The 57,057-nt window shown below is 71.2% G+C and carries 58 protein-coding genes, 1 tRNA gene and 1 pseudogene (1 of these 60 cut by a window edge); 45 read left to right on the forward strand and 15 right to left on the reverse strand.

Annotated features, from left to right (window positions below):
• The first annotated feature begins 147 nt into the window (after positions 1–147).
• The 5 genes from ppdK to BM142_RS05865 all read left to right on the forward strand — a co-directional run bounded on the left by ppdK (position 148) and on the right by BM142_RS05865 (position 6,533).
• The gene (gene ppdK, locus BM142_RS05845) at positions 148–2,850 is read left to right on the forward strand and encodes a pyruvate, phosphate dikinase (protein ID WP_254790569.1); all 2,703 of its coding nucleotides are present in this window, start codon (positions 148–150) and stop codon (positions 2,848–2,850) included.
• A 76-nt stretch (positions 2,851–2,926) separates the two neighbouring features.
• A complete protein-coding gene (locus BM142_RS05850; protein ID WP_092195812.1) occupies positions 2,927–3,556 on the forward strand; it encodes a YdcF family protein in 630 nt (209 codons plus the stop codon).
• Between the two features lie 9 nt (positions 3,557–3,565).
• A complete protein-coding gene (locus BM142_RS05855; RefSeq protein WP_092195813.1) occupies positions 3,566–4,072 on the forward strand; it encodes a hypothetical protein in 507 nt (168 codons plus the stop codon).
• Positions 4,072–5,961 (forward strand): DNA primase, encoded by a 1,890-nt coding sequence (gene dnaG, locus BM142_RS05860; protein WP_092195814.1) that lies wholly within the window; start codon positions 4,072–4,074, stop codon positions 5,959–5,961. Before BM142_RS05855 ends, dnaG begins: the two co-directional genes overlap by 1 nt.
• Entirely contained in the window at positions 5,958–6,533 is a 576-nt protein-coding gene (locus tag BM142_RS05865) for a hypothetical protein (protein WP_092195815.1), read from the forward strand. Before dnaG ends, BM142_RS05865 begins: the two co-directional genes overlap by 4 nt.
• 13 nt (positions 6,534–6,546) lie before the next feature.
• Here the strand turns inward: BM142_RS05865 and BM142_RS05870 are convergent, their stop codons facing one another.
• Positions 6,547–6,756, reverse strand: a complete 210-nt coding sequence (locus BM142_RS05870) for a hypothetical protein (RefSeq protein WP_092195816.1) — start codon at positions 6,754–6,756, stop codon at positions 6,547–6,549.
• Positions 6,757–6,895: 139 nt separating this feature from the next.
• Here BM142_RS05870 and BM142_RS05875 point away from each other — a divergent pair.
• Positions 6,896–6,968, forward strand: a tRNA-Asn gene (locus BM142_RS05875).
• A 109-nt stretch (positions 6,969–7,077) separates the two neighbouring features.
• A complete protein-coding gene (locus BM142_RS05880) occupies positions 7,078–8,328 on the forward strand; it encodes a tyrosine-type recombinase/integrase (protein WP_139228780.1) in 1,251 nt (416 codons plus the stop codon).
• Between the two features lie 56 nt (positions 8,329–8,384).
• Here the strand turns inward: BM142_RS05880 and BM142_RS05885 are convergent, their stop codons facing one another.
• From BM142_RS05885 to BM142_RS05905, 5 genes are all read right to left on the reverse strand, one after another.
• Positions 8,385–8,588 carry a helix-turn-helix domain-containing protein gene (locus tag BM142_RS05885; protein WP_254790571.1) on the reverse strand — a complete coding sequence of 68 codons (204 nt, stop codon included), beginning with the start codon at positions 8,586–8,588 and terminating at the stop codon, positions 8,385–8,387.
• 497 nt (positions 8,589–9,085) lie between these two features.
• Complete coding sequence (gene chrA / locus BM142_RS05890; protein WP_254790573.1) at positions 9,086–10,429, reverse strand: chromate efflux transporter; 1,344 nt, start codon at positions 10,427–10,429, stop codon at positions 9,086–9,088.
• A 115-nt stretch (positions 10,430–10,544) separates the two neighbouring features.
• Positions 10,545–10,976: a chromate resistance protein ChrB domain-containing protein gene (locus tag BM142_RS05895; protein ID WP_092195818.1), complete on the reverse strand. Its 432-nt coding sequence runs from the start codon at positions 10,974–10,976 to the stop codon at positions 10,545–10,547.
• Positions 10,973–11,506, reverse strand: coding sequence for a Chromate resistance protein ChrB (locus BM142_RS05900; RefSeq protein ID WP_254790574.1), 534 nt, complete (start codon positions 11,504–11,506; stop codon positions 10,973–10,975). The genes BM142_RS05895 and BM142_RS05900 overlap by 4 nt, the downstream gene beginning before the upstream one ends.
• Before the next feature lie 117 nt (positions 11,507–11,623).
• Positions 11,624–12,217: a carboxymuconolactone decarboxylase family protein gene (locus BM142_RS05905; RefSeq protein ID WP_092195819.1), complete on the reverse strand. Its 594-nt coding sequence runs from the start codon at positions 12,215–12,217 to the stop codon at positions 11,624–11,626.
• A gap of 310 nt (positions 12,218–12,527) precedes the next feature.
• Here BM142_RS05905 and BM142_RS05910 point away from each other — a divergent pair, with 310 nt between their 5' ends.
• The gene (locus BM142_RS05910) at positions 12,528–13,751 is read left to right on the forward strand and encodes a coiled-coil domain-containing protein (RefSeq protein ID WP_092195820.1); all 1,224 of its coding nucleotides are present in this window, start codon (positions 12,528–12,530) and stop codon (positions 13,749–13,751) included.
• 151 nt (positions 13,752–13,902) lie between these two features.
• Here BM142_RS05910 and BM142_RS05915 read toward each other — a convergent pair whose 3' ends face one another.
• Positions 13,903–14,568, reverse strand: coding sequence for a peptidase (locus BM142_RS05915; protein WP_092195821.1), 666 nt, complete (start codon positions 14,566–14,568; stop codon positions 13,903–13,905).
• 270 nt (positions 14,569–14,838) lie between these two features.
• On the opposite strand from BM142_RS05915, the gene BM142_RS05920 reads away from it, so the two are divergent.
• The 19 genes from BM142_RS05920 to BM142_RS06005 all read left to right on the forward strand — a co-directional run bounded on the left by BM142_RS05920 (position 14,839) and on the right by BM142_RS06005 (position 33,026).
• Positions 14,839–15,420 carry a hypothetical protein gene (locus BM142_RS05920; RefSeq protein ID WP_092195916.1) on the forward strand — a complete coding sequence of 194 codons (582 nt, stop codon included), beginning with the start codon at positions 14,839–14,841 and terminating at the stop codon, positions 15,418–15,420.
• Positions 15,421–15,683: 263 nt separating this feature from the next.
• Positions 15,684–16,373, forward strand: coding sequence for a hypothetical protein (locus BM142_RS05925; RefSeq protein ID WP_254790576.1), 690 nt, complete (start codon positions 15,684–15,686; stop codon positions 16,371–16,373).
• Complete coding sequence (locus tag BM142_RS05930; protein ID WP_092195823.1) at positions 16,370–17,104, forward strand: SAF domain-containing protein; 735 nt, start codon at positions 16,370–16,372, stop codon at positions 17,102–17,104. Before BM142_RS05925 ends, BM142_RS05930 begins: the two co-directional genes overlap by 4 nt.
• Positions 17,105–17,108: 4 nt before the next feature.
• Positions 17,109–17,891: a CpaE/TadZ family protein gene (locus tag BM142_RS05935; protein WP_092195824.1), complete on the forward strand. Its 783-nt coding sequence runs from the start codon at positions 17,109–17,111 to the stop codon at positions 17,889–17,891.
• Entirely contained in the window at positions 17,888–19,417 is a 1,530-nt protein-coding gene (locus BM142_RS05940) for a TadA family conjugal transfer-associated ATPase (RefSeq protein WP_092195825.1), read from the forward strand. The genes BM142_RS05935 and BM142_RS05940 overlap by 4 nt, the downstream gene beginning before the upstream one ends.
• Positions 19,414–20,280 carry a type II secretion system F family protein gene (locus BM142_RS05945; RefSeq protein WP_092195826.1) on the forward strand — a complete coding sequence of 289 codons (867 nt, stop codon included), beginning with the start codon at positions 19,414–19,416 and terminating at the stop codon, positions 20,278–20,280. The genes BM142_RS05940 and BM142_RS05945 overlap by 4 nt, the downstream gene beginning before the upstream one ends.
• Positions 20,277–21,176, forward strand: coding sequence for a type II secretion system F family protein (locus tag BM142_RS05950; RefSeq protein ID WP_092195827.1), 900 nt, complete (start codon positions 20,277–20,279; stop codon positions 21,174–21,176). The genes BM142_RS05945 and BM142_RS05950 overlap by 4 nt, the downstream gene beginning before the upstream one ends.
• 26 nt (positions 21,177–21,202) lie before the next feature.
• Positions 21,203–21,442 carry a hypothetical protein gene (locus BM142_RS05955; RefSeq protein WP_092195828.1) on the forward strand — a complete coding sequence of 80 codons (240 nt, stop codon included), beginning with the start codon at positions 21,203–21,205 and terminating at the stop codon, positions 21,440–21,442.
• Positions 21,443–21,458: 16 nt separating this feature from the next.
• Positions 21,459–21,929 (forward strand): TadE family protein, encoded by a 471-nt coding sequence (locus BM142_RS05960; protein ID WP_092195829.1) that lies wholly within the window; start codon positions 21,459–21,461, stop codon positions 21,927–21,929.
• 71 nt (positions 21,930–22,000) lie between these two features.
• Entirely contained in the window at positions 22,001–22,393 is a 393-nt protein-coding gene (locus BM142_RS05965; RefSeq protein WP_254790578.1) for a pilus assembly protein TadE, read from the forward strand.
• On the forward strand, positions 22,390–22,815 hold the full coding sequence (locus tag BM142_RS05970; RefSeq protein WP_254790579.1) for a hypothetical protein: 426 nt from the start codon (positions 22,390–22,392) through the stop codon (positions 22,813–22,815). The genes BM142_RS05965 and BM142_RS05970 overlap by 4 nt, the downstream gene beginning before the upstream one ends.
• A complete protein-coding gene (locus BM142_RS05975) occupies positions 22,812–26,162 on the forward strand; it encodes a LysM peptidoglycan-binding domain-containing protein (RefSeq protein WP_092195832.1) in 3,351 nt (1,116 codons plus the stop codon). The genes BM142_RS05970 and BM142_RS05975 overlap by 4 nt, the downstream gene beginning before the upstream one ends.
• 479 nt (positions 26,163–26,641) lie before the next feature.
• Complete coding sequence (locus BM142_RS05980; protein WP_092195833.1) at positions 26,642–27,334, forward strand: DUF433 domain-containing protein; 693 nt, start codon at positions 26,642–26,644, stop codon at positions 27,332–27,334.
• Positions 27,335–27,373: 39 nt separating this feature from the next.
• Complete coding sequence (locus BM142_RS25605; protein WP_417852084.1) at positions 27,374–27,640, forward strand: PIN-like domain-containing protein; 267 nt, start codon at positions 27,374–27,376, stop codon at positions 27,638–27,640.
• A 521-nt stretch (positions 27,641–28,161) separates the two neighbouring features.
• Positions 28,162–28,941: an ABC transporter permease gene (locus BM142_RS05985; protein ID WP_217640594.1), complete on the forward strand. Its 780-nt coding sequence runs from the start codon at positions 28,162–28,164 to the stop codon at positions 28,939–28,941.
• Positions 28,942–29,324: 383 nt separating this feature from the next.
• Positions 29,325–30,170, forward strand: a complete 846-nt coding sequence (locus BM142_RS05990) for an ABC transporter substrate-binding protein (RefSeq protein WP_217640595.1) — start codon at positions 29,325–29,327, stop codon at positions 30,168–30,170.
• On the forward strand, positions 30,167–31,162 hold the full coding sequence (locus BM142_RS05995) for a FecCD family ABC transporter permease (RefSeq protein WP_217640596.1): 996 nt from the start codon (positions 30,167–30,169) through the stop codon (positions 31,160–31,162). Before BM142_RS05990 ends, BM142_RS05995 begins: the two co-directional genes overlap by 4 nt.
• Complete coding sequence (locus BM142_RS06000; protein ID WP_092195836.1) at positions 31,159–32,187, forward strand: FecCD family ABC transporter permease; 1,029 nt, start codon at positions 31,159–31,161, stop codon at positions 32,185–32,187. The genes BM142_RS05995 and BM142_RS06000 overlap by 4 nt, the downstream gene beginning before the upstream one ends.
• Before the next feature lie 62 nt (positions 32,188–32,249).
• Positions 32,250–33,026: an ABC transporter ATP-binding protein gene (locus BM142_RS06005; protein ID WP_254790580.1), complete on the forward strand. Its 777-nt coding sequence runs from the start codon at positions 32,250–32,252 to the stop codon at positions 33,024–33,026.
• A 17-nt stretch (positions 33,027–33,043) separates the two neighbouring features.
• Here the strand turns inward: BM142_RS06005 and BM142_RS06010 are convergent, their stop codons facing one another.
• Together BM142_RS06010 and BM142_RS06015 are read right to left on the reverse strand one after the other, a co-directional pair.
• The gene (locus BM142_RS06010; RefSeq protein WP_092195838.1) at positions 33,044–33,967 is read right to left on the reverse strand and encodes a sucrase ferredoxin; all 924 of its coding nucleotides are present in this window, start codon (positions 33,965–33,967) and stop codon (positions 33,044–33,046) included.
• Positions 33,964–34,668: a hypothetical protein gene (locus BM142_RS06015; RefSeq protein ID WP_092195839.1), complete on the reverse strand. Its 705-nt coding sequence runs from the start codon at positions 34,666–34,668 to the stop codon at positions 33,964–33,966. Before BM142_RS06015 ends, BM142_RS06010 begins: the two co-directional genes overlap by 4 nt.
• A 716-nt stretch (positions 34,669–35,384) precedes the next feature.
• Between BM142_RS06015 and BM142_RS25610 the strand changes: the two genes are divergently transcribed.
• Positions 35,385–35,576 (forward strand): DUF72 domain-containing protein, encoded by a 192-nt coding sequence (locus BM142_RS25610; protein ID WP_217640603.1) that lies wholly within the window; start codon positions 35,385–35,387, stop codon positions 35,574–35,576.
• A 196-nt stretch (positions 35,577–35,772) separates the two neighbouring features.
• Here BM142_RS25610 and BM142_RS06025 read toward each other — a convergent pair whose 3' ends face one another.
• The 5 genes from BM142_RS06025 to BM142_RS06050 form a co-directional block, all read right to left on the reverse strand.
• Positions 35,773–36,369, reverse strand: a complete 597-nt coding sequence (locus BM142_RS06025) for a hypothetical protein (RefSeq protein WP_092195840.1) — start codon at positions 36,367–36,369, stop codon at positions 35,773–35,775.
• Between the two features lie 489 nt (positions 36,370–36,858).
• A complete protein-coding gene (locus tag BM142_RS06030) occupies positions 36,859–37,062 on the reverse strand; it encodes a helix-turn-helix domain-containing protein (protein ID WP_217640597.1) in 204 nt (67 codons plus the stop codon).
• 964 nt (positions 37,063–38,026) lie between these two features.
• Complete coding sequence (locus tag BM142_RS06040) at positions 38,027–40,510, reverse strand: heavy metal translocating P-type ATPase (protein ID WP_092195842.1); 2,484 nt, start codon at positions 40,508–40,510, stop codon at positions 38,027–38,029.
• A gap of 40 nt (positions 40,511–40,550) precedes the next feature.
• A complete protein-coding gene (locus BM142_RS06045) occupies positions 40,551–40,760 on the reverse strand; it encodes a heavy-metal-associated domain-containing protein (protein ID WP_175527121.1) in 210 nt (69 codons plus the stop codon).
• 86 nt (positions 40,761–40,846) lie between these two features.
• Positions 40,847–41,293: a heavy metal-responsive transcriptional regulator gene (locus tag BM142_RS06050; protein ID WP_092195844.1), complete on the reverse strand. Its 447-nt coding sequence runs from the start codon at positions 41,291–41,293 to the stop codon at positions 40,847–40,849.
• A 149-nt stretch (positions 41,294–41,442) separates the two neighbouring features.
• On the opposite strand from BM142_RS06050, the gene BM142_RS25760 reads away from it, so the two are divergent.
• Both BM142_RS25760 and BM142_RS25615 read left to right on the forward strand, forming a co-directional pair.
• Positions 41,443–41,799, forward strand: a complete 357-nt coding sequence (locus BM142_RS25760) for a four-helix bundle copper-binding protein (protein ID WP_092195845.1) — start codon at positions 41,443–41,445, stop codon at positions 41,797–41,799.
• 87 nt (positions 41,800–41,886) lie between these two features.
• A pseudogene (locus BM142_RS25615) lies at positions 41,887–42,069 on the forward strand (nuclear transport factor 2 family protein); the annotation flags it as partial.
• Positions 42,070–42,178: 109 nt separating this feature from the next.
• Here the strand turns inward: BM142_RS25615 and BM142_RS06065 are convergent.
• A complete protein-coding gene (locus tag BM142_RS06065) occupies positions 42,179–42,568 on the reverse strand; it encodes a heavy metal-responsive transcriptional regulator (RefSeq protein WP_092195846.1) in 390 nt (129 codons plus the stop codon).
• A 102-nt stretch (positions 42,569–42,670) separates the two neighbouring features.
• Between BM142_RS06065 and merA the strand changes: the two genes are divergently transcribed.
• The 15 genes from merA to BM142_RS06135 form a co-directional block, all read left to right on the forward strand.
• Entirely contained in the window at positions 42,671–44,062 is a 1,392-nt protein-coding gene (gene merA, locus BM142_RS06070) for a mercury(II) reductase (protein ID WP_092195847.1), read from the forward strand.
• A complete protein-coding gene (locus tag BM142_RS25620) occupies positions 44,055–44,333 on the forward strand; it encodes an LPXTG cell wall anchor domain-containing protein (protein WP_175527122.1) in 279 nt (92 codons plus the stop codon). The genes merA and BM142_RS25620 overlap by 8 nt, the downstream gene beginning before the upstream one ends.
• A complete protein-coding gene (locus tag BM142_RS06075; protein WP_092195848.1) occupies positions 44,312–44,821 on the forward strand; it encodes a DUF1440 domain-containing protein in 510 nt (169 codons plus the stop codon). The genes BM142_RS25620 and BM142_RS06075 overlap by 22 nt, the downstream gene beginning before the upstream one ends.
• A gap of 103 nt (positions 44,822–44,924) precedes the next feature.
• Positions 44,925–46,274: a dihydrolipoyl dehydrogenase family protein gene (locus BM142_RS06080; RefSeq protein ID WP_092195849.1), complete on the forward strand. Its 1,350-nt coding sequence runs from the start codon at positions 44,925–44,927 to the stop codon at positions 46,272–46,274.
• Positions 46,275–46,626: 352 nt separating this feature from the next.
• Complete coding sequence (locus tag BM142_RS06085; RefSeq protein WP_092195918.1) at positions 46,627–47,385, forward strand: hypothetical protein; 759 nt, start codon at positions 46,627–46,629, stop codon at positions 47,383–47,385.
• Between the two features lie 356 nt (positions 47,386–47,741).
• The gene (locus tag BM142_RS06090; RefSeq protein ID WP_092195850.1) at positions 47,742–48,494 is read left to right on the forward strand and encodes a hypothetical protein; all 753 of its coding nucleotides are present in this window, start codon (positions 47,742–47,744) and stop codon (positions 48,492–48,494) included.
• Between the two features lie 59 nt (positions 48,495–48,553).
• Positions 48,554–48,871, forward strand: coding sequence for a hypothetical protein (locus BM142_RS06095; protein ID WP_254790582.1), 318 nt, complete (start codon positions 48,554–48,556; stop codon positions 48,869–48,871).
• Positions 48,871–49,677, forward strand: coding sequence for a hypothetical protein (locus BM142_RS06100; protein WP_092195919.1), 807 nt, complete (start codon positions 48,871–48,873; stop codon positions 49,675–49,677). Before BM142_RS06095 ends, BM142_RS06100 begins: the two co-directional genes overlap by 1 nt.
• Complete coding sequence (locus BM142_RS06105) at positions 49,670–51,283, forward strand: hypothetical protein (protein WP_092195852.1); 1,614 nt, start codon at positions 49,670–49,672, stop codon at positions 51,281–51,283. Before BM142_RS06100 ends, BM142_RS06105 begins: the two co-directional genes overlap by 8 nt.
• On the forward strand, positions 51,280–52,794 hold the full coding sequence (locus BM142_RS06110; RefSeq protein ID WP_092195853.1) for an SCO6880 family protein: 1,515 nt from the start codon (positions 51,280–51,282) through the stop codon (positions 52,792–52,794). The genes BM142_RS06105 and BM142_RS06110 overlap by 4 nt, the downstream gene beginning before the upstream one ends.
• Positions 52,791–54,329, forward strand: a complete 1,539-nt coding sequence (locus tag BM142_RS06115) for an ATP-binding protein (RefSeq protein WP_092195854.1) — start codon at positions 52,791–52,793, stop codon at positions 54,327–54,329. The genes BM142_RS06110 and BM142_RS06115 overlap by 4 nt, the downstream gene beginning before the upstream one ends.
• On the forward strand, positions 54,326–55,492 hold the full coding sequence (locus BM142_RS06120; protein WP_092195855.1) for a M23 family metallopeptidase: 1,167 nt from the start codon (positions 54,326–54,328) through the stop codon (positions 55,490–55,492). The genes BM142_RS06115 and BM142_RS06120 overlap by 4 nt, the downstream gene beginning before the upstream one ends.
• Before the next feature lie 54 nt (positions 55,493–55,546).
• A complete protein-coding gene (locus tag BM142_RS06125) occupies positions 55,547–56,167 on the forward strand; it encodes a conjugal transfer protein (RefSeq protein ID WP_254790584.1) in 621 nt (206 codons plus the stop codon).
• Complete coding sequence (locus BM142_RS06130) at positions 56,164–56,472, forward strand: hypothetical protein (RefSeq protein ID WP_092195856.1); 309 nt, start codon at positions 56,164–56,166, stop codon at positions 56,470–56,472. The genes BM142_RS06125 and BM142_RS06130 overlap by 4 nt, the downstream gene beginning before the upstream one ends.
• Positions 56,472–57,057: the 5' end (the start) of a hypothetical protein gene (locus tag BM142_RS06135; protein WP_092195857.1), read on the forward strand. Its footprint extends 710 nt past the window's final position; the window shows 586 of its 1,296 coding nt (coding positions 1–586); it begins with the start codon at positions 56,472–56,474; its stop codon lies off the right edge, out of view. Before BM142_RS06130 ends, BM142_RS06135 begins: the two co-directional genes overlap by 1 nt.

Genomic DNA, 57,057 nt, shown 5'->3' on the forward strand with positions numbered 1-57,057 from the left:
TCACCGGGCGAGGGGTCGCGTCGGCCGCCGTTGTCCGTCACGATCGACGCCTACCTCCATGGGACGTTTATGACGTCTTGTCCGACACGGCGTCGCCGTCCCCGGGGGACGGGCCCGCCGGAAGGCGGACGGATGCGGAGGTGCGCGGTGGCCGGGACGAAATGGGTCTACGACTTCAGCGAGGGCAGCAAGGACCAGAAGGACCTGCTGGGCGGCAAGGGCGCCAACCTGGCCGAGATGACCAACCTGGGGCTGCCCGTCCCGCCCGGGTTCACCATCACCACCGACGCCTGCCGCTACTACCTGGAGAACGGCGGCACGCCGCCGGAGCTGGACGCGCAGGTCAGCGAGCACCTCGCCGCCCTGGAGAAGGCGATGGGCAAGGCCCTCGGTGATCCGGGCGACCCCCTGCTGGTGTCGGTGCGCTCGGGGGCGGCGGCCTCCATGCCCGGGATGATGGAGACGGTCCTCAACGTCGGTCTCAACGACGAGTCGGTGCAGGGCCTGGCGCAGCAGTCGGGCAGCGAGCGCTTCGCCTGGGACTCCTACCGCCGGCTGATCCAGATGTTCGGCAAGACCGTGCTCGACATCGACGGCGAGCTGTTCGACGAGGCCCTCGACGCGGCGAAAGCCGAACAGGGCACCGAGTCCGACCTGGACCTCGACGCCGGCCACCTCCGGGACGTCGTCGACCGGTTCAAGGCGATCGTCCGCGAGCACACCGATCATGACTTCCCGCAGGACCCGCGCGAGCAGATGGACATGGCGATCAACGCCGTCTTCGACTCGTGGAACTCCGACCGCGCGATCATCTACCGCCGGCGCGAGCGCATCCCCAGCGACGCGGGCACCGCCGTCAACGTCTGTTCCATGGTGTTCGGCAACCTGGGCAGCGACTCCGGCACCGGCGTCGCGTTCACCCGGGACCCGGGCAGCGGCGCGCAGGGCGTGTACGGCGACTACCTGCAGAACGCCCAGGGGGAGGACGTCGTCGCGGGCATCCGCAACACGGTGCCACTGGCCGACCTGGAGGACCTGGACAAGGGCGCCTACGACGAGCTGATGACGACGATGTCCCGGCTGGAGTCGCACTACCGCGACCTGTGCGACATCGAGTTCACCATCGAGCGCAACAAGCTCTGGATGCTGCAGACCCGGGTCGGCAAGCGGACGGCGGGGGCGGCGTTCGTCATCGCCACCCAGCTGGTCGACGAGGGCCTCATCGACATGGACGAGGCCGTCCGCCGGGTGACCGGCGACCAGCTCGCCCAGCTGATGTTCCCGCGCTTCGTCGAGGGCGGGGACGCCACGCAGCTCACCCAGGGCATGAACGCCTCGCCGGGCGCCGCCGTCGGCAAAGCGGTCTTCTCCTCCGCGGACGCGGCGAAGTGGGCCGACCGCGGGGAGGACGTCATCCTGGTCCGCCGGGAGACCAACCCCGACGACCTCTCAGGGATGATCGCCGCCCAGGGCGTGCTGACCAGCCGCGGCGGCAAGACGTCGCACGCCGCCGTCGTCGCGCGGGGGATGGGCAAGACCTGCGTGTGCGGCGCCGAGGAGCTGCTGGTCGACACCAAGAACAAGAAGTTCACCGCGCCCGACGGCACCGAGGTGGCCGAGGGTGACGTCATCTCCATCGACGGCTCGACCGGCCGGGTGTGGTTGGGCGAGGTGCCGGTGGAGCCCTCCTCGGTCGTGCGGTACTTCGAGGGAGAGATCGCGCCCGACTCCGACGAGGCGGACGACCTGGTGCGCAGCGTCCACCGGATCCTCACCCACGCCGACGAGACCCGGCGGCTCGACGTGCGCACCAACGCCGACACCCCCGACGACTCCGCCCGCGCCCGCAGGTTCGGCGCGCAGGGGATCGGGCTGTGCCGCACCGAGCACATGTTCCTCGGCAGCGACCGCCGGAAGCTGGTGGAGAAGCTGATCCTGGCCGACGGCGACGAGGAGCGGCAGGCCGCCCTCGATGCCCTGGAGCCGCTGCAGAAGCAGGACTTCTTGGAGATCTTCGAGGCGATGGACGGGCTGCCGGTGACCGTCCGGCTGCTCGACCCGCCGCTGCACGAGTTCCTGCCCGACCTCACCGAGCTCTCGGTGCGCGTCGCGGTGGCCGAGGAGCGGGGGGAGCCGGACGAGGGCAACCTGCGGCTGCTGGCCGCCGTCCGGGGCATGCACGAGTCGAACCCGATGCTCGGCCTGCGCGGCGTGCGGCTCGGGCTGGTCGTGCAGGGCCTGTTCGCGATGCAGGTGCGCGCGATCGGCGAGGCGGCGTGCGAGCGGCGCAAGGCAGGGGGCGACCCGCGGCCGGAGATCATGATCCCGCTGGTCGGCGCCGTCCAGGAGCTGGAGGCGATCCGCGAGGAGTCCGAGCGGGTGCTGGCCGAGGTCTGCCGGACCGAGGGCGTCGACATCACCGCGCTGATCGGCACGATGATCGAGGTGCCGCGGGCCGCGCTGACCGCGGGCGAGATCGCCGAGTACGCCGAGTTCTTCTCCTTCGGCACCAACGACCTCACGCAGATGACCTGGGGCTTCTCCCGGGACGACGTCGAGGCCGCGTTCTTCCACCAGTACCTGGACAAGGGCATCTTCGGGGTCTCGCCGTTCGAGTCGCTGGACCGCGAGGGCGTGGGCCGGCTCGTGCAGATCGGCGCGGAGGCCGGACGCACCGCGCGCCCGGACCTGAAGCTCGGCATCTGCGGCGAGCACGGCGGCGACCCCGATTCGGTGCACTTCTTCCACGACGTCGGCCTGGACTACGTCTCCTGCTCCCCGTTCCGGGTGCCGGTCGCCCGCCTCGAGGCCGGGCGGGCCGCGCTGGGCGGGGACCGCGCCGGCTCGTGAGCCGGTGCACCGGACGCGTACGACGCCTCGTCCCCGGGGGCGTCGCGGTGTCGGCTCCGCGTGGTACCCATGACGCGTGGGGGTGCGCATCGGGAACCTGTTGAACCGGGTGGCCGGGGCCGCCGTCCTCGCCCTCGTGCTGCTGGTCGGCTCGACCGGGCTGGCGATCTGGTGGAACGCCCGGCAGGACTCGCGCCCGGAGTCCGACGCGATCGTCGTGCTGGGTTCGGCGCAGTACAACGGCGTGCCCTCGTCGATCTTCGAGGCGCGGCTGGAGCATGCGATCGCCCTCTACGAGCAGGGCGTGGCTCCCAGGATCGTCACCGTGGGCGGCCGGGCGGAGGGCGACGAGTTCACCGAGGCCGAGGCGGGCCGTGAGTACCTGGCGAACGCCGGTGTGCCGGAGGACGCCCTGCTCGCCGTGGAGCAAGGTGTCGACACCCTGCAGAGCATGCGGGTGGTGGCGGCGGCCTTCGACGAGCGCGGCTGGGGCAGCGCCGTCGTCGTCACCGACCCCTGGCACGCGATGCGCGCCGAGCGGATGGCCGAGGACGCCGGCATCGAGGCCGAGAGCTCACCCACCCGGCAAGGCCCGGCCGTGCAGACCCGCGCCACCCAGCTCCGCTACATCGTGCGGGAGACTGCTGCGTACCTGCTCTACCGCGCGACCGGCGAGAGCGTCGCCGGGGCGCCCGGGATCGGCTGAGGAGGATCCGTGCTCGAGCTGGGCAAGCCCGGTACCGCCGGGACCCCCACGGGAGTGGCTCCCGTGCTGCGGGACGGCGTGGTCGTCGCAGCCCTTGCCGCCTCGAACTGGAAGGACTCGGCCACGGCCCGGATCGGCGACCGCGAGTGGGTGTTCAGCCGCCACAAGGGTGAGCTGACCGGACGACGGGCCGCCGAGCCCGAGGGGTCCGCCCGGGTTCGCGCCAGGAAGGTGTCCTCCTGGAAGGGCACCTGGACGGTGGAGCTCGAGGGCACCCGGGTCGAGGTGGAGAGCGGCTCGGTCTGGAAGGGCACCCACCGGTTCCTGTCCGGCGGCCGGCAGGTCGCCGTCAGCGGCTCCAGCGGCGGCTGGTCGCCGCGGCCGACCCTCGATGCCGAGCCCGCGATACCGCTGGACCACCAGGTCTTCCTGCTCTGGCTCGAGCTCGTCATCCGTCGCCGGAACACCGCCGCGATGACTGCCGTGACCGCCGGCGCCGTGGCCGGGGGCAGCTGATGGCCGGCCGGGGACGCATCCGGGCCGCGGACATCGCACTGGTCCGCGAGCGCTCGAAGATCGACGAGATCGTCGGGGAGCACCTGCAGCTCAAGCGCGCCGGCGGCGGCAGCCTGAAGGGGCTGTGCCCGTTCCACGACGAGAAATCACCTTCTTTCCAGGTGACTCCCACGCGAAATCTCTACCATTGTTTTGGATGTGGGGTCGGCGGCGACGTCATTTCTTTCGTGCAGAACATCGACCATCTGTCGTTCTCCGAGGCCGTCGAGCTGCTGGCCGGCCGCGCGAATGTCGAGCTGCACTACGAGGACGACAGCGGCCGCGCGACCGGCGCGCCCGACCGGGCCAACGTCGGCCAGCGGGCCCGCCTCGTCGCCGCCAACACCGCCGCCGCGGCGTTCTTCGCCGAGCAGTTGGGCACGCCGGAGGCAGCGCCCGCCCGCCAGTTCCTCGCCGAGCGTGGCTTCGACCGTCAGGTGGCCCTGGACTTCGGCTGCGGCTTCGCCCCCGGCGGCTGGGACGCCCTGACCCGGCACCTGCGCGCGAAGGGCTTCAGCCAGGCCGAGCTGGTCACCGGTGGCCTCGCCAAGGAGTCCTCCCGCGGCACGCTGATCGACCGCTTCCACCGGCGGCTGGTCTGGCCGATCCGCGACATCACCGGCGACGTGATCGGCTTCGGCGCCCGCAAGCTGATGGACGACGACCCGGGCCCGAAGTACCTGAACACCCCCGAGACGCCGCTCTACAAGAAGAGCACCGTGCTCTACGGCATCGAGCGGGCCAAGCGCGACATCGCCAAGCGGCACCAGGCCGTCGTCGTCGAGGGCTACACCGACGTGATGGCCTGCCACCTGGCCGGCGTCACGACGGCGGTCGCCTCCTGCGGCACGGCGTTCGGCGGCGAGCACATCAGCGTGCTGCGCCGGCTGCTGATGGACCAGGACGAGTTCCGCGGCGAGGTCGTCTACACCTTCGACGGCGACGCGGCGGGCCAGGCCGCGGCCATGAAGACCTTCGCCGAGGACCAGCGGTTCGTCGGCCAGACGTTCGTCGCCGTCGAGCCGAACGGGCACGACCCGTGCGAGCTGCGCCAGGAGCACGGGGACGCCGCCGTCCGCGACCTCGTCGCCCGGCGCACCCCGCTGATCGAGTTCGTGCTCAAGACGACGCTGGCCGGCTACGACCTCGACACCGTCGAGGGGAGGGTGCACGCACTGGAGAAGACGGCGCCGCTGCTCGCCCAGATCAAGGACCACGCCCTGCGCCCGGCCTACGCCCGTCGGCTGGCGGGGCTGCTCGGCCTGCCGGACGAGACCGACGTGATGGAGCGGCTGCGCCGGCTGTCCGGGAACGACGGTCAGTCGGGTCGCGGCCGCCCGCGGGCCCGGGTGCCGCAGAAGAGCCCGGACGACGTCGCGGTGGAGATCGAGCGGGAGGCGGTCAAGGCGGCTCTGCAGGTCCCGGAGGTCGCGGGCCCGTCCTTCGACGCCGTCCCGCCCGACGCGTACACCGACCCCGACTACGCGGCCGTGGCCGCCGCCGTGGCCGCCGCCGGAGGGGCCGCGGGCGCGACGGTGACCGGTGCGGCCTGGCTGGAGCAGCTCACCGCGCACTGCTCTCGGGAGTCCGCCCGTGCCCAGCTGACCGCGCTGGCCGTCGAGCCCATGCGGACGGTGGGGGAGGGCGACGCCCACTACGTCAACGCGCTGATGGCCCGGCTGCAGGAGATCTACACCGTCCGGCAGATCGCGACCGTGAAGGGCAAGCTGCAGCGGATGAACCCGGTCGAGTCCTCCGACGACTACATGAAGGCGTTCAAGCAGCTCATGGACCTGGAGCAGCTGGCGATCTCGCTGCGCAAGCGGGCGACGGGCGGGCTGACCCCGTGAGCCTCCTCGACACGATCAGGCGCCGGTTCGCCCGGCCGCCGGAGCCCGTGCGGGTCGCCGTCCTGGCCTCGCCGGATCCCGACGAGCGGGTGCTGGCGTGGGGCACGCTGGCGGGCGAGGAGGGCTGGCTGGTCGCCACCTCCCGCGGCCTGAGCGTCGTGCCGGCGGTGGTGACCTCGGTCGAGGACGCCGCGGTGCTGCGCTGGCACGAGATCGCGGAGGCGCGCTGGTCGGCGACCCCGGACGGCGGCGGCCGCTTCCTCGTCACCGCGCTCACCGAGGTGGAGCCCGGCGTCCAGGCGCGGCAGCCGCAGCAGCGGTACGTGCTCACCGAGGCCGGTGACCTGCCGGCCGTCGTCCGCCGCCGCGTGGACCAGACCATCGTGGCCAGCCGGCGCGCCCCGCTGCCCGGCGGGGGAGGGGTGCTGCTGGTGGCCCGCCGGATCCCCGGTCAGGAGGCGCGCGAGTGGACCGTCGTCTTCGACGACGACGAGCGGCGCAGCGATCCGGTCGCCCGGGAGGCCGCCCGGCAGAAGCTGGCCGACCTGGTCGCCGCCGACCGGGTCGACTGAACACGGCGGCTGCTCAGCGCGGCGGTTCGCTGCCCATCCGGGTGCGCAGCGAGGAGAGCGCGTCGTCGGCCTTGGCCTGCGCGACGCCGGCGATGCTCTGCAGGCGCGGGTCGTCCTTCGCGTGCTCCCAGCCGCGGCGGATCTGCTCGTACCGCTCGCGGCCGGCCTTCGAGCCGAGGACGTAGCCGGCGCCGAATCCGGCGAGGAAGGAGAGCTTGGCCACGAGTACCTCCGCAGACGATCGAGCGAGAACGATGATCACGCTACCTGTGCCGCGCGCCACGCGAGAGGTGAGCGAGGCGGTCCCGGGAGGCCGTCGGCCGTGCGGTAGTCTCGTCGGGCCAGCGGGTCGTACCCGCTCGTCCCCCGTAGCTCAATTGGCAGAGCATGCGACTGTTAATCGCAGGGTTATTGGTTCGAGTCCAATCGGGGGAGCTCCACGAGGGCCTTGACCAGCGAATTGTCTGGTTGAGGCCCTTTCTCATGGCGTCACCTGCAACGGTCGGGCATCCTTTAGGCATCCAAAACGGATGAGGAGGATGCTGTGGGCCGGCCACCGCTCCCGCTCGGCACGTACGGCAAGGTCCTGTTCATCGCGCAGCCGAACGGCCAGGTCAAGGCCCGTGCGAAGTTTCGCGACTTCGACGGCCGAGTCCGGCTGGTGTCCAAGGTGGGTCCGTCGCGCGCCGCCGCCGAGCGGGCGCTGAAGGTCGAGCTCACCAGCCGCCAGGCGCCCGGTGGCGTCGGCGCGATCACCGCCGCCACACGAATGGCCACGTTGGCCGATGCGTGGATCGAGGCCGACCACGGCTGGTCGACCGGAACGCAGCGCACCTACAGGTCAGTGGTCAACAAACAGGTCAAGCCGGCCTTCGGTCAGCTCTGCATCCGCGAGGTGACGTCCGGCGTGGTCAGCCGGGCGCTGGCCGCCATCGCCAAGAGCAGCGGACCGGGGGCGGCCAAGACGGCGCGGGCGTGCCTTTCCGGGATGTTCGCGCTGGCGATCCAGGACGGCGCCGTCGCGGTGAATCCGGTGCGTGACTCGACCGCCAAGATCAGCAGTGGTAAGCGGCCCCCGCGCGCACTCGCGGCGGCAGAGACCGGACGACTCGTCGAGCTGTTCCGGACCAGCGACCGCGCGGTCGAGCTCGACCTGCCCGACCTCGTCGACTGGATGCTTGCCACCGGCTGCCGGATCGGCGAAGCGCTGGCTCTGCGGTACGGGAGCAACGGCGACGGCAAGCCGATCCTCGACCTCGGGGCCGGAACCTGGGAGGTGAATGCCACCGTCGTCCGCGTTCCAGGCGCCGGGCTGACGGTCCAGCCGCGGCCGAAGACCACCGCTGGCTGGCGGATCATCGCGCTGCCCGAGTTCGCTGTCCGGATGCTGGAGGACCGGCGGGCGAGTTCTCGCCGGCAGACGGACACTCAGGTCGTCTTCCCTCCGCCGCTGGCCGGCGCCCTGCGGGATCCGTCGAACGTCTCAGGAGACCTCCGCCAGTTGCTCGACTCGTTCGAGTGCGAGACCTGCGGGGGAACGGGCTATCAGCTCGACGAGGACGGCTCCTTCAGGGCCGGGGCAGGCGGGCGACGCATCCGCTGCGAGGAGGGGCCTTGGTCGTGGGTCACCTCGCACACCTTCCGCAAGACCGTCGCCACGCGCCTCGACGAGGCCGGCCTCAGTCCGCGCCAGGTGGCCGACCAGCTGGGCCACGCCAACCCGTCCATGACGCTCGACGTCTACTTCGGCCGGCAGGTCGTCAGCGCGGAGGCGGCGCGGGTGCTGAACCGTTGAGCTGTCATCGCCGTGAAGTCCTGGCACGGCGGGGGGGCGGCGCTGACTCCCGCCGCTCACCCCGCTCGATCGGCGCGCCCTGCCTCCGCCTGCTCATGCAGCCACGCGGTCACGTCAGCGCGCCGGTAGACCACGCGACGCCCCACACGGAAGCTGTGCGGCCCGGTGCCGAGGTGCCGCCAGTACCTCAGCGTGGAGATGGGGGAGCGCATGATCTGGGCAACCTCGGCCGTGGTCAGCAGGTCATCGGGATTCTCCAAGGCGCGCTCCTCTGGGGGTTAGTGACGCGGGCCGGGTGGGCTCACAGCGCAAGGTAGGCCCAGGTATCGACAGCTCGTCCGCGGTCGCGTATCGGCGGGAGACTGCGAACCCGACGCGACCGCACCGGGACTTCTGCGGCGGCAACGGACGGACCAGCGGGGGCTCCAAAGACGGCCGGGGCGCCCTTCCCGCCGATCAGCCACCCGAGCGCGGCTACACCGCGGCAGTGGTCCAACTCGTAGATCCGCACCGGCCGCCCGCCACCACTTGCGTGGTGGAGGGGCGCCGCGATGGTGCGGGAGGCCCGCCGGCTCTCATGGGAGACGGCGAACGCGTTCCTGCTCGGCTGCGGCCCGTACGGCGAGGGCCCTGTCGCTGCTCGGCCCGGCCCCATGCCGCCGGGCCGATGCCGCAGCGGCCGACCTAGTACCGCGGCCGCCAACCTTCGCCCTGCCGATGCAGCGCGGTCACAGTCCCCTTGAAGTGAGGGGGACGGTCAGGCGACAGGCAGGCCGACCAGGGCAGCGACGAGGCCGAGGACCGCGCACACGCCCAGGGTTCGTAGCACCGACCACTTGACCCGGAACAGCAGGATCGCGGCAACGACGGCAATTACCACGGCGACAGGGCGCAGCGTGCCCGGGTCTGGCAGTTCCAGGTTCAGCATCGCTCGGTCCATCCGCACCGTGTCGGAGAACAGCGTGTGGATCGCGAAGTAGACGCCCAGGTTGGCGATGACGCCGACAACGGCGGCGGTGATGCCGGTGAGAGCGGCGGACAGCGACCGGTTGCCGCGCAGCCGTTCCATGTAGGGGGCGCCGAGCAGAACGAACAAGAAGCTCGGCACGAAAGTCACCCAGGTGACCAGCAGCGACGCCAGGACGGCGGCCACCCACGGGTCCAGGCTCCCGGGGTCGCGGTAGGCCCCGAGGAACGCGACGAACTGCACGACCATGATCAGCGGCCCGGGCGTGGTCTCGGCCAGGGCCAGCCCGCGGACCATCTCTCCGGGGGCCAGCCAGCCGTAGACCTGCACCGCCTGCTGGGCGACGTAGGCCAGCACCGCGTAGGCGCCGCCGAAGGTCACCACTGCCGCTCCGGAGAAGAACAGTCCCTGCTGGGTGAAGACGCTGTGCGCGCCGGTGAGCACCGCGACCGCGGCGAGGGGCACTCCCCAGACGAGCAGGCCGACGAGCAGCACCTTGAACGTGCGCCGCGTCGTGGGGGGCTCGGTGTGCAGGACGTCGTCGGAGATGACCGGGGACGGCCCGGTCTCGGCGGCATCGGCCTTGCCCTTCTGCGGCAGGGCCGAGGGCCGCCAGCGGGCCAGCGCCCAGCCGGCCAGCGCGGCGAGCGCGACAACGACCGGGAACGGGACGCCGAACAGTGCCAGCGCCAGGAAGGCGAGCACGGCGATGACGACCAGGACGCGGCTGTTCAGGGCGCGCTTGGCGACTCGGACGACGGCCTGCGCGACGATCGCGAGCACCGCCGGCGCCAGCCCGGCGAAGACCGCCAGCACGGCGGTCGTGGAGCCGAAGGCCACGTAGATGGCCGACAGCACCAGCAGGGCGATGACACCGGGGAGGACGAACAGGCCGCCGGCTAGCAGCCCGCCGCGGGTCCCGTGCAGCAGCCAGCCGACGTAGGTGGCCAACTGCTGGGCCTCCGGGCCGGGCAGCAACATGCAGTAGTTCATCGCGTGCAGGAACCGGCGCTGACCGATCCACCGCTTCTCGTCTACCAGCGTGCGCTGCATGACCGCGATCTGGCCGGCCGGGCCGCCGAAGGTCTGCAGCGAGATCGCGAACCATGCGCGCACCGCGGTGCCGAAGGGCACTACCGTCTGCGCCTGCGGTCGCGTAGCCGAGGGTTCGTGTCCCGTAAGTGCTGCCGGGGTCGGGGGTGCGGGGTCCTGCTCGGTGCGGGCGTCGCGGTCCATAGCTTCCTTGGGGTCAGGCCGGCTCGCGGCCGAGCAGCAGGCGGCGGCGGTGGTACTCGTAGAGCCCGTCGAAGACGGGGCCGGAGACGGTGAGGGTCTGCTCGTCAGTACCGATCATCGTCAGACCGCGCAGGAGAACGTCCAGGCCGGCGGCCTCGGGGGCGTCGAAGCGTTCGTCGTCGAGGTCGGCCTCGTGCACGGCCTCGGCAATCCGCCAGAGCACCGGGTCGGTGAGGTCGTGGCGGCGCAGGATGGTCTCGAAGGAGCAGTCACCGCCGTGGTGGCCCAGATCGACGCCGCGCATGTCAAAGGGGGTCGCATCAGGCGGCACGTCGGCGGGGTCGGCGACGAAGACGAACTCGGCCTCGTGGTCGAGGAAGCGGCGGATCAACCAGGCGCAGGCGGCGCGGTCGATGTGCACCCCGGCTCGGGTCGCCCACCTCACGGCGCCGGCTCCGACACCTGAACGGGGGTCGGCCTATCGGCCGCCCCTGCGACGACGGCCGCGAGTTCGCGCAGCGCCGCTGCGGCCACCTCCCGCTCTGGCGGCGGAAAGAAGTCCCGCCGGTTGACCGCTCGCCACTCGGCCCGCGCGCGATGAAGTGCGCGTACCCGGTCCGCGGGCTCGGCTGCGGCGGCCCCGCGGCACTGCTTGGCCACCGCCAAGTACTCCTGTGCCCGGGCGGCGGCCATCCCCGCCGCCACTTCCCGCTCCTGTGCCGCCGAGGCGGGCCTGGCCACCCACAGTCCCGCGGTCCCGCTGGCCTCCGCCACGTCGCCAGCCAGCCATTCCAGCTGTTCCCGGGTCCGCGCGTCGGCCGGCAGCGCGACCAGACCGTCACCGAGCTGTGCTACCCCAAGGCGCTTCAGCCGGCGCCACAGCGTGGTCCGTGGTCCCGACGGCTCGCGCGGCAGCCGGTAGGAAAGCAGTACCCACTCGCTGGGGCCGGGTCGCTCAACCGGAATCTGCGACACGCACGGATGCAACCATGGTTGCACCGATGCGTCCACTCGCGGATCTGCTGTGCCTCCCGCGGGGGACACGCGGGTGCAGAAAAGCTGCCTTCGGGGCGAACGTTGCCGGGCGCGGCACTAGTCCTCGCCGTGCTTGCCGGCCTTCCAGCCGTGCTCCTGGAGATGGTCGGTGGCCCAGGTGAGGGGCGAGCGCTCGAGCTGGGTGGCCATGGTGTCGTTCCATCGGTTGAGGAAGCCGAAGTTGGCGATCACGGCGACGATCTCGACGATCTGGTCATCGCTGAAGTAGCGCGCAAGTTCGGCCATGTCCTCATCCGTGACCGCGTTGGGGGTCAGGCCGGCGCCCCGTGCGACACGTAATGCCGCGCGCTCGGCGTCGGTGAACAGCGGGTTGGCTTCAAAGTCCCAGACCGCGGCGAGCTTGCGGGCGTCGGCGCCCCGCTGTTCGGCGACGTGGGAGGTGTGCGCTTGGCAGTAGGCGCAGCCCGCCGCGCTCGAGACCACAGTGGCGATGAGTTGCTTCAGGACTCCGCCGACCTCGCCCTCGGCCATGGCGACGGCGTTGAGCCGGGCGAAGGCCTCCATGATCTCCGGTCGGCGAGCCATCGTCAGTGTGCTGTTGGGGAGCACACCGAGCGCCGCCTCCACAGCGCGGAAGGTGTCTTCGTACTGCGGCAGCGACTCGCGTGGCAGCGGCTCGACTCGTGGCATGCGTCCTCCCGGACCTTCGAACGATGTCCCTGAGTGCTCGAGCTGAGCGGCTCCGGTGGGTACAGCATGCCTTCGTATCCGAGCGCGGTGTGCGGCGCCTCATAGTGCGGCGTCGACGCCGAGGCCAGGGTCCAAGAGCGCGTAGACGGTCGCCCGCGACCAGGCCGAACCAGAGATGCCGGGCGAGGAACGTGACGCCGTCCCGACGGCCGTAGTCGCGGTAGAAGAGATGAAGGCGCCGAGCAGCCAGTGGTGATGTGGATGGCGGCTCACTGTCCACAGATCTGCCTGAAAGCGTTCCGTCGTCATAATGTCGGTGCAGCTTTACGTTATGAGTCAGCCGACTGACAGCGACACGGAACGCCGTATCTGCCGCTTTCCCGGCTGCCGTCGTCCGGCGGCGGCCTCGCAGTCCGGGGCAGGCCGCCCGCCGGAGTACTGCGACGACAGCGCGCACAACCGGACCGCCGCCTGGCACGCCCGTCGCCGGCTGCGCACGGAACAGTCCGAGCACGCTTCCGGGATCGAGCACCGGCCGATCGATGCCGCGCGACAGCGGGCAAGTGAGTTGCACGGCCAGGTCGCCGGCATGATCGAGCACTTGAATCAGCAGCTGAAAGGGTTGCTCGAGGAGCTGCGGACGGTGGCCGATCCGGAGGCCGCCGAGCTACAGATCGAAGCTGTGACGAGCGAGGCGGCAGAGCAGGTGGCGACCGCCGCGGCTCGCGCCAGCCGGGCCGAGCAAGCGCAACAGCGCGCCCAGGCCGAGCGCGCGGAGGCTGACTCCGCTGCGGAGGAGGCCTCTGCCCTGAGCGAGCAGCTCCGTACCGGGCTCGAAGAGGCTCGCCAGCAGCTAACGGAGGCCGAGACCGAGCGAGACAGCCTGAACGCCGAGCTGGCCAACGCCCTCGCGGCCGTCGACGCAGAGCGAAAGCGGTCCGCCGCGAAGTTGATCGATCTCGCGGGAAAGCTGACCGTCGTCGAGGCGCGGCTGGTCGAGGCACACGGCGACCGCGACGCTGCGATTCGACGAGCGGAAGCCGCGACGGTCGCGCAGTCCGAGGTGGAAGAGCGATCCCGCAACGCTGTCGAGCGGGCCGACGCCGAGTCGGCGCGCGCTGCCCGTGCCGAGGATGCGGTCGAATCGGTACGTCGGAGCCTGGCGGAGGCTGACCGGCAAGCCGCAGGCTTCCGTGACGAGGTCAGCGACCTACGAGGGAAGCTGGCGGCGATGACTGCCCAGCGGGACGCCGCCATGCACGACGCTGAGCGCGAGAAGACCCATGGCCACCAGCGAGTCGACGACCTGCGTGCCCGTCACGAGGAGGAGAACCGACGACTGCGCGAGGAACTCGCCGATTTGCGCGGCGAGCGCAACATGGCGCGCGACGAAGCCCGCGTGCAGCGCAGCAGAGCCGAAGCCCGACTCGACAACGCCGTGTCAACCAAGGCGCGGCGCCCACAGCCGCACGCGGGACGCGCACGGCGGCGAGGCGGGATCACGGCCACAGGAACCGAAGAGACCCGCGACTGACACCGGAGCAGCGTGGCCGAGTTCGTCCTACGCGCCTTGCGCGGTGACGGAAGTGGCGATGAAGTCGCCCCGTTGGGACCGGCGCCCTGCTGCCGTGCCAGAGATGCTGCTCGGGGAACCCACCGACAACCGTTTCGGATGGACGTCACAGTCAGAGGGCGGCCGCGAGCAAAAAGCCCGCCGCGAGGGCAGGGCCGTAGGGCAAGTTATCCCGGCGGTCCCCGCCGCGCATCAAGGTGATCACGACCTGCGTCACGGTGATCAGGGAGAAGGCGGCGAGGGCCAACAACAAGCCCCGATGCGTGGCGTGTCCGAGACCCAGACCACCGAGCACAGCCAGGCGAACGTCACCGACCCCTGCTCCCGCGAACCGCCAGCACAACAGCAGGACGACTCCCGCCGCCGCAGCAGCGAGGCCGCTGATGAGCAGGCCGAGCCAGTCACCGTGCACGGTGAAGCCGACGGTCAGCAGTACGCCGGTGCCGACGGCGGCCTGCCGGACCAGTGGTGTCGGGATGCGTTGGGTTACCGCATCGCAGGACGCCGCGGCGACCAAGGCGCATCCCCAGACCAGCAGGGCAGGCACCAGCCACCACGTCCCCGCACGGAAAGACGTCACGATCGCTGCGGCTCCCGCCCCGCCGCCGGCGACGGCGCTGGTCAGCGCCACGCCCGGACGGGCAGCGTCGATCCGCGCCAACTGCGCGAGCCCGTGCGCAGTCAGCCAGGGCGTAGCTGCGGCGCCGACCAGCGCTCCCGCCACCAAGGCGACCATCCACATGTCGTTCATCCGCTGGCGGCCACCCTCGACCTCCACAGGGATCTCGTCCTGATCCTCGCCGCGCCGACCCTGTGGATATCTGCGCCACCCCAGCTTGCGGTGCGGCAGCGTGTCATTAGCGCGCGATACACCCAGATGGGGAGGGCGAGTGACGGACCCAGGGACGAACTGTCACCCGAAAGGGTGGGAAGGCGACGGCGGTCAGGTGTCCGCTCAATACGGAGGGCAACCTCGGTCGACGGACGATGACGCGCTGGGAGGTGATCAGGCGTGACGGTGATGCGGGCGGCGGCGGGGGCAGCCGCAGTGCTCCTGGCGCTGACGGCCTCGGGCTGTTCGCCGTCGTCCGACCCCGGCTCGTCGAGTTCGCCGACTTCCGGGACGTCGACCTCCGAGGCGCCCAGCCCGTCGCCGACCACTCCGAGCCGCGCCGAGGAAGCGCAGGCACTGGCGGTCGCCCTCGTTCCGGACTACCTCGGGACGATCGACGACCTGTACCTCGACCCGTCGCTCCCACTCGACGGGATCCACCAGGTCGCGGTGGCTCCGGAAGCCACGGCCCAGGCCACGGCGATCGGCAAGTTCCGCTCCCAGGGCTACCGCCAGACCGGTCGGTCGCAGCTGGTGGCTGCGTCTGCCGTCAGCGTCGACCTCTCGAACAGTCCCGCCGCTTCGCCGTCACCTGCCTTCCCGACCGTTGTCGTCACCGCCTGCGTCGACGTGAGCCAGGTCGGCGCGGTCGATGCCACCGGCCAGTCGATCGTGCCTCCCGACCGTCCGCGGTACCTCATCCAGCAACTCACCGTGGTGAACCCGGACTATCCGGACACGTCGTCGTGGCGGGTCAGCGAGGCTCCGAACAGGCAGGCGGAGTCATGCGACGAGTAGCCCTCGCCCTGACGGGTGCGCTGCTGTGCGTGTGCGTCTCGCTGGTCCTCCCGCCAACTGCTCTGGCTGATCCGGCGACCTGCCAGCAGTACGACTCGCACGGCATCTGTGTGGTCGGAGCCGAGACGGCCGAGGATGACCGTGGGACGGCGTCCCCACCGGCCGCGACAAGGCCCGACGGCGGTGGCGGCACGCCGGCGGCTGCTTGCACGGTCATCCCCTCCGGTGCCGTCATACCCTGCCGAGACGGCCACGCGTGGTGGGTGCAGGACATGCAGTGCTACGCGGAGGCAATGGCCCAACAGCCTCCGAAGGACTCACCCATCTGGGGCGGTCGCACGGACGGGGCCATCTACAGCTGCCTCTTTTACACCGGCGGTGGGGCGTTCCCCGGTACCAACGGCTTCACTTTCTGGTCGGCGACTCCGCCGGCGGCTCCAGCCGCGGTGGATCCAGCACAGCTCGCGCGACAGGCGTTGAGCACCCTGACGGTGCCGTCACCGACGACGGGCCGGTATCCGGCCGGAACCCTGCAGGACGGGCAACCGTTCACGGTCGTCAACGCCTACACCTGGTTCTGGACCGACCCGGAATCGTTCCGAACGTTGACCGCGCGTGCCGAGGCTGGAGGCGTGTGGGCCGAGGTCAGCGTGACTCCGACGGCGCTGTCGTTCACGCCGGGCGATGGAGCTGCCGCGGTTTCTTGCCCCGGTCCTGGTGTGGCCTGGCAGCCGGGCGACGGGGTGTGGACCGCGTCGCCGGCGGGCTGTGATTACCGGTACCCGCACTCGTCGATCCATCAGCCCGCTGGGCGCGTGACGGCGACGTACGGCATCCAGTGGTCGGTCACCTGGACGTCGTCGACGGGCGCCACCGGCACGCTGCCGGATCTGACGACGACCTCGAACGCGACGTTCGCGGTGGCGGAGGTGCAGTCGGTGGTGATCAGGTGACGACGCGGGTCAACGGGATGGCGTCGCCGGCGGCCGGGCGCCATCCGGCTCCGGCGCCAGAGGCGGCGCCGCCGCCGGCTCCTCCGGTGCGTACCGCGGCGGCGAGGAGACGTGCCAGCCGCAAGTCGCTGGTCCTGAGCGTGCTGGTCGTGCTGCTCGGGGGTCTGCTGGCCTTCTCCGCCGGCCAGATGTTGACCGCGCGCACGGAGGTGTTGGCGGTCGCCCGCGACGTGCAAGTGGGCTCGACGATCACCGCGGAGGACCTGACGGTCGCGAACGTCACGTCGGATCCCAACCTGTCACCGATCCCTGCCTCGCAGCGGTCCCAGATCGTCGGGATGGTCGCCCAGGTGCCACTGACCCGGGGAGAGCTGCTGACCGGCGCCCAGGTCGGCCCGGACAGCGGGTTCACGGCGGGGGAGATGCTGGTAGCCCTGCCATTGAAGGAAGGGCAGTTCCCGGCCCGCGGGCTGAACCCAGGCCAGCAGGTGCTTATCGTGGCGACGCCCGGCAGCACCGGCTCGACCAGTGGCAGCGGTACCCCGTCTGCCGACACAGACGGTGCCCACGATCAGCAGATCGACGCGACGGTCGCCGAGGTGGGGCCGCTCAACCAGGCCACACAGGTGACCGTGATCGACGTGCAGGTCAGCGCCGACGACGGCGTGCGGGTGGCCGAGCTTGCCTCGACCGGCAACCTGGCGTTGATCCTGCTGCCGGCGGGGCGGTGACCTGATGCTCACCGTCGTGACCTCGGGGAAGGCCGCGCCCGGGGTGACCACCTCGACCTGGGCGTTGGCCCTGGCGTGGCCCGGGCCATTGCTGGTCGCCGACTGTGATCCGGCTGGCGGGGACATGACGCCGGGGCTGCTGGCTGGCCGGGTCAGCGCCGACCGGGGCCTGCTGTCATGGTCGACGGCGGCCCGGCGGGGTGTCCCTGCGATGCAGGCCGCCACGATGGTCGCCCAGCATGCGGTGCAGCTTCCCGAGCAGCCGCAGGTGTGGCTGGTTCCGGGAGTGACGACCGCCGCGCAGGGCACCTCGTTCACCGCGGAGGCATGGGAGCGGCTGGCGTCGGCCCTGCACACGTCGAGTGCATCGATCGGGCGGGACGCCTTGGTCGACGCCGGACGACTGGTGACCGAGCGCGGCTGTCGGCCGGTGCTGCAGGCCGCCGACCGGGTGCTGCTGGCGGTGCGGCCCAGCGTGCGGTCGGTGCACGCGGCGCAGGATGCGACGCAACGACTGCGCCACGAACTCGGTGACCTGGCGAAGGTCAGCGCACTCGTGGTCGGGGACGGGCCGTACTCCGCCGGCGAAGTGGCCAAGGCGCTGGACCTGCCGCTGGCCGGCACGTTGCCCTACGACCGGACCGCAGCGCAGGCGCTCTCCGACGGCGCAACCGTCAGCCCGAAGACGCTGCAACGGTCCGCACTGCTGCGCGCGGCGTCGTCCCTGGCCAAGACGCTGACCAGTCCGACGGAGGCGTCCCGTGTCGCCGAGGCGGTGGCCGGATGAGGAACGAGGACACCGCGTCGCCGCGGCTGGAAGTCCCGGCCGCCCGCGACCTGCCGCGGCCCGCCCGGGAGCGTCCGCCGCTGCCGCCGTCAGGGCCGCTGGCTGCGGTGGACGCGCCTGTCGACGCCACGCCAGCCGATACCAGGGAGCTCACCAGCACCGAGTACCGCGTCGTGGTGGAGCTGCGTGACCGGGTGTCGACCCGGTTGACGGTGGAGGACAGGAACTACGCCCCTGGCCCGCGACGCGAGCTGACCCGAAAGTTGATCCGCGACGAGTACGACCAGTGGCTGCTGCACGAGGCCAACCGCGGCCGTCCGGCGCCGGCTGTGACCACCGAGGACAGGATCTTCGCGGCCGTGCTGGCCGAGCTGGACGGGCTGGGGCGACTGGCTCCGCTGATGGCCCGGGATGACGTGGAGGACATCCACTTCGAGGGCTGCGAGCCGACGATGCTGCGGATGGCCAGCGGCCAACTGGTGCCCGGGCCGGCGATCGCCTCCAGTGACGAGGAACTCGAGCAGCTGCTGCGGTCGATCGGTTCACGGTCGGACGACGGTCAGACCAGCCGCGAGTTCTCCTCGGCCAACCCCATCCTGAACGTGCGGCTCAAGGGCGTGACTGAACTGGGCGCCCGGCTACAGGCGGCGATGGACGTGCTGCCGCGCCCGGCCGGGGTGATCCGGGTGCACCGGTTCAGTGATCCGAGCCTCGACGACCTGCACGCGATGAACATGATCGACTCATCGGTGCGGGCCTTCCTGCATGCTGCGATCCTCGCCGGCGCGTCGCCGCTGGTCAGCGGGGCTCCGGGAGTTGGAAAGACAACGCTGCTGCGCGCGCTGGGCAACGCGATTCCGTGGAGCAACGTGGTCATCACCGTGGAGGACGAGCGGGAGCTGGGTCTACACCTGCCTCGGTGGGATCCCGACCGCCGGCAGCTGGTCAGGCGGCACGCGGTGTGCCGTCCGTTCGAGTCCCGGCTGCCCAACGCCGAAGGCAGAGGCGGGTTCGACATGGGGGATGCGCTGCACCTGGCGCTGCGTGCGTCCCCGACCTGGGTGCTGGTGGGGGAGGTCCGCGGCGCCTACGTCACCTATCTGCTGGAGGCCGCGACCAGCGGCATCTCGTCGGTCATGTGCACGATCCACTCGCCGTCGGCCGACGGCGTGTTCGACAAGGTGCTGATCAACGCGCTGAAGGCACATCCGGCGCCGTCCCCGGAGCTGGTTCTGCGCTCGCTGGCCGCCCTGAACCTGGTCGTGCACGTGCACCGCGACCGGGACTACGCCCGGTACGTCTCGGGCATCTACGAACTCGGCCCGATCGGCGACTCTGGTCGGCCGGACCTCAAGCCGATCTTTGCGCCGCGCGCCGAGGACGGGCGCGCCCAGGCCACCGGGTCGGGGATGCTCAGCGAGTCACTGGCCGAACGGCTCACCGCGGTCGGCTTCGACCTGAACTGGCTGCGCCCAGGCGCCTCCGACTGGCACACCGGTCCCCGCCGCCGCGAGCGTGCGTCGTGACCGCCGGTGGCCTGCTGCTGACCCTGGCCGGACTGCTGTTCGCGGCCGGCCTCGTCGGCGTCGTCGGCGCGGTCCGCGGCGTCTCCTTCCTGCCTGAGCGCTCGCCGTCAGCGCGCTCGTCCTCACGGCGAGGAGCCACTCCGCTGTTCCTCGGCGCACTGGCCGCCGGCGTGCTCGTCCTGCTGGTCACCGGCTGGCCGGCCGCGGCGCTGGGCGCTGCCGGCGGTGTCGTCTTCATCCCGAAGCTGCTCGGCGGCGGCAAGGCAGCCAAGCGACTGATCGCCACGTCCGAGGCGCTGGCGGACTGGACGCGGCGGCTGGCCGACCTCATCAGCTCCGGCGCCGCCGGGTCGACGCGCGATGCGCTGCGTCGCTCCCTGAGCTCGGTGCCGGAGCCGATCGCCCCGGCGGTCACCAACCTGGTGACCAGGATGGGGCCACAGGGCACCGAGACGGCGCTGCGTCAGTTCGCCCGTGAGATCGACGACCCGGCCGCCGAGAAGATCGCCATGGTGCTCATCCTGCGGGAGCGCAACGGCGGGCCGGGGCTCGCCGAGGTGCTCACCGCGCTGGCGGCCGACCTCGACGACCGCTCTCGCATGGTCCGTGAGGTGGAGGCCGAACGTGTCAAGCCGCGGTCGAACATGCGCACCATCGTCGTGGTGACCCTTTTGCTGGTGGTCGGGATGACGCTGTTCGCCCGGACCTTCCTGTCGGGCTACTCGACGCCGTTCGGCCAGATCGCCCTGCTGGCGGTGGTGGCGATCTTCGCGACGTCGCTGGGGTGGATGCGCCGGTTGTCCGACCCGGTCAAGCCCCCGCGGGTGCTCTTCGACCCCGACCCGGCTCCGGTGCACCGGTGACCGGGCTGCAGACGGCCACCCTCGCCGGAATGCTCATCGCGGGCGGCCTCGTACTCGCGGTCCGTGCGCTGCGTCCGGCGCCGCCGTCACTGGTGGCCGCACTGGAGCAGTTGGCGGCCGAGCCGACCGTGCGAACGGCGTCGGCGGTGACGACGTCCACTCGAGACCGGTGGGACTGGCTGCCGGTGCCGGTGGCGCGGGCGTTGGACGGGCATCTGGGCGTCTCGGACGCCGACTTGGCGATCATCGGCTGGACCGGCGCTCAGCTCGCGGCCCGCAAGCTGACCCTGGCACTCGCCGGATTGCTCACTCCGTCGCTGTTCGGCCTGGTGTTCGTGCTGCTCGACGTTCCGGTGCCCTTCGTCCTGCCCGCCGCGACCGGGCTGGGGATCGCCGCTGTCGGATGGTTCCTGCCCTCGGCCGAGGCCCGTGAGGCGGCGGACAAGGCGCGGGTGGAGTTCCGGAGCAATCTCGAGTCCTTCCTCACCCTGGTGGCCGGTGAACGCCGGGCGCGGGGCTCAGTGGAGCAGGCGCTGGAGGAGGCCGCCGAGATCTCGGGCAGCATGCCGTTCGTCCGCATGCGCCGCGCGATCCGCCGCGCAGCGCTGTCCGGCCGCAAACCGTGGGGCGAGCTGCGTGACCTCGGCGAGGAGCTACAGGTCGCCGAGCTGCGGAACCTTGCGGACATCGCGGCAGTGGCCGCCGACGGTGCCTCGGTCTACAACACCCTGCTCGCCAGCGCCCGCACGCTTCGGCACGCCGAGCTGTCCGACGCCCGTACCGAGGCCAACCAGGTCAGCGAGCGGATGTCGCGCCCGCTGGCCCTGCTGGTCACCGGGCTGACCTTGTTCGTGCTCGTTCCGTTCATGCTCCGCATGTTCGGGATCTCGTCCTGACCGCACCGCCAACCGGGAGGCTTCCCATGTTCCAGCTCACCATCCGACGTCGGGGCGCCCAGGCCGTCGTGGCGCAGTGCGTCACGGCCCTGTCTGTCATGGCCCTGTCGGTCCTGGCATGGCTGCGCGCCGAACAGGTCACCGACGACCGAGGCTCGGACTCCTCGGAGAAGGCGTTCATGGTCATCCTGGCCATCGCGCTGGGCGGCGCGGTCAGCGTGGCGGCCATCGCCTTCGTGGCCAGCAAGACATCGCTGTTCCAGTAGAACCGGCAGCCGTTCCATGCTCGAGGCGCGTACTCCGAACCGTGCGGCACCCTCGCCGCGCGGTCCGGTCGCGTGTCCAGGATCCCGCCGAGACCGCGGCCGCGGAAGCGAGCGGGGCTCATCCAGCGTCGAGTTCGCGATCCTGTTCCCCATCATCGTCGCGCTGCTGTTGGCCGGACCGCAGCTCGCGCTGTGGTACTTCGCCCGGGAAGCGGCCGACGCCGCGGCGCACGTCGGAGCCCGCGCCGCCAGCGTCCACGGGGCGCCCGGGGGAGCGGGGCAGGCGGCGGCGGACACGTACCTGGCCAGACTCGGTACCGGCGCGGTCACCGGCTACTCGGTGACCGAGTCCGACACCGCCACCACGGTCTCGGTACACGTCACCGCCAGCGTGCCCAACGTGATCCCGCTGCCCGGCTTCAACCCGACTGTCGATGTCACCGTGGTGCGCGGCAAGGAACGCTTCACGACCCCGGATTCGCCATGAGCCGCGACCTGCAGCCGGCTACGAATGGCGGCCGTCAGAGGCGGTGGCGGGACGACCGAGGCTCGGAGTCGGTGGAGCTGGCCATCCTGCTGCCGGTCGGACTCCTCTTGGTGGCCATGCTGGTGGTCGGCGCCCGGATCGCGCTGGCCGGCGACCGCATCAGCGGCGTCGCCGGGATCGCGGCCCGGGACGCCTCGCTGGCCCGATCGGCCGCCGCGGCCCAGCAGATCGCCACCGACACCGCCACCACTGCACTGACCAGCCAGGGCCTGCACTGCATCGATGTCCAGGTCAGCGTCGACACCTCCGGATTCACCGCGCCACCGGGCACCTCGGCATCGGTCACCGTCGCTGTGTCCTGCACCGTTGACCTGTCCGACATCGCCGTTGCCGGCCTGCCCGGCTCGCGGACTCTGCACGACAGCGCGACCAGCCCGCTCGACCCGGCCCGGGACCTGTCGTGACACCCTGCGCGCAAGCCAGTGCCCGGCTCCGGGACGACCGCGGGTCGGTGGCCGTGCTGTTCTGCTTCATCGTGCTCATCGTCGGCGTCCTGGTCACCGCCCTCGTGGACGCCGGAACCGCGATCCAGGCCGCCAACCGCGCCGACACGTATTCGGCCGAGGCAGCCCGCGCGGCCAGCATCGCCATCGGCCCGGTGCCCACCGGCGGCAGCACCGACGCGCAGTTGGCGGCGACTGCGGCCCGCTCCTACCTCGACCAAGCCGGCGCGACCGGCACTGTGACCGTCACCGGCCCCGGCATCGTCGAGGTCAGCGTGACCGTCACCGACTCGACACCCCTGCTTGGCATCCCGGTCAGCCAGACCCGCGTGCACACCGCCCAGCTGCTGGTCGGCGTCACCTCCGGTGAGGGCCTGTCGTGACCGGTCACGCCGCCCGCCTGCTCAAGGCCACGGGCGCCCTCGTGGCGCTGCTCGCCGTCGTCGTCGGCGTACCGGTGCTGATGGCGATGCTGCATCTGGTGCCGGACCGCCTCCCGTCGCTGGACGAGGTCGGCGCCGTCCTGACGTCCCGCGACAACGGACAGCTCGCCGGACTCGTCCTCGCAGCCGGGGTGTGGGTGTGCTGGGCACTTTTCACCGCCGCGACAGTGACGGAAATCGTGGCCTTCGCCCGCGCACGGCCGGTTCCGGCGCTGCCCGGGCTCGGCATCTTCCAGCAGCCGGCCGCCGCCCTCGTCGCCGCCGTCGCGGTCGGCTTCACCGTCGCTCCGCTGGTCCCCGGCGCCCCCGCATCCAGCGCAACAGCGCCGCCTCTGCCGATCGCGGCTACATCCACCGTCGTCCCAACGCCGGCACAGCACGGGAGCGCACCGGTCGCAGCGCAGACACCGGCCGCCTACTTGATGCCGGACGAGCACGCGGATCCGGCCGCGACCACGACTTACCAGGTGCAGCGCCGAGACACCTTGTGGGCGCTGGCCGAGCGGTATCTCGGGGACCCGCTGCGGTATCCGGAGATCGCCAGGCTCAACCCGACCGCGGTCGGTCCGGACAACGAGATCTTCCCGGGCACGGTGCTGGTCCTGCCGCCCGACGCGGTCGGCCTGCCGCCGACGGGCCCAGCCCCGAACACCGCGATGACTGTCGAGGATGTCACGGTGGAACCCGGCGACACCCTGTGGGACCTCACCGAGGAGATCACCGGCAGCGGGCACAACTGGCGACAAGCCTGGGAGCTCAACCGGGGACGCAGCCAACCCGGAGGTGCCACCTTCACCGACCCGTCGCTGATCCGACCGGGCTGGACGCTGAGCATCCCCGACCCGACCAGTCCCGCGACGCCTGCGCCCAGCGCACCGGCGCCTCCTGTAGCCGAGCCGGCACCGCCATCAGCTCCAGCCCCGAGCAGCGTCCCTTCAGCTGACCCCACCACGCCAGGCACCAATGCACCGCCTCCGGCCGCGCCCGGTTCGGCCACCAACACCCCGACCTCGTCTCCCACGGCTGCACCGAACATCGTCGAGCCGTCGCCCGCGAGGCCTGACGAGACCTCGAGGGGTAGCACCTCGGAGCTGCCGATGATCGTCTTCGCTGCCGGCGGGGGGCTGCTGCTGGCCGGGGCCTCGCTGACCGCGCTGCTGCGCTACCGCCGCAGGCAGTTCCGGCAGCGACGTCCCGGCCGCACGATCGGCAGCACACCACCAGAGCTGTTGCACGTCGAACGAACACTGCAGGAGGTTGGCAGCGTCGGCAGTGCCGACGTCACCTGGCTCGACCACGCGCTACGGGCCCTGGTGCAGTCCCTGGCGAGGGTCGACGGTGCTCGCCTGCCCGACGTGGTGGCGGTCTGCATGACCGACGACGTCCTGACCTTGGTACTCACCGAGCCGGCCTCGGAGGCCCCGGAGCCGTGGATGGTGGACCCGGCCGGCACCCGCTGGTCGATCCGGCGCGATGATCCGCTGACCTATGACGAGCAGCGGCGGGCGTACTTCTTCGCACCGTTCCCCATGCTCGCGTCGGTGGGCTACACGGCCGAGGGCGAGCACTGGCTGCTCGACCTGGAACGGGTCGCGACCCTGTCTCTGTCCGGGGACGCCGAACGCTGCCTGGACCTGGCGCGGTTCCTCGCTGCCGAGCTGGCGCACAACACGTGGTCGGAGATGCTGCAGGTGACCCTGGTCGGCTTCGGCAAGGAGCTGGCCCAGATCAATCCCGACCGGCTGACCTACACCGACGACGTCGAGAGCGCGATCGCGGCGTTCGACGGCCAGCAAGAGTCGGTCACCGAGGCCATGCATATCGCCGACGTCGACGTGCTGTCGGGCCGGTTACGTGACGTGGCCGGCGACGCGTGGGCGCCGCGCGTCCTGCTCATCGCCCCGGACGTCGCCAAGGACAGCGCCGGTCTGGAACGGCTGCTGACCGTCATGAAGCAGCAGCGAGCCCGCGGCGCAGTGGCGTTGGTGCTGATCGACGACCCGGACCACGGGGACGCCGCCCGCTGGCAGCTGACTGTCGACCAGGCCGGCATGCTCAGCATCCCGGCCCTGGGAGTTGAGCTGATCGCGCAGCAGATCCCGGCCGACGAGGCCGCGCAGCTGGCCGAGATGCTCGCGCTGGCCGCCGTGACCGACGACCGACCCATCCCACCAGCGCACGGTGACGAGCCCTGGGACAAGCACGCCGACGCCTGCGGGAGCCTCCGAGTGGACCCGGCCCCTTCCGAGCGGCGGCAGCCACCAGCGCCGGCCGGAGCGGACGACGTCCCGGTGCTCGGTCTGGCAGACACCTCGCCGTGGATGACCAACTCCGTGTTGCCGCTGTCCGCGCAGGCTTACCTGGACCGAGCCGCGACCACCGAGCAGGACCTGGAGGCATTGGCTCCCGCTACCGACGCCCGCATTCGCGACCAGGTCGAGGTCGCCGACCCTGCCCTGGACGCTGACCTGGCCAACTGGGCCGACCCGTCCTGCCCACGGCCGAAGTTGACCCTGCTCGGCGCGGTCGAAGTGCGGGCGCAGGGCACGCTGCCCGAGCGCAACCCGCGGCGGCAGTTCTACACCGAGATCGTCGCCTACCTGGCCACCCGGCCCGGCGGCGTGACCAGCGAGCGCTACGCCACCGCGATCTGGCCCAACGAGCCCGATGTCGTCGGCAAGACAAAGGTGCGGCAGTCGATCTCGATCGTGCGCGCCTGGCTGGGCACCAATCCGGTGACTGGCGCGGACTACCTCCCCTCCGGGGTCACCGCCGGTGGGGTCGGCCGCTACCGCATCGACGACGTCCTCATCGACGCGGAGCTGTTCCGCCGACTGCGAGTCCGCGGGCTGGCCCGCGGTGTCGACGGCATCGCCGACCTGCGCGCCGCTCTCGACCTGGTCACCGGGCAGCCGTTCGACCTATCCACGTCGCGGCAGCGTGCGCCCGGCGGCTACAGCTGGCTGGTCGAGGAGAACTCCCGGCTGGACCACGAGTACGCCGCCATGATCGTCGACGTCGCGCACACCGTTGCGACGCACCACCTCGCCGCCGGCGAGCCCGAGTTCGCTGCGGCCGCCGCCCACGTGGCGCTGAAAGCCGGCAGCTACGAGGACGTGCCGCTACTCGACCTGGTCGCCGCCTGCGACGCGCAGGACAACCGGGCCGAGGCCGACGCCTACGTCGCCCGCATTCTGGCCAACCACGACGCTGAGGTCGAAGAAGACCTGCCACCTAGAACCGCCGAGATCCTCTTCCGCCGGCAGTGGATCAACAGGGCCAGCTGACCAAGACAGAGGTAGTCGGACGTGCGGACCGCTACGGATGGACCGACGAACTGCACAACTTCGAGTAGCCGTCCAGACGGCGGTAGGTCAATCAGCGCCTTGGCCACCGGGGAGACGGCCCGGGCCATTCGACAGCGGCAGCCAGCTGCAGTGTCACCGCTCGGGGGCCAGACCACTTGCCCGCATAGCCCCCGGTCACCGGGGATCTTCTCGGGGCGGGTCTTACGGGACGGACAGTCGATGATCCTTTGCTGACCTCCACCTTTCCCCATAGGAGGTTCGGGTTCCGGGACGAGTTCAGTCTCGGCACCACAGATCAGATGTCACCTACTCGTGCAGCAGTCCCGTTCCGTGGCTCTGCATGATCGCCGCCCCGTGAGGACGCGCCACGGACTGGGACCCATCACTGTCGGGTGACAGTCTTGCGCCGCAGGCCGCTTGTCCAGCGCTTCGTCATACCTCCCTGACAAGATGCGCACATGAACCGAGTCGCCCGGCTGGTGGACCGCCCGGTGTACTCGATGGCCCAAGTCGATCGCATCCTCGGTCTTCATGGCGGAACAGCCCGCCGTTGGATCGACGGCTACGACCGCGGAGCCAAGTCGTATCCGCCGGTCATCAGGCAGGAGCGGACCAACGAGGACACCGCCACGTGGGGCGAGTTTGTAGAAACCCGGTTGCTCGCGGAGTTCCGTGACGCCGGGGTGCCGATGATCCGCATGCGGCCAGCGGTGGAACGCCTGCGCCGAGAGCTCGAAACGCCGTATCCGCTGGCCTCAGCGCGGACGTGGCTGTACGCGGAGGGTCAGGAACTGGTCCGAGCGGTGCAGGACGAGGTCGGCCTCGACAGCGCGTTGCAGCTAGTCGTGGTGAGGAGCAACCAGCGTCTTCTCTGGTCTCAGCATGCCGAGTCGTTCCGGGGGTCGCTCGAGTGGACGAACGGCGATGTTCCTGAGCCCCGACTACTGCATCCCATGCCGGACATCGCTGACGTACAGGTCGATCCGCTTCGCGGCTACGGGGAGCCAGTGGTTCGCAACGTCCCTACTGAGGTCATCGCAGAGCTGATCCGCGCGGGAGAAACACCTGACTCTGTGGCAGAAATGTACGAGCTGAATCGCTCTCTCGTCGACGCCGCGGTCCGGTACGAACTGAAGCGCGCGGCCGCCTGACGTCTCGTGGTGGCCGATCGCGAACGTCTGCGCGTCTACGTGGACGAGAGTGCGCTCGGGCTCGGCAAAGCTCTCACCGCCGCCCGTTCTGACACCGTGCATGTCGGCCATCCACTGGTCCCCGAATGCCCATACGGCACGCTGGACCCCGACTGGATGCCAGCTGTGGCGGCGCGAGGCCTCATCGCCATTGGCCGGGACAGGCGAATGCGTACGCGGCCGGCCGAAGTGCTCTTGTCCGGGAGTCGGGCCTGCGTGTCTTCAGAATCGGCGGCAAGCGGGATGAAACGACGTGGGGTTGGCTGACGTGGATGGTTCGCCGATGGGACGACATCGAGGAGATCGTTGACACCAGAGGCCCAGGGCCCTGGTGGTACGTCATCACGGAACGGTCAGTAAGGGAGTTACCTTTGGCTTAGACCAATTCGCCGCACGGCATCACGTTCCGCTACCGGGCGACCCCTACTCCAGCAGCATCGGGGAGCAGCGCGGGCCACTGACACCCGGCGGCGCGGACGTCCCAGGAACTTCCGCTGACAGGTGCTGGATCTGGTGGAAGCCGGTCGCCGACGTGGCCACGGCGCTGGGCATCAGTGGCCAGGACGATTGACCAGGACGATCGACACCTGGCATCGGCGTGATCGCAGCGACCAGCGCCTCGATCGGGGGTGACCTCCGGGGAGAAGTCCGAACTGGTGGATGCCAAGCAGCGGATCGACGCCCTGGAGGCGCAACTGCCCGTGCACCGCAACGCTCGGAGTTGCTGACGTTCCACGCGAAGCAGCCGACCTCAAGGTGGCGACCTGAGGGTGAGAAGGATGTCGGCTGTGAACTCATCGGTGATAGACGTCGGCTCCGGCCTGGTTGCTGTCCTGGTCGCTCTCGCGGGTCTGGCGGCCGTAGGCGGAAAGCTGTCCGGCCTCGGCCAGCACTATTCGGTAGTGGTCGCGGCGGTCCGCGCGGCCCTGCAACTGGCCGTCGTGTCAGCAGTTCTCGCCGTCGTCATCGGTTCTCTATGGCTTTCCGGGATGTTCGTGCTGCTGATGGTGGTGGTTGCGGCGATCACCTCGGCCGGCCGCGTGACCGGCGCTTCCCTTCGTCAGCTCGGACTGCTCCACCGCGTGGTCACCGCCGGGACGCCCATCGTCGTCGGCGCCCTCCCAGTTGTGTTGGTTGTGCTGGCGAGTGGAGCGGTGCCGCTACGGGGCGAGGCGGTCATCCCGATCGCCGGCATCCTCATCGGCGGGGCGATGACGGCCACCTCATTGGCCGGTCGTCGGCTGAGAGAGGAACTTGAAAGCCGTCACGGCGAGGTGGAGGCGGCGCTGGCCCTCGGTCTGGTCACACGTGACGCTGTGCTGGAGATCGCCCGCCCGGTCGCCGGAACCGCTCTGATGCCAGCCTTGGACCAGACACGCACCGTCGGCCTGGTCACCCTGCCCGGGGCCTTCGTCGGCGTGCTCCTCGGTGGAGGAAGCCCACTGCAAGCGGGTGCCGCCCAGTTGCTGGTTCTGGTGGGGCTGCTCGCCGCGGAAGTCACCGCGGTATGGATGGTGACGGAGCTGGTAGCCCGGGGGCAGATGGCGAGACACGGGGCCCGCCGATAACTCCGAGCAGTCCGCACCTGCCTTCTGCCAGCGTTTCGCCCGGCTCGCGGCGAGGAACCTGCCGTCGACGCCTGCGCCTGGCCCGGCACACGGCCTCTCGCACGACCACGCACGCTTCCCCGAGTATGCCGTTGATCACTAACCTCGCCGGCGTCTTGCTGTCAGATAAGGTAAGCCTTACCTTACTTCTGAGGCGGCTGGACATCCGGCCGGAACCACCCTGAGGAGCAGTGATGAAGGCATCTCCACGACGCGCGGCCCTGTCGGCGATCGGGGTGATCATGACGGTCGCCGGATGCAGCGGAGCGTCCGGGGGTGCGAACGCGCCGGCCAACGCCGGCGGGGCGGGTGAGCGACCGACCGCGGTGACCGTTGAGCACGCCATGGGGACCACCGACGTTCCGTGCGCTCCCGAGCGGGTGGTCACCCTGGGACAGGGACAGACCGACTCGGTGCTGGCCCTTGGCGTGACCCCGGTCGGGGCCGTCAAGCCATGGACCGACGACTGGTACGACTACCTGCCGGACGAGATCGAGCAAGTCGAGATCATCGGCACCGAGCTTGAGCCCGACCTCGAAGCCATCGCCGCGCTGCAGCCCGATGTCATCCTCGGGTCGAAGCTGCGGCACGAGGCGCTGTACCCGCAGCTGTCCCAGATCGCCCCGACGGTGTTCTCCGAGACGATCGGGGTGTCCTGGAAGGACAACGTCTCGTTGTGGGCAGACGCCCTGTGCCGGCAGGAAGAGGGCCAGGAGGCCCTCGACGCCTACGAGCAGCGGGCGGACGAGATCGAGGCCCGCCTCGAGGAGGCAGGCAAGGCCGACACCGAGGTGTCGCTCGTACGGTTCATGCCCGACCAGGTACGGATCTACCTCACCGGCTTCCCCGGCTCCGTCCTGCGCGACGCCGGCCTGAACCGCCCGCAGGACCAGCAAGTGGACAACTGGGACGAGTCCCCTCAGCTGATCGAGATCAGCGAGGAGCGGATCCCAGAGATGGACGGCGACGTCATCCTCGTGATGGTCTCCGACAAGTGGTATGCCCAGACGGGTGGCCACGACGTGGACGAGACGATGGAGCGGTGGACGTCGACGGATCTGTGGCAGGGGCTGTCGGCGGTGCAGGCGGGCAACGTGCACGAGATCAATGAGAGCCACTGGAACCTCGGTGGCGGGATCCTCGCCGCCACCACCGCGCTGGACAGCATCGAGGACCTGCTGCTCCCGTGAGCCTGGTTCAACGGCTCGGCGTGACCGGGCTGGCGGTCGTGGCGCTGGTCACCGTGGTGGTGGCCAGCGTCGCCGTCGGCTCGGTTTCCCTGCCGGTGTCGGAAGTCCTCGGGGCGCTGAGCGGCACCCGTGAGCTGGAGTCGCATCTGATCGTCACCGACCTGCGGATCCCCCGCACCGTGGCCGGGCTGGTGGCCGGAGCGTGTCTGGCCGTCTCGGGCGTGCTCTTGCAGGGGGCAACCCGTAACCCGCTCGCCTCACCCGCATTGCTGGGAATCACCCACGGCGGCGGGTTCGCCGTGGTGGTGGCCGTCGCCCTGCTCGGTCTCCCGCCCTCGGTTGCCGTGTGGGCCGCCTTCCTCGGCGGCGCGGCTGCCGCCGGCGTCGCGCTGGCACTGGCCACGTCCGGTCGGGACGGGTTATCGCCGATCCGGCTGGTGCTCTCGGGCGCGATCGTCTCGGCGGTACTGCTGGCCTGGACCAACGCCCTGCTGGCGCTCAACGAGCACGCCGCCGACGACGTCCGGCACTGGCTGGCCGGGTCACTGGCCGGCCGGGACGCCGCGGCCGTCGCACCCCTACTACCGCTCGTGGTCATCGCGTTAGCCGGGTCCTGGTTGCTCGCCGGGCCGCTGGACGCTCTGGCCCTCGGCGACGAGCAGGCGGTGGGGCTCGGGCAGCACCCCACCCGGGTCCGCCTGCTGGCCGGCCTGGTCGCCGTCCTGCTGGCGGCCGTGGCCGTGGCCCTCGCCGGGCCGATCGCGTTCGTCGGACTAGCCGTTCCGCACGTGGCCCGGGCCCTGCTCCGCAGCGGCCGTCACCGACAGGTGCTGCTGCTGTCAGCCGCACTCGGTCCCGTCCTCCTGCTCGGCGCCGACATCATCGGCCGGGTCGCCGCCCGGCCCACCGAGGTCCAGGCCGGTGTGCTGACCGCGCTCATCGGTGCGCCGCTGCTGGTCCGGCTCGCCGTACGCCACAAGGCGACGTCATGACCGACGCCCGTCCGGCGCCCGTGGTCGCGGTGCGGCCGGTGCGCCTCCGGATGCGGCGTCCCGGAGCCGTCACCGTCCTCGCCGTGGCCCTGCCGATCGGGATATTCGCCGCGCTGATGGTCGGCTCCAGCAACCTGACGATGACCGACGCCCTGGCCGCGCTGGTGGGCCACGCGGACGGGAGCGACGCGTTCGTCGTCCGGGGACTGCGGCTGCCCCGCGTGGTCACCGCCGTCGCCGTCGGCGCAGCCCTCGGGGCGTCAGGGGTGCTGCTGCAGGGCCTGCTCCGCAACCCGCTCGGCTCCCCGGACGTGATGGGGGTGACCGCAGGGGCCAGTCTCGCCGCGGTGATCGCGATCGGCGCCGCCGTCCCACCGCTGCTGCTGCCGCTCGCCGCCGCCACCGGCGCCGGCCTCGCCACGGCGCTCCTGCACCTACTCACCACCCGCGCCGGCGCCGGCGGAACACGGATCGTGCTCGCGGGGGTCGGCATCCACGCCGCGGCGTACGCCGCGGTCACGCTGGTCGTCGCCCGGCTGCCGATGGGCCGGCTGGGCGCCGCCGAGGTGTGGCTGGCCGGCAGCCTGCACGCCCGGAACTGGACCCATGCCACCGCGGTGCTCGTCGGCCTCGCGGTCGGGCTGCCGGCCGCCTTCCTGCTCGTCCGGCGGCTGAGCGTCCTGGAGCTGGGCGACGAGCTCGCGGTGGGTGCCGGGGTGGCGCTGCGGCGCACCCGGATCCAGCTGCTCGCGGTCGCTGCCGTGCTCGCCGGCGTCGCCGTCGCCGTGGCCGGACCGATCGGCTTCGTCGCGCTCGGCGCTCCGCACATCGCCCGCCGCATCGTGGGCCCCACCAGCGGAGTCACCCTCGCTGCGGCGGCGATCATCGGGGCGCTTCTCGTCGTCGCGGCCGACGTGATCGGCCAGCGGGTGTTCGCGCCGATCGCCCTGCCCGCCGGCATGGTGACCGCGGTCATCGGCGCGCCGTACCTGCTCTGGCTCCTACACCGATGGGGACGACGATGAACGACCTGCAGCCCGACCCACGACTGCGCGCCGACGGCCTGTCCGTCGGCTACGGCCGTCGAATGGTGCTGCCCGCGATGGGGCTGACGGTTCCAGACGGCCAGATCACGGCCATCGTGGGGCCCAACGGGTGCGGAAAGTCGACCCTGCTGCGGGCCCTGGCCCGCGTGCTGGCCCCGGTATCGGGGGCCGTGCTGCTCGACGGCGAACCGATCCACCAACTGCCGTCGCGGACAGTGGCCCGACAGGTGGGACTGCTCCCCCAGTCCAACGTCGTACCCGAACAGTTGACCGTGGCCGAACTCGTGGCCCGTGGCCGCTATCCGCACCGTGGCCCGTTCGGCCGCTGGACTGCTCAGGACCAGGCGGCCGCCGAGGACGCGATGCACGCCACCGGCGTCGAAGAGTTCCGCGACCGGCCGGTCGACGAGCTCTCGGGCGGGCAACGCCAACGCGTGTGGGTCGCCATGGTGCTCGCCCAGGAGACGCCCATCCTGCTGCTCGACGAACCGACGACGTACCTGGACCTGGCACACCGGCTCGAGGTCCTACGACTCCTGCGCTCTCTCAACGACGTCCGCGGGGTCACCGTGGTCATGGTGCTGCACGACCTGGACGAGGCCAGCCGCTACGCCGACCACATCGTCGCCATGCGTGAAGGGCAGGTCGTGGCCGAGGGACCACCACGCGAGGTGGTGACTCCGGATCTGGTCGAGCAGATCTTCGGAGTTCCGTGCATGACCATCCCGAACCCCGTGACCGGATCACCGCTGGTGGTTCCCCTGAATCCCATCCATTCCGGTCCCGCCCTGACAGGCGCAGCAAGGGCCGCCGGCTGAGCGGGCGGGCGCCGGCGTCAGGCGAGGACCTCCTGCGGGAGCTCCACGAAGTCGACGACCTCCCGTACGTAGGGCCGGTCGTGCACACCTTTCCCGGCACAGGAAGTCAGGCGAACGTCGGGCAGGCGGCGACGGTGCATCCACACGGTGAACCGCCGGGAGACGGCCTGCACGTGCACCTCCTCCACCGCGTCGGCGCGCTGAACCACGTCCACCGCCCGTACCGCGTCCAGCGAGGCGAGACCCAGCTCACGGCGGACCACGTGCTCCGCGGCCTGGGCCGCCGCCGGCGTCCCAGCGATCCCCCGCAGATACGGAAGGACCACATCGCCGCCCAGGGCCGCGGCCGCCAGAGCGGGCGCGGCGGCGGCCGGAGCACCGCCGTGGTAGCTGCCGTGCGGCAGCGTGACGACGTTCGGCGCGAACCGGTCCCCGCCGACATGGGTGGTCTCCCACACCAGGCCCGATAACTCCGCCGCCAGCGCCTGTGCCAGCGGACGCCCGCGGCGCGCGCAGCAGACGTCACGCCTGCCGTGCGTGCACACCAGCACCACCGGTCGCGTCGACCGCTGACCGAAGCCGGGAGGATCACCGGCGGCGACCGCCTCGAGGTCCAGACCGGCCAACTCCGCCGGATCCCGGAGCTCGCGCCGCTCCAGCCACCGTCGGCCCGGACGGCAGGACGCCACCATGACCGTGCACGCCCGGCTGCGGCGATCCCGGAGGGGACGGATCAGCTGCGGCCGCACCCATAACTCGGTCGCCAGCGCCAGCGCCGTCCTGGCAGCGTCCGGCAGATCAGCAGGCCAGCCCACGGACGGCCAGGGGCCGGGATGCTCGATGAGCAGCCACGACGCCGCCCGCTCCGGAGCCGTGGCGTACAACGGCTCGTCCAGCAGCACGCGCTGAGCCGCACAGCCAGCATCCGTCAGGACCCTCATGGCTGCTCCCCGCGGGACGCGCCTCGGCGCAGGTCGGTAGCCGAAGCGGGCCCGGTCGAATCCCTGCAGTGGCACGTCAGCAGGACGTGCAGGTCCGGCGGCAGGTCTGCGAGCTTGGTGATGGCCGTAGGAAAGGTCAGGGGCACCAGGGCGACTCCGCTGTCACTGACGGCGAGCACGGTCAGTCCGTGGCGGTCCAGGCCAACCGGTTCCGCGAACTGGGTGTCGTGACCCAGAGCGCGCAGGCAGGCCGCCAGTTGCTCAGCGTGGTGCCGACTCCGGAGGTGCGCCAGCACGGCCGAGGCGTCCCGCCCGAACGGATCGGGGCTCGCGTTGATGTACGCCACGGTGGCGACCGGTGTCTCGTCGTGGCCCAGGCGCACCGCGCCGGCCTGGACCCGGAAGGCGAGCCGGCCCGCCTCGTCCTTGCTGGCCAGTCGCTGAACCACCCCGTGCAAGGTCATCCGCTGGCAGCCGGCAGGCGCGACGGTGACGGTGGCGAACGGCCGTGCCAGCAGATGCTGGGCGGCAGGCGCCCCTTGCCGTAGCAGAACGACTGCACTCCCGTCGTCGCCCGCACTGACGGCGACGGTCGTGACGTGCGATCGGGACGCCAGTCGCGGATACGTGGTCAAGGTGGCCAGGCTCGCGCAGTGCAGGGACGTGCGCGCGAGTGCCGCGGTCTCGTGCGGGTCAGCCATGCCGGTTCTCCATCGATCCGTGTCGTGGGAAGCAGAGCCAGGAGAGGGCCGTGCCGACGAGGACGGCAACGACGACGGCCGGGAGTGGGGCAATCATCTGCATGGCTGTCATGCAGCCAGCTCCCGCCGTCAGCGCAGCTACTGCCGCGCGAATGGAGCTTCGTCCTGGCACCGTGGCCTCCGCATGTCCCACCGTCAGGTCAAGGCAGCCCTGATGACTTCTCGAGTGGAACCGACCAGCAACTGCCACATCGCCGTCCGCAGCTCCTTCACGCAGGCCCCCGGCCGGGCGCAGCGCAGGCCCTGGCTCTGGCGGTCGGCGGTCGGCGGTCATGGGCTCCCCAGTGTCCCTTGGACTAGTAAGGGGAGCCTAACCAAAGTTATGGCGGCGTGAACCCCCTTTGGCCCAAAGACCGCCACAGCCGGCCCTGATGGCGTCATAGTCACCCCACCGCTGACCAGCACGGTGAGAACTACATCCACCACCCAGCGGGGCGCCACCGTGGCGGCCCGACGCCCCGGGTCAGCAGGAGTATGAGCAGTTCGTCTCGGGCACGGATGCCTCCTGTGTCGCCGCAGGTATAGGGGACGCCGTCCGCCTCCAGGAGCGGAGCGGTGCGCTCCGGCCCATCTGTCAGGGGAGCGCCAGGTTGTTCTCCAGCCGCCGGTCCCGAATAGGGATGCGCTACCGGGACAGCTCATCGGGGCGCTGAGTCCTGAGGCACTACACCCAGTTCTTCCCCACGGTCGAGAGCTACAACGCCTTCTACCGCCTGCCCGAGCGGGAGACGTCCGAGAAGTGGCGCGAGCGCATCCCGCCGGAGTTCCGCTGGCTCTGTCAAGGCCGGCCGGTTCCTCACCCACATACAGCCCGGCGTGAGAGCCACGGGAGCCGGTGGGCAGGTTGATGGATGGAGCGCGCTGCCGGGGCTGGCCCAGAAGCTTGGACACCATGCTGTTCGCAACTGCGCCGATTCTGAAGGCCGATCCCCGACCTGCCGCGCGACTGTCTCATCCAGTTCTCGGGCGGCAGCAGGGCCCCCACGGCAGCAGGGCCTCGCTCGGGCGAGCGAGGCCCTGCTGGTGCGTCAGACGACGTCGGTGTCAGTCGTCGTCCGAATCGCTGGAGTCGTCGCCCCCACCGCCGGAGCCCGAGTTGGCCGAGCCGGAGCCGGAGTTGTCCGGCTCGGAAGCCTTCTCGGCGGCCTCGCGGGCCTGCTCCTCGGCCTCCTCGGCGGCCTCGCGGGCGTCCTCCTCAGCCTCACGGGCCTGCTCGGCAGCCTCCTCGGCGGCCTCGCGGGCCTGCTCCTCGGCCTCCTCGGCGGCCTCGCGGGCGTCCTCTTCGGCCTCCTCGGCCGCCTCCTGGGCGTCCTCCTCGGCCTCGGCGGCCAGCCGAGCCGGGTCGTCGGAGTCGTCGGGGCCGTCGCTCTCGTCGGTGTCGGGTGCGTCGGGCAGGTCGCCTGGCCCGTCGAGGCCCGAGTCGTCGGTCTCGAGGCTGTCGTCGGAGTCGGGAAGGTCGAACGGCGACACGGTCTCGACCGCGGCGGCCACCGGGTCCTGCAGCGAGGCGGGCAGGGCGCCGACGGCGCCCGCTCCGGTGACACCAGCCACGGCGATGCCGAGGCCTGCGGTGGCCTGGGCGACTGCGCCGGCACCGGCGATCTTGGCCGCGACCGCGGCGAGGCCTTCGAACAGCAACATGTGAGTGCTCCTCCGAGCATCTGGATCGCGCCTTCTGTCGATCCGTTGCCATTCCATCGGCGCGCCGGGCGCTCAACCTGAGCGGGGTAACCCCGAAGGATGGCTCCGCGTCATCCCGCTGCAGGACCATCGTCTGCGTGGGCAAGCTCCGTAATCCTGACCGCCGGTAGAGCGGGTCGACTTCGATGCCGTGGAGGAAGGCGCAGTCCGCTGTCCCGCGAGCGTGCTTGGGCCCGAGCCAGACGCGTCTTACGGGTTCGCCGTATGGCCCGAACGTGCAGCTCCGGCATCCCGTGATGATCTCGATGACGGGCGACGTCGCCAAACGTCTGTGCCCGTGGAGTAACCGCCGCGGCGACGTTCGGGCCGTCGGCATGACGGCGACGCCGGAAGCTCCGCAACGGGATCCCTTTCGGACCGCCTTCTTCATGATCCCGGGCTGTCTCGGCCGGCGCCGTCGTCCTCGGTGCGCGGGCGGGCGCCCCGCTCTCAGGCGACGTCGGTGCGGGCGTCGGCGAGGTAGTCGCGGACGGCCGGCTCGGGGACCCGGAAAGACCGGCCGACGCGCACGGCGGTCAGCTCCCCGCCGTGCAGGAGGCGGTACACGGTCATCTTCGACACGCGCATGATCGCCGCGACCTCGGCCACGGTCAGGAAGGAGACCGCTGCGCGTGGAGCGGGCCGCTCGATCACGGGGTGCGGAGTTACCGGTCGCAGGGCCATGGGCGGCTGACCCATGGGACCGACACCGCGCTGCAAGCGGACACCCGCCGGCGCGGGGGGTGCCGCCGGTCGGGGGCCAGGCACGGTCGGCCGGGGGTAGTGGCGCTGGCCGTAGGCGGCTTGACGGGGAAGGGTCGAAGCGGGGGAGCGCTGGGGCAGGGACACGTCGTTCCTCTCGTTGGCGGTCCACGGGACGCGGGGCCAGCTCGCCGCCGGCGACAGTGTGCGTCCGTGCTGGCACTGACGGTAAGGGAGTTGCTCCGCCTGCCGCGACGACAGCGGGGACGAGACGGACCGGTTCGCTTCGTCAGTTGTTGAGCTGGCGCCCGCTGGTGGCGCACCGGGCGCGGGAGGGCGAGGACTTCACCGAGCCCGCCTGACGATTTCGGCGGCGTGCGGCCAGGGTTCGGTATCCGGGAAAGGCTTCCCACGCATGCTCGGGAGGGAGAACAGTGTGCGGTGGTCTCGGTCGCTGTCCACGGTGCTTCGATGTCGGCATGACCAGCCTCGAGGAGGTTCCGCGCATCGCGCGGGCAAGCCGCGAGATTTTCCGCTGACGCCGAACGCATTCGAGCTCATTCCCGGCCACCGCTCACGAGGCTCAGCTGAGACGGGAACAACAGTCTGGCCGAGGCTGCCAGCGGGCAGCGAGTCCGGGCCGTCGGTGAGGTGTTCATCATGACGTTCGCCAAGGGCAGCGTCCGGGAGAACCACGTGGTCGAGTTCGAGCCCGCTCTCCTCGTCGAAGACCCGAGGCACCCGGGTCCTGCGCGAGGGCGGCCTTGAGCAGCATCTCGAAGGCGTCGCAGCCTCCCTGCTCCGCGGTGTGTGTACGCCTCGGCGGTTCAGCTCGCCGCAGCCGGCCAGCCAGGTCCGCCTCTATGGGTCGTGGCACCACCTCGGCCTGTCGGGGGTTTCGCTGCTCACGTGTCCACTACCGCCGAGCAGCGGGGGCAGCGACCTTGTGGGGCTCGTCATCGGGCCGGTGGCCGACCGAGGCGATGGCGTCGAACAGCAGCGAGGGCCGTCCGCCGATGGAGTTGATGAAGATGGTGGTGACCGACAGGGCCATCGCGACCATGGCCCACACGGGGTAGACGAGCCCGGTGGTGGCGGCGGGGATGCCGATGCCGTTGAAGGTGAAAGCGAGTGCCACGTTCTGGAGAGTGCGGCGGTAGGAGCTCCGGCTGATGGCCCGGGCGGTCATGACGGCGGTGACGTCGTCGCGAACGATGATGATGTCGGCCGACTCCACGGCGATGTCGGTGCCGCCGCCCATGGCGATGCCGACGTCGGCCTGCATGAGGGCGGGGGCGTCGTTGATGCCGTCACCGACCATGGCGACCTTGGCCCCGCCGTGTTGCAGGTCCCGGGCGATCTGCGCTTTGCCGTCGGGAAGCACACCGGCGTGGACCTGGTCGATTCCGAGGCGGTGAGCGACGACTTGGGCGGCACGAGCGTTGTCGCCGGTGACCATCACCGGCACGAGGCCGTCGCGCTTCATCTGCGCGACGGCCTCGGCGGCATCGTGGCGGACCTCGTCGCCCAGTCCGATGACCCCGACGGCATCGCCGTTCCTGGCGACGACGACGACGGTCCGTCCAGCAGACTCCAGGCGGTCGATCGCCGGGGCGAGCCCGTTGAGGTCGACCGAGTGGTCTTCCAGCAGGCTGGACCGGCCGACGAGGACCGGGGCGCCGGCCACCGTGGCGGTCACGCCGAAGCCGGTGACCGACTGGAACTGCTCAGCGTCGGGGACCTCCAGCCGCCGAGCCCGAGCGGCTTCGACGATGGCCCGAGCGAGGGGGTGCTCGGAGGCCTGCTCGGCGGCCGCGGCCAGGCTGAGCAGCTCGTTCTCGTCACCGAGGGCCTCGATGTCGCGGACGGCCGGGCGTCCCTCGGTGAGTGTGCCGGTCTTGTCGAGCATGACGTGGGTGACCTTGCCGAAGGTCTGGAAGGCCTCGCCGGTGCGCATGATGATCCCCAGGTCGGCGGCGTCGCCCGCCCCACGGACGATGGCGAGCGGTGCGGCGATGCCGACGGCGCACGGGTAGCCCATGACGAGAACGCCGATGCCGGCGAAGACGGCGCGGCGCACGTCGGACTCCTCAGTCAGGAGGGCGGTGCCGGCGAGCCAGCCGGTGAACGCCACGGCGGCGACGATGAGCACCGTCGGGGTGTAGATCCGCAGGATCCGGTCGACGAGGTGCAAGATCCCGGGCTTGAGAGCCCGGGCGTTTTCGACGTGGCGGACGATCTGAGCGAGGAAGCTCTCCTCGCCCACCCGGGTCACCTGCACCAGCAGCGTGCCGACCCCGTTGATCGACCCGCCGATCACCTCGTCGCCTACGCTCCGCTCGACCGGGATGGGTTCGCCGGTGACCAGCGAGAGGTCAACCGCCGAGTGCCCGGAGAGCACCTGGCCGTCGACGGGGATGCGCTCGCCCGGGCGGACTCGGACGCTGTCGCCGACGGACATCTGGCCGATCGGCACGTCGAGTTCGGCGGTGCGTCCGCCGTCGTCGCGCCGCACCACGCGGGCGGTGTCCGGCTGGAGGTCAAGCAGCTTGCGCACGGCCTGGCTGGAGCGGGTCTTGACCAGCAGCGAGAGCCACTCGCTGAAGATGTGGTAGTTGACCACCAGCACGGTCACCGCGAAGAACGGCGCCGTCGGGTAGTCGGGGAGGTCGGTCGCCAGCCCGACCAGGCCCCCGACAACGCCGGCGAAGGCGCCGACTTCGAGCAGGACGTGCTGGTTGAGGATACGGCGGCGAGCCGACTGCCAGGCCATCCGCAGGATGTGCGGGGCGACCCCGAAGACGACGGCGAGAGCCAGGGCTCCGGTGACCCAAGGGGTGGCGCCAGTACCGATAGCGAAGGCCCGGAGCACGAGAGCGATCACGGCGGGAGTCACGATGGCCAAGGCGCCGAGGACCGCTGTGCGTTGGCCGTGTGGCCGCAGGATGGCGTAGGAGATGGGCACCATCACCACGACGACCGACGCCGGCACCAGTACCGAGAGCCACCCGGTGACATCGGCGATCAGGCCGATAGCCAGCAGGCTGGCGGCGACGGCGGTCAGCAGGCGCTTGCCCTCGCGGACGAGGGCGGCCTCCTCCTCCTCGAAGGGCCGGAGCTTGCGTGGGTCGTACAGGTCGTAGCCGATGTCGCGCAGCGTCGAGAGGATCTGCTCGGGGCCGATGATGTCGGGGTCGTAGTCGACCAGCGCCTGCTCGTGGGTGAGGCTGACGGCGACCTTGTCGACCCCGGACTGACGGCTGAGGGCTTTCTCGATCGTCCCGGTGCACAGCGAGCAGTGCAGACCGGAGATGCGGGCCCGGATGCGGGCGTGACCGGCCAGGCTGCTCGGTTCCTCGGCCCACAGCTCGTCGCCGGTTTCGATGGTGGTCTGCGTCATGGCCGTTCCCCTCGTGATGGCAGCTGGAAACCGGCTGCGCTCAGGCGATGACGGGGTAGCCGGCGTCACCGAGACGGGCGGCGAGGGCGTCGGGGTCGACCTGGTCCTCGTCGAAGGTCACCGTCACCTGGTTCGTGGCGGCGTCGGGGTCGACCTGGCGAACTCCATCGAGGCGTGACAAGGACTTGCGGATCGCTGACTCGCAGGCATCGCAGTGGATCTGCTCGACGGTGAAGGTCTTGGACGCCACGGCTTCCTCCGTTGGTCGGTTTGCTGGCTTCGGCACCGACCGTAGACCTTCCAGTCGAGTGGAAGGTCAAGCCGCAGGGATGACAGTCATCGCCGGTGAGTTGATGCCAGCTCGCCGTCAGCGGCCACCTGCTCGGCCGTGGCCCGGACGTGATCGATGATCCGGCACATGCCGCCTTCGACCTCCGGCAGACCGTCGATGACGGCATCCAGTTGGCGAAGCTCGTCTCGCAGGCGGCGCAGCGCGGCGATCCGCTTGGTGATCTCCTTGACCTGTTCCCGCAGGACCGAGCGGACGTGGTCACACGGGGCTGTGCCGGCCTCCCGAAGCCGGAGGACCTCGCGGATCTCGTCGAGGCTCAACCCCAGGTGTTGGGCGGTCTTGATGAAGACCAGCCGGGCCTCGTCGTCGTCGGCGTAGTCCCGGTAGCCCGAGCCTGTGCGCTGGGGCTCGGGCAGCAGACCGATCGACTCGTAGTAGCGGATGGTCTTGGTGTTGACCCCCACCCGGTCCGCCAGCTCCCCGATGCGCATGCCTTCTACCTTCCACTCGGCTGGAAGCAACAGTAGCTGCCGCCGCCCGGGGGGCGCCAAGATCGGCTCTTGAAGTTCCAGTTACTGGAAGGCCTAGCGTCCGTCGGCGAGGCCGGCCGATCGACTGGCCCAGACGAAAGGGTCAATCCATGACGGACACGCGGATTGCATCAACAGGCTTGGTCGACGAGAGCCTGCTCGACTGCATCCGAAGCTGTGCCGAGTGCGCCGCAGCCTGTGAGGCCTGCGCCAAGCAGTGTTCCGAGGCCGGGGACCAGGCCATGGCCCGGTGCATCCAGCTGTGCCTCGACTGCGCCACGCTGTGCCTGGCCTGTATCCCGCTGATGGCTCGGGGCAGCGAGCAGTACAAGGCCCTGTGCCGCCTCTGCGCGGAGCTGTGCGAGCAGTGCGCCAACGAGTGCGACAGCTACGACGACGACGCCATGCGGGATTGCGCCCAGGCCTGCCGCCAGACGGCCGAGAAGTGCCGGGCCATGGCCGTATGACGCAGAGAGCTCGGGTGACACGCTCGGCTAGGGAGGTTATTTGAAGACCACCTGCGCACGGGCCTCGAGGGCGCCGTCGAGGAGGACTTGGCCCGCAACTACGCCGACGATCTGGTCGTACTTACCTCTGACGGTGTCCAGCGAGGCCATGACGGGCTGCGGCGCCAGGCCGACAAGCTGCGCAAGGAGCTGCCCAACTGCAGGTTCTGTTACGGGACGCAGCTGGTCGAGGGAGAGTTTGCGTTCCTTGAGTGGTCTGATGACGCGGATGGCGCCAAGGTCCGTGACGGGGCCGATTCCTATGTCATCCGCAACGGACAGATCGTGGCCCAGACCATCCACTACACAATCGAGGCCACCGGCGGGGACTCCTGGGGCGCTAGAGGTAGCGACAGACGCTCTGGGCATCACAGCGGGTTGGATCGACCGTGGTGGCGTCGGCCTTCAGTTGGGCAACGGTGGCCCGCAGCGCCTGCAGCTCAGCGATCTGGCGATCGAGGTCGGCGAGTCGGTCGCTGAGCAGCTGCTGCACGTGCGCACAGGGAGCTTGCCCGCCGTCTCGGATCTCGAGGATCTCCCGGATCTGAGCCAGGGTCAGCCCGGCGCTCTGGCTGCGGCGGATGAAGTCCAGGCGGCTGATGACCTCGGGCGAATAGTCCCGGTACCCCGACCTCGTGCGCTCAGGAGGAGGCAGAAGCCCGGCGTCTTCGTAGAAGCGCAGGGCCTTGGTGCTGGTGCCACTCGCTTCGGCTAGTTCTCCGATTCTCACGATCTTGACCCTCCCTGCGACGTTCCCACTTGACCTTCCCCTGTACTGGAAGGTCCAACCTAGGTGGAAGCCGTCAAGTGCACGGCGTCAGGAGGTGCGAGCGTGGGCGACAACTACGACCTTGATCTGGCGGTCATCGGATCAGGCGGCGCCGCCATGTCCGCCGCCATCGCTGCCCGTCAGGCCGGCGCCAGCGTGGTGCTCATCGAGCGAGGAATCCTCGGCGGCACCTGCGTGAACGTCGGCTGCGTCCCTTCCAAGACGCTGCTGGCCGCAGCTGGCGCCCGCCACGGCGCTGCCACGAACCCCTTCGCCGGCGTCCCGACGACGGCCGACGGCGTTGACTTGGGTGCCCTCATCGGGCAGAAGGACGAACTCATCGCCGGCATGCGCCAGGCGAAGTACGCCGACGTCGCTGCCGCCTACGGCTTCGAGGTCCGCTCTGGTGAGGCGCGGTTCCTCGACAGCGACACGATCGCGGTCAACGAAAAGCCCCTGAGGGGCCGGGCCTACCTGCTGGCCACCGGCTCTGAGCCCGCCCGGCCCGACCTGCCCGGCCTCGACCAGGTCGACTACCTGACCTCGACGACGGCCATGGAGCAAGCTGAGCTGCCCGAGTCCCTCGTCGTCATCGGCGGCGGCTACGTCGGACTGGAACAGGCTCAGCTCTTCGCCCACCTCGGCGCGAGCGTCACCCTCGTCGGCCGCCTGGCCCCCCAGGCTGAGCCCGAACTGGCCGAGATCCTTCGCCAGGTCTTCGCCGACGACGGCATCACGGTGCTCGAGGAGCACGCCACCGAGGTCCGCTCCGACTCAGGCGGGGTCCTGGTCACGACAGCATCGGCCCAAGAGGTGCGGGGCCAGCGGTTGCTCGTGGCCACCGGACGCCGGGCCCGCACCGAGGCTCTCGACCTCGATGCGGGCGATGTGAAGACCGACGCCCGTGGCTTCATCGCCATCGACGAACACCAGCGCACGTCCAACCCTCGGGTCTTCGCCGCAGGCGACGTCTCGGGCGCTCCGCAGTACGTCTACGTCGCTGCCGCCGGCGGCCGAGTCGCTGCCCTCAATGCGCTCGCCGCCAGCCCCGCTCAGGCACAGGCCAGGATCGACTACACCGGCCTTCCCGCCGTGATCTTCACCAAGCCCCAGCTCGCTTCGGCCGGGCTGTCCGAGACCGAAGCGATCCAGCAAGGCCACGTCTGTGAATGCCGAGTGCTCGGCTTCGACGACGTGCCCCGGGCACTGGTCAACCGGGACACCCGAGGCGCCCTCAAGCTCGTCGCCGACGCCGAGACCGGCCGAGTGCTCGGCGTGCACGCCGTCGCCGATGGCGCCGGCGAGATCATGCTGGCCGCCACCTACGCCATCAAGGCAGCCATGACCGTCGACGAGCTCGCCGACACCTGGGCGCCTTACCTGACGATGGCCGAAAGCCTGCGCATCGCAGCTGGCCTGTTCCGCAACCAGATGCCGACGTCCTGCTGTGCCTGAGGCTCCCCCACCCAAAGACCGCAGCACCGGCTTGGCCATCGGCGCCGGCGTCTTGATCGTCCTGTGCTGCGTCGGGCACGCCCTCCTGCTCGGCGTCGGTGTTGCTGGCTTGGCCTCGGCCGCTGGTGCAGCGACCGGCTCGATCCCCGTCGTCGCTGGCATCGCCCTGCTTGGCCTGGGCGCCATCGTCCTGATGCGCCGTCGCAATAGAAACCGTGCCTGCAGCCCCACCGACTCAAGAAGGGCCCCATGCAGCTCCGTCGCACCTTGACCGACCTGGCGCTGTCATCAGTAGCCGGCTACGTGGGCACTCGGGCCATGGAGCCGGTCAGCATGCGGCTCTACCAGTGGGAACCTGACGCTGCGCGGGCCCGAGAGGACTCGGCTCGTCCCGGAGCGCCCTACCGGATCGCAGCCGAGAGGCTGTCCGGCCTGGCTGGCCTCGACCTCGAAGAGAAGCGCCTCGGTCAGCTCGCCCTCGCTTTCCACTACGGCCTCGCTCTGCAGTGGGCGCCGCTCTATCCGCTGCTGCGCCGGCGCACCCAGCTGGGGCCGCTCCCTGCGGGCCTGCTGACCGGAGCGGCCATGAGCCTCCTCGCCGATGAGCTGATGACCCCGGCCTTCGGGTTCTCGGCGCCCAACCTCGACTACCCACTCGTCACCCATGTGCGTGGCTTCGTCGCTCACCTGGTCTTCGGGACCGCCGTTGCGGCCACGGTGGAGACCGGTTGGGCGCTGCTGCGCCAGCGACCGCAATGACGACACCACAGCCCTCACCTGGTTCTGGTGTTCGGCGATCTCCTCACCGGGAGAGAAACGGCCTGACCGACCTTCTCGGAGGCCGCCAAGACCAAGGAGATTCATGAGCGAACACGTCGACGTTGCGGTGATGGGAATGGGGCCCGGCGGCGAAGTCGCCGCCAGCAGACTGCTGGCGGCTGGCCAGCGGGTTGCGGTGATCGAGCGAGAGCTGATCGGCGGTGAGTGCGCCTACTGGGCGTGCATCCCGTCGAAGACCGTGCTGCGCCCACCCGAGGCAGCCGGCGAGGTGGATCGTGTCCAGGGAGCAGGCGGAGCGGGTCTCGATTGGGCAAGAGCCCGTGACTACCGGGACTACATGGCCCGCCACCTCGACGACTCAGGCCAGGTCCGTAGCTACGCCGACCATGGTGCCCTCGTTCTCAAGGGCGAGGCCCGAGTGCTGTCACGGGGTCGCCTGGAGGTCGCCGGCCGGGAGCTGACGTGCGACCACGTCATCGTCGCCACCGGCTCAGATGCCGTCATCCCGCCCATCGACGGCCTCGACACCGTCACGACGTGGACGAACCGAGAGACCTACACCACCCGTGACCTGCCGAGCCGGGCCGTGATCGTCGGCGGAAGCGCAGTCGGCGTGGAGACCGCTCAGTTCCTGGTCCGCTTCGGCGTGCAGGTCACACTCATCCAGCGCAGCGACCGCCTCCTCGGCCGTGAGGAGCCGCGGGTTAGCGAGCTGGCACAGAAGTACCTGCAGGAAACAGGCGTCGAGATTCGCACCGGCACGAGCCCCACCCGGGCGTACCAGGAAGGTGCCGACAACGTGCTCGACCTCACCGATGGCACCCAGGCAGGCGGGGACGTGATCATCTTCGCCACCGGCCGAACCCCTCGAACCAACGGGCTCGGCCTCGGTGACGCCGGCGTCAAGTTCGGCGAGCGAGGCGAGATCCTCGTCGATGACCACTGCCGAGCCGCCGACGGCATCTGGGCCCTCGGCGACGTCACCGCCGTCATGCCCTTCACCCACGTTGCCAAGTACCAGGCGCGCATCGTGGCCGACGCCATCCTCGGCCGGCCCCATGCTGCTCACTACACCGGCATCCCCCGAGTCGTCTTCGCCGACCCCGAAATCGCCGCCGCCGGGCTCACCCAGGCCCAAGCCGACGACGACGGTCTGACCACGTCGACTGCCGAGATCGACCTGGCACAGTCACTCGCTCGCCCGTGGACCTACGAAGGTGATCCCCGAGGGCATCTCGGGCTCCTCGCCGACAGAGACCGCCGCATCCTCGTCGGCGCCTGGGCGGTAGGCCCCCAAGCCGGCGAGTGGATCCACCAAGCCTCGCTCGCCATCCGCACCCACATCCCGATCGAGACGCTCCTGGACCAAGTCGCTCAGTTCCCGACCTACAGCGAGGGGTACCTCACCGCCCTCGAAGCGCTCGACCTCTGACTGAAGGCCAACCGAGACGTCGGCGCTCCTCCCCTCGGATCACACAGAGACAAGGGAGCTGTTCGCGGTTCCTGGTGAACGATCGGCTTCCGGGATACCCGGGTGCCAGGTGCCAGGTGCTGCGAGCGGATCAGGCCGTCTTCGTCGTCGCACCTCGGTACGTCACCCCTCGCTTCCCGTTCCGTCACCCCCTCGCTGCGGGATGCCGAGTGTCCCCCGACGCGATAGCGGGAGACAGCGCGGGCCACGCGATCACGTGACCGCCGTCTGTCACCCCTGCCGAGGGGTGACGGCTCGTTGAACGTCTCTGCGGAGCGTCGACGGCATCACACCGATGCCGGAGGACCCGCACATGTTCCACGACCCCACCATCGTCGGCAGCTGGCCGGCGCTCGCCGCACGTCTGGACGGCGAGGCGATCCTCGTCCGTTGGGCAGCCGCCGAGCCAGCCCTGGCGGGGCTGAGCAGCGTTCGTGACCTGCTCGCCGTCTGGGCCGAGGGCGGCGCGGACGACCGCCCCGACGTCGTGCTCACCGCGCTCGTCCGGCTGGCCGCTGTGGACGGCGGCCGCGACGACGACGCGCTGCTGCTGACGCTTCACCTGCTCAGTGGGGTGGTGCGGACGATAGCCAGGCAGCTCGCAGATCTGAACCCCGACATCCTCGCCGTGGTCGTCGGCGAGCTCGCCTGCCAGATCCGCCGCTACCCATGGCAACGCCGGCCGCGGGCGATCGCGGCGAACCTGCGCGCCGAGACCCGGCGGGCGGTACTCGCCGAACTGCGCCCCAGCAGCCGCTACCACCCCGACCGGGTCGAGGTCCTGACCGCTACTGGCGACATCACTCGGATTGCATCTGCCACCGCCCGCGAGGAGGGGGAGGACCTCGACGTCGTCGACCTGCTGCAGTGGGCGGTGCGCTCAGGGGTCGACGCCGAGGACATCGCACTGCTGATCGCCACCGAGTGCAGCCGCGACCGTCAACACCGGCGCGCCGACCAGAAGGTCGCCGCAGCGAACGGCATCACGACGCGAACCCTGTACCGCCGGCGGAACCGCACGCTGACCGCCTTGCGCGGCGTGGCTCCGCAGTACCTGGCGGCCGTCGCGTGACGTCGCTGCTGCAGGACGTCGATGGAGCCAGCGCCGTGACGGGCGGTGTGGTCAACCGCGGCGACGTCCATCCCGACGAGCGACTGCTGTCGGTCGCGGAGATCCAGCGGGCCTTCCGCGAGCTGCGTGCCCGCCGTCCGGGAGCCGCCGCACGAGGGCTGGCCGCGCCGACGCGCCTCCACGAGCACTTCGTATCCGAGCGCTCTGCACCGGTGGGCACATCGGTTCCGCCCGCTCGCCGCTCGAGGCGGGACGACGGCGAGACGGCCTCTCAGGCTCGAGACGACACGCACCGCGAGCGGTGGGCCGACAGCAATTACAGGACGCCGCGGCGAGGCGCGCGCAGGGGTGACAGCGTGCCCGCAGCCGTCCCGGACAGGGGTGACAGCGACGCGTTGGCGGCCGACTGGATCACGGTCGTAGCGGCACACGCCGGTGCGGGGGCGTCCACGGTGGCGCTGGCCATCAGTGACGCCGTCGCGGCCACCGACCGGCGGGTGCACCTGGTGGAGACTGCGCATCCCTGCCGGTCGGGGTTGGTCGCTGCGGCGTCGACGGAACTGGGCACGGACGCCACCGGCGCCTGGCGACGAGGCTCCCGAGACCGCGTCACGATCGACCGCCGCGTCGCCGACGGGGAGCCCGGCGGCTGGCCCGTCCTCCCGATCGGCGAGGAACCGTCGGTGACCGTCCTCGATCTCGGGCTGCCTGCGTCGCAGAACCTGGCCCGGCTGGCCGCCGACCGCACGCGCACCGTCGTCGTCTGCCGGCCGACCGTGCCCGGGGTGCGACTGACCGAGCACGTGCTGAGCCAGCTCGCCGAGCGGCCGGTGGTGGTGGCCGTCGTGGGCCCGGCGCGCTGGACCCAGGCGGTGAAGGCCAGCTCTGGTTCGCGGCTGCGCGAGTTGCGGTCGTGCGGACTGGTGGCGCGAGTTCCGATAGACCGACGACTGCAGACCACCGGTCTGACCGGGGACCGGTTGCCCAAGGGAGTGGAGGCTGCCGGCCGGTCGCTGGCCGCGCTGTTGATGCCGGCCGTGCCACCGCAGTCTCGGCATCGGCACCGGGCGGCATCGTCCCAGCTGGGCGCGACGGGGGAGGCCCGGTGAATGCCCGCAGGACCGCTCCTGCAGCGGTACGAGCGGCCTCGACCGTCGCGTTCGTCACTGTGGGCCTGGTCGTGCTGACCGCGTGGCCTGCCACCGCGGCGCCGGTGGAGTTGACCGCGGCGGTCTGCCCGGAGGCCCCGCCGGGAGTGCAGGCCTTCGCCGATCAGGTGACGGCGTGGGTGAAGTGGGGTGTGCTGGCACTGATTGGGATCGCTGCGGTCGTGTCGCTGGGCTCCGTCCTGGTCGGCCGGATGTTCTCCCACCCGCATGCCTCCCGATACGGGGCGATGGGCGTCGCGGTGGTCGTAATGGTGGCCATCACCTACACGGTCATCCTGGTCATCCTCGGATCGATCACCGGCAGTGGGTGCACCTGATGCGCCGCCGTCCCGACGTCCAGGGGAGCGGTGGGCCGGAGTGGAGCCCGGCACGTCTCCTTGCGGCGCTCGTGATCAGCGCGGTGGTGGCGCTGGCGGTGCTGGCCGGCCTGGTCCTGGCAGTTGTCGGAGGGCTGACCGAGGAGCCGGACGAGAGGGACGCCGCACGACAGGCTGCGGCTCCCTCCCCGGACATGTCGCGGCACGATGCGCTGGCCGCCGCGCCGATGCCGACCGCCGACCCGGATGACGCGCTGCCCGGCCCGGTGTCGAGCCAGGCTGCAGGCGTTCTCGAGTTGCCGCGCGCCACCGGCGTGGGCCGGGCGGACGTGCCCACCGGCTTCCCGCGTACTCCGGAGGGTTCGCTGGCGCAGCTGGCGGCGATCGACGTGACGGCGATGGAGAGCGGCTCGATGGACGGCGTGCGACGGGTGATCGCCGAGTGGGCCGCTCCGGGCGGGCCGACCCCGGAGACGTGGTCCGGGGTGGACGGCATGGCGAGGCTGCTGTCTGCAGCGGGGCTCTCCGGTGCGGGGTCTCCGCAGCTGGCGATCGTCGTCCGCCCGGTGATGGGGCTGATCAAGGGCACGGTGGGCGAGGAGTTCGTGGTGGTGTGCGTGAACTTCGAGTTCACCGTCACCGTGGAGCAGACCTCCCGGATCGCGATCGCCGACTGCCAGCGCATGGCCTGGGTCGGGGACCGGTGGGTCATCGGCCCGGGGGAGGAGCCGGCGCCGGCGCCCTCGGTCTGGCCAGGCACCGAGGCGGCGATCGCGGCCGGCTGGCGGGATCTGCGCCATGTCTAGGCCGCAGCTTGCCCAGTGCGGCCGGTTGCCGCGCCCGCGGATGCTGGTCGTCGCCCTGATGCTGGCGGTGGTGGGCTGGCTGGCAACCGCGGTTCCGGCCTCGGCCGACTCGACGGTCGTGGCGTTCCCTGCAGCTCCGGCGGCGGACGACGGCTCGCTGCCGTGCCTGCCGATCAACCCGTTCTGCGTGATCGGTGAGGCAGCGGGCGCGGTGGTCGCCGACGTGTGGGTCAGCGCCATGTTGTCGCTGTGGGAGGCCGGGCTATGGCTGCTGGGCCTGGCCTTCTCGGTAATCGACGCCCTGGCCACCCCGGACCTGTCCGCCGATGGCCCGCTGGCCGCCGTATATCCGGTGACCTTCGGCATCGGCGCGACCGTCGCCGCGCTGATGGCCATGGTGCAGCTGAGTATCGCCGCGGTGCGCCGGGACGGGCAGACGCTGGGCCGGTTGCTTGTCGGACTGCTGCAGTTCGGGCTGGTCTGGGCCAGCTACATCGGCGTGGCGGGGCTGCTGGTCACCGGCGTCTCCGGACTGACCACCAGCCTGCTGCAGAGCCTGCTGGACATCGATAACCTGGCCGACTTCAATCCCTCGATCAGCGTGGGCCGCGACCTGGTCGACGGCACCGTCGCCACCGTCCTCGGCGTGAGCGCGGTCTTCCTGCTGGTGCCGGCCAGCGTCGGCTACCTGCTGCTGATGCTGGTCCGCGAGGCCGCACTGATCGTGCTCACGGCGACCTCGGCGATCTCGGCCGGCGGCCTGCTGGCGCAGACCTCGAGCGGGTGGTTCTGGCGGAGCCTGCGCTGGTTCCTCGCGGCGCTGCTGGTTGCCCCGGTCGCCGTGCTCGTCCTCGGCGTCGGCGTGACCATCACCGAGGGCATCATCACCGGAGCCGAGGAGACGAGCACCGAGGCCGCGATGGGCATGGCGGTGGTCGGCTGTCTGCTCATCCTGCTCGGAGCCATCTGTCCGCTGGCGCTGTTCCGGCTGCTGGCCTTCGTCGACCCCGGCACGTCGAGCGGGGCGGCGTTGCGCACCTCGCTGGCCGCGTCCGGCGGAGTCATGGGCGCGCTGCAGAAGGCTGGTGGCGGGCGAGCGGCCGTGGCCACCGCGGCGGCGGGTGCCACATCCGGTGGGGTGGCCGCCTCAGGTGCAGCGGCGCAGCTGGCCGGCGACCGCGCGCAGGGCGAGTCGACCGCAGACGCGGCGACCAGTGGGCGCTTCGCCGGCGCGCTGCGCGCGCTGAGCGTCGGTACCTCCACGGCCGGTCGACTGGCCGCGGGGGTGGCCGCCTCGGCGTCAGACGTGTTGTCGGGCGCCGGAGTTGGGCACACCCACCCGTACTACGGGCAGCCGCTGCCCGCCCGGGTACCGGCGCGCGGCAACGGCTCCGGCGGAGGGACGGCGACCGGAGGCGGGCACGGCCGCGGGCGCCGTCCCGACGACAATGGAACACAGCCGACGAGACCGACTGGGAACGGGCGCGCTCACTATCCCGGAGGCGCATCTTCTGCGGCCTGGCCCGCCGAGCGTCTCGACGGCATGGCACCTGACCGGCCCGGCGAGAGCGACCCGTTCGGCCCCGACCAGGACGACGCGCGATGAACGCTGTCCGCTACGGCGACTACTCCCGTGACGTCTCCGGCTGGTTCCTCGGCATGACCGGCACTCAGCTCGCCCTGGTGACTTTCGCCGGGATGCCGGCGCTGCTGGCCCTGAACGCGCAGGCATGGGGGCTGTTCGTCGTCTGGCTGCCGGTGTGGGCGCTGCTGGCCGCCGTGCTGCTGGTCCCTATCCGGGGGCGGGCCGCGGGCCGCTGGTTCGGCGATCTCTGTCTGTACGCGATCGGAGGAGCTATGGGCTGGACGTTTTTCGGCTCCCGAGCCGCGTCCGGGACGGCGGAGGACCTGTCCGAGGCCGACCTGCCCGGAGTGCTCGCCGGCATCCGCACTCACGACGGACCGCCCTACGGGCAGCTGTTCACCCGCCCGGTGATCGTGCAGAACTCCGCGGCGCGCACCTGGGCGGCCGTGGCCCGGATCGACCATCCCGGCATCGGCCTCGCCGAGCCGGCCGAGCGGGACCGGATGGGCGCCGGCCTGGCCGAGCTGTGCGAGATCGCCGCGCGCACCGAACTGATCGACCTCCTGGCCCTGCAGGTGCGCACCGTGCCCGACGACGGCGCCGAGCGCGCCGCCTGGGAACACACCCACACCCGTCCCGATGCCCCAGCCCTGGCTGTGCGAGTGAACGCGCTGCTGGGTGCCACCCTGACCCCGGCCGCGGTGCGCACCGAAGCCTTTGTGACCGTCGTCGTCGGCGAGAGCCGGATGGGTCGGGCCGCGAAGGAGTCCGGCGGTGGGGTGGACGGCCGCGCGCGGGTGCTGCACGGGGTGATGGCCGAGGTCGAGAGCGCTTTGCGCGGCCCGGTCGGCTGCACCGCCGTCACCTGGCTGGACTCGGCTGCACTCGCTGTCGCGGTGCGCACCGGCTTCGCCCCCGGCGACCGTGGCCAACTGATCGCCGCCGACCTGGCCGCCGCCGACGGCTCCCAGCTGGCGACCGGGGTTCCGATGGCCGCCGCCGGCCCTACCCACGCCCGCGCCGAGATGCGGCACTACGTGCACGACTCGTGGGCGTCGGTCACCGACACGATCCTGCTGCCCGACTCCGGGGCGGTGCTCGGCGCGCTGGCCCCGGTGCTGGTGCCGATGACGGCGGGGGAGCGGCGTTGTCTGACGGTGTTCCTCGCCCCGCTGCCGCTGGAGCGGGCCACCCGGCTGGTGGGCCGGGAGGAGATGAGCGCCACCACGGGTGACGAGCTGCGCGCCCGGATGGGATTTCGGCAGCGGGCCCGGCAGCGACGGGACACCGAGCGGATCGGTGCCGCTGACGAGAAGCTCGCCGCCGGCCGGGCGCTGGTTCGTCCCGCCGTCGCGGCCTGCGTCACCGTCCCGGCCACCTGGCCGGTAGACGAACATGGCCGTCGGCTCGCGGCGTCGGTCCGTGCTGCCGGCTTCGTGCCGCTCCGGCTGGACCTCGCGCAGGACTCCGGCTTCGCCGCCGCCGCCATCCCATTGGGCGTCGGGCTGCCCGACCGCCGGGGACGACGATGACCCGGCGCTCCACCCGTCGAGGCCGTGATGTGGCCGTCCTGCTCGACGACTTCGGCCACCGGCTCCCCGCCGTCGCCGCCGTGGAGACGGCGGGACGGGAGCGCGGGCCGTTCACCGCGCTGGTGTCTCGTCGCGGACCCCGGGGCCGTGGCCGTGGCCGGGCGGCGGCGATGGCGCCGCTGTCGGTGTGGCGAATGACGTCGGAGCAGACGCCGGTGGTGTGGCCGCTGATCGCCGCCAGCGGGCTGCCGCCCACCGGCGCGCAGATGGGCATCGACCTGCTCTCGGGTGGGGCGTTCTACTGCGATCCGGTCGGCTGGGTCACCGACGACGCCATCCCGGTCACCAACCCGAACGTCGTGGTCTTCGGCAAGCCCGGCCGCGGCAAGTCGGCAACGGTCAAGGCCTTCGCGCTGCGGATGCTGGCCTACGGCTACCGCACGCTGGTCCTGGGTGACACCAAGGACGAGTACGAGCCGCTGTGCCGGGCGCTGGGCGTGCAGCCGTTCGTGATCGGCCACGGACTGTCCGCCCGGGTCAACCCGCTGGCCTTCGGCCCGCTCGGGCACGGCTGGGACCGGCTCGGCGCCGCCGAGGCCCGCCGCCGCGAGGCGATCATGTTCGCCCGCTGGCTGGTGCTGCTCCGTGGCCTGGTCGGCTCGCAGCACGTGTCCTTCGGCCCGGTGGAGGAGACCGCGGTCGGCGAGGCGCTGCGGCTGCTCACCGGTTACCGCAGCGGCGCCACCCGGCTGATCGAGCCCACCATCCCGCAGCTGTGGCGAGCGCTGGACGAGCCTCCCGACGAGCTCGTCGCCGGCTGCCGGTACGCCGACCGGCGGCACTTCCTCGACGCCACCCGAACCCTGCGCGATGCCCTCGGCTCCCTGGTCAAGGGCTCGTTGGCCGGGCTGTTCGACGACCACACGTCGATCGAGGTCGACTGGCGCGCGCCCATCCAATCCCTGTCGCTGTCCCGCCTCGAGCCGCTCGGTGACCAGGCCGTGGGCATCGCGCTCACCTGCCTGAACTCCTGGGGACAGGCGATGCGGGAGATCGCCGACCCCGGCGACCTGCGCATCGTCATCCGCGACGAGACCTGGCGGCAGATGCGCCTCGGTGCCGAGGCGATGAAGAGCCTGGACGCCAACCTGCGGTTGTCCCGCCGCGACGCCGACGTGCAGATTCTGCTCGCGCACAAGCCCTCGGACATGCTGACCGCCGGCGACGCCTCCTCCCAGGCGGTGGCCATCGCCCGCGACCTGCTGCACCTGTGCGACGTCAAGGTGCTGCACGGCCAGGACCAGGCCGTCGCCGACGAGCTCGCCACCATGCTCGGGCTGACCCCCATTGCCCAACGGGTGGTCACCGGTTGGGCGATCGCCGGCAAGGGCCGCGCCCTGTGGCTGGTCGGCGACCGCGCGTTCAAGGTGCAGACCGTCCTCACGTCGCCCGAGCTGGCCCTGACCGACACCAACGAGGCCCTCACCGCGATCCCCCGCGAGCTCAGGAATCCCGAGATGGGACGTCCGGCATGAGCGGGACGGCCGAAGGACTGGCCCGGGCGTACGGGAAGCGATGGCTGTGGAAGGCCGCCGCCCCTGTCGCCGTCCCAGTGTTCGGCGCGCTCACCCTGCTGCTGATCCCCCTCGCGGTGCTCGCCGCTCCGGAGGCGTCGACGTCGCCGGCATCGTCCTGTTCGATCGGCGGCACGGGCGCCACCGTCGCCGGCATCGAACTGGACACCGTCCAGATGGGCCACGCGCAGACCATCGTCACCGTCGCCGCAGCACAAGGGCTCGACCCGTACGCGGCGATGGTGGCGCTGGCCACCGCCTACCAGGAGTCCCGTATCCGGATGCTGGCCAACGACGGCAGCAGCCCCGAACTCACCGCCGAACAGGCCGCGGTGACCGCCACCAGCCTGACCTATCCGCATGACGGGCTGGGCTCCGACCACGACAGCGTCAACACCTTCCAACAGCGCTGGATCGCCGGCTGGGGCACCGTCGCCCAGCTGATGGACCCCGTCTACGCCGCCGAGGCCTTCTACCGCCGGCTGGTCGAGGTACCGAACTGGCGGACCATCCCGCTCACTCAGGCGGCCCAGGCCGTGCAGATCTCGGCTGCCGGCGGCGCATACGCCCGCTGGGGGCCGCTGGCCCGCGAGCTGACCGCCATGCTGTGGCCGGCTGCCGAGGCGACCACGGCAAATCCGTCCGGTGCGGCGCCCGGCATCTGCCCGGGCCTGCCGGTGCCGGCCGGATCGTGGATCCGCCCCACCGCCGGCACTGTCACCTACGGCTACGGGTCCCGCTGGGGCACCCTGCACGCCGGTGTCGACATCGCCGGCCCCCGCGACACCCCCGTCTACGCCGCCGCCGACGGCACCGTAGTTCGTGCCGAGTGCACCAGCGCCTACTGCGACCGCGACGGCACCCTGAGCCTGGCCGGCTACGGCAACCTCGTCGAACTCGACCACGGCGCCGGCGTGACCACCCGCTACGCGCATTTGTCGGCCTACACCGCTACCGCCGGCCAGCGCGTCAGCGCCGGGGGGCTGATCGGTTTCCAGGGGTCCACCGGCAACAGCACCGGCGTCCACCTGCACTTCGAGGTCCGCACCGACGGCGCGTCCGTCGATCCCGTGCCGTGGCTGGTCGACCACGGCGTCGACCTGCATGCCACCACCGCCGGCTGACCGGCAGAGAGGGAAGCAGGACGTGGGCATCCACCACCGAAACGGGGCCGGCGAGTGACGCCGCCCTTCCGGCGTCGCGATCCGCAGCCGATCGCCCGGGGATGGGAACTGGCCGTCGCCGTGGCCGGCGGCGCCCTGATCGCTGTTGCGTTGGCGGCCCTGGTCGGTCTCGGACTCGCCTCGGCGTTGTGGGGCGGTGGCTGGGTGTGGCCGCAGGGCACCGAGACGATCACCCACGTCCTCGGCGGGCTGTTGGTCGGCAACCCCGGCCGCGGCCTGCCGCCCGACCAACTGCGTCAGGTCGCCGGGCCCATCCCGGTGTACACGTGTGTTGCCGCCGCCGAGCTCGTCCTGCTGACCACCGCGGCCATCACCGCAGTCCTGGTCGCCCGCCACCGGCGCCCGGGCGACGCCCGCGGCGGCATGGCCACCCGCAGGGAGGCCGAGCAAGCCCTCGGGTTGCGGCAGCTCCGCGCCGGGCGAGCGGTCATCCGCCCGGACCGCTACCCGGCCAGAGGCAGCCGGGGACGCCTTCATCGCCTCCTGTCCACAGGCGGCGACGCAATCCGCGGTCGTCTCCACAGATCTGTTCCGACGACCACTTCCCGATCGACCTCCCCAGCACCGTCGACCCAGGCACCACCCGTCCGCACTGTGAAGGAGAACCCTCGATGAGCTCGACCGACGACGGCATGAACTCCGATCTGCTCGCCGCCCGCGCCGAGGCCGCGGCACTGTTCGCCGCCGCTTCCCGCAACGACCAGGCCGGACCGACAGCGCAGCTGCACTGCCTCGCCGCCGCCACCGCCCTGCGCGCGCCCAGCGGACCAGTGCCCGCAACCACCGACGCCACCGACCCCGACCGGCTCGTTGAGCAGGCGCTGCGCATCCTCGGCAACCTGCCCGCTGACGACTTCGCACACCCCGACGTCCTCGCCGCCGCCCAGCACGGCCACCGAGCGCTGCGTGCGTCACGCTGATGGCCACGTCGCTCGGGCAGCTGCTCGACACCCTCGCCGACACAGCGCGGACCACGGACGACAGCGCGGCCGCGCGCGCTGATGCAGGCACCGCCTTGGGCCACCTGGGTCGGGCGCTGACCCACCTGCGCCACGACGGCGTCTCCCCATTCGCCGGCGATCGTCGCGAACAGCAGGTCGCCGCCCTGGCTGCCGCCTGCACAGAACTCGGCGTCCGCGCTCCAGCGACCGAGTCGGCGTTGACGCGGTTGGCGGCCGCCGCAGCCGACACCGTCGGCGTCCTGTACGACCACACCACCGTGACCAGCCGGTGGGCCGTCGCCACCGCCGTAGCCGAGACAGTGACGCCGCTGGCGCAGGTGATCGCCCACCGTCTGCCTGCCGGTCCGGCTACGCAGTGGCACACCGAGGTCGAGCGTCAGGCGGCCCTGGTCCAGCAGACAGCCGCGCGTCAACCGCCGACCCGCGCCGACGTCGCCATCCTCGACCGCCCCGTTCCAGGCCCCGCGGTCAGTGCGTCCGTCGACCCGGCACGCGTGGTCCCCGACGCCATCGGCGTCCTACTCCAGGCCACGGCCCGAGCCA

This window comes from Blastococcus tunisiensis (assembly GCF_900112815.1).
In the GTDB taxonomy this organism is placed as follows: Bacteria; Actinomycetota; Actinomycetes; order Mycobacteriales; family Geodermatophilaceae; genus Blastococcus_B; species Blastococcus_B tunisiensis.

Coding starts and splice junctions, on each gene's coding strand:
- BM142_RS06115 (WP_092195854.1), top strand. CDS start 52,791: ATGACCCGGCGCTCCACCCGTCGAGGCCGTGATGTGGCCGTCCTGCTC.
- BM142_RS06005 (WP_254790580.1), top strand. CDS start 32,250: ATGGTGCTGCCCGCGATGGGGCTGACGGTTCCAGACGGCCAGATCACG.
- dnaG (WP_092195814.1), top strand. CDS start 4,072: ATGGCCGGCCGGGGACGCATCCGGGCCGCGGACATCGCACTGGTCCGC.
- BM142_RS06105 (WP_092195852.1), top strand. CDS start 49,670: ATGTCTAGGCCGCAGCTTGCCCAGTGCGGCCGGTTGCCGCGCCCGCGG.
- BM142_RS06075 (WP_092195848.1), top strand. CDS start 44,312: ATGCAGCTCCGTCGCACCTTGACCGACCTGGCGCTGTCATCAGTAGCC.
- BM142_RS06025 (WP_092195840.1), bottom strand. CDS start 36,369: ATGTTGCTGTTCGAAGGCCTCGCCGCGGTCGCGGCCAAGATCGCCGGT.
- BM142_RS05940 (WP_092195825.1), top strand. CDS start 17,888: ATGAGGAACGAGGACACCGCGTCGCCGCGGCTGGAAGTCCCGGCCGCC.
- BM142_RS25760 (WP_092195845.1), top strand. CDS start 41,443: ATGACGGACACGCGGATTGCATCAACAGGCTTGGTCGACGAGAGCCTG.
- BM142_RS05910 (WP_092195820.1), top strand. CDS start 12,528: ATGTCGGTGCAGCTTTACGTTATGAGTCAGCCGACTGACAGCGACACG.
- BM142_RS06100 (WP_092195919.1), top strand. CDS start 48,871: ATGCGCCGCCGTCCCGACGTCCAGGGGAGCGGTGGGCCGGAGTGGAGC.
- BM142_RS06040 (WP_092195842.1), bottom strand. CDS start 40,510: ATGACGCAGACCACCATCGAAACCGGCGACGAGCTGTGGGCCGAGGAA.
- BM142_RS05960 (WP_092195829.1), top strand. CDS start 21,459: ATGCTCGAGGCGCGTACTCCGAACCGTGCGGCACCCTCGCCGCGCGGT.
- BM142_RS05905 (WP_092195819.1), bottom strand. CDS start 12,217: ATGCCACGAGTCGAGCCGCTGCCACGCGAGTCGCTGCCGCAGTACGAA.
- BM142_RS06130 (WP_092195856.1), top strand. CDS start 56,164: ATGAGCTCGACCGACGACGGCATGAACTCCGATCTGCTCGCCGCCCGC.
- BM142_RS06110 (WP_092195853.1), top strand. CDS start 51,280: ATGAACGCTGTCCGCTACGGCGACTACTCCCGTGACGTCTCCGGCTGG.
- BM142_RS05990 (WP_217640595.1), top strand. CDS start 29,325: ATGGGGACCACCGACGTTCCGTGCGCTCCCGAGCGGGTGGTCACCCTG.
- BM142_RS06085 (WP_092195918.1), top strand. CDS start 46,627: ATGTTCCACGACCCCACCATCGTCGGCAGCTGGCCGGCGCTCGCCGCA.
- BM142_RS06010 (WP_092195838.1), bottom strand. CDS start 33,967: ATGAGGGTCCTGACGGATGCTGGCTGTGCGGCTCAGCGCGTGCTGCTG.
- BM142_RS06000 (WP_092195836.1), top strand. CDS start 31,159: ATGACCGACGCCCGTCCGGCGCCCGTGGTCGCGGTGCGGCCGGTGCGC.
- BM142_RS06120 (WP_092195855.1), top strand. CDS start 54,326: ATGAGCGGGACGGCCGAAGGACTGGCCCGGGCGTACGGGAAGCGATGG.
- BM142_RS05980 (WP_092195833.1), top strand. CDS start 26,642: ATGAACCGAGTCGCCCGGCTGGTGGACCGCCCGGTGTACTCGATGGCC.
- BM142_RS05955 (WP_092195828.1), top strand. CDS start 21,203: ATGTTCCAGCTCACCATCCGACGTCGGGGCGCCCAGGCCGTCGTGGCG.
- BM142_RS06080 (WP_092195849.1), top strand. CDS start 44,925: ATGAGCGAACACGTCGACGTTGCGGTGATGGGAATGGGGCCCGGCGGC.
- BM142_RS05935 (WP_092195824.1), top strand. CDS start 17,109: ATGCTCACCGTCGTGACCTCGGGGAAGGCCGCGCCCGGGGTGACCACC.
- BM142_RS06015 (WP_092195839.1), bottom strand. CDS start 34,668: ATGGCTGACCCGCACGAGACCGCGGCACTCGCGCGCACGTCCCTGCAC.
- BM142_RS06050 (WP_092195844.1), bottom strand. CDS start 41,293: ATGCGCATCGGGGAGCTGGCGGACCGGGTGGGGGTCAACACCAAGACC.